We start from the raw sequence: 57671 nt of genomic DNA, 5'->3' as shown, positions 1-57671 counted from the left end.
GGATGCGTCGAGGCCATGCGGTAGGGCACGATGGATTCCTCAGCCTTGCCCGGCACGATGTCGTAACGCAGGTTGCCGGTTCCGGCTCCGGCTGCGACCGGCGGTTTGCACAGTCCGGCCGATCCTGTCAGCGGTGCAGAGGCGTTCAGATAAAGGCCCGAGGTCGCGGCCGCCCCGACCGGATTGTGGCAATGGCCGCAGTTGACGTCGAGATAGGCGCGGGCGCGGGCCTCGGTCGATGCGCTGGCGTCGGTCCATGAAGGCTGAAGCGGGACCTGATCCGGCGCAGCCAATCCCTTCAGATAGCCCATGGCGGCCAGATGGATCAGTTGGTTCTCCGAACGGTCCGAATAGGCGAAGTCGCGATTGAGCAGGCGCGCCTTGGGGCCGATCGGCTGGATGGCGCGGGTGGCGACATTGGTCGCATGGCAGGCCGAACACTGGGTTGCATTGGGCACGATGTAGGAAAAGGCTTCTTCCGAACCATCTTCCCGCGCCAGCGTCAGCGGGACAACGGCGCCGATCCGGTGCAGCACCGCCTCGGTCTGGGCGTCGTTCCAAAGATAGGTCAGGGCGGTCCAGCCGTCATCGCGACGGATCAGCAGACGCGTCTCGATCATTCGCACCTGCTTCAGGCTCAGGCCCTCGCCGTCGTGGATCATCGCCTGATCCGCCTGCTGCCGCACGCGTCCGCCGCGACCCTTCTGATAGAAGAAGGTCTTGGTGATGACGGTTCCGACTGGGAAGGACAGAACGTCGTCCGCATCATAGTCGGCCGCCACGCCCGGCGGCATCCAGATCGTCCGCAGCTTCTGCGCGTGGTCGGTGAACAGCGGCGTCGTCAGATCATAGGGCGTGACGCGCGCGCCCAACACCAGGGCGCCATCCGAAATCTGGACCATGCCCCAGTCCTTGAGGAATTTCGGGTTCTCCGTCTTGAAGAAAGTCGGGTCGGCCATGGGGTCGGCCTGGGGGTTGGCGCAGCCCGCCGCTCCGCTCAGGAGCAGCAGGCCTAGTGCGAACAGACGAAGCGGTTTCATGGGCCGCATCAGGCTTCCGGCAGGACGACAGGCTTAAGCCGGGGCAGGGTGCAGCGGTGCGGGGTGATGTCCGTGCTCGGGTTGGCGTATTTGTTCGGCCCGTCGATATTCAGAACGCCGGCGTTTCCATTGTCGATGCACAGGCGAAGTTCAGCCGGAAGCTGGCCGTTCACCAGCTTCTTGGGATTGACGTAGCCGTCCCACAGGATGTCGGGGAACCGGCCGGTCGGGCCGAATTTGGCGATACGCAGGGCCTGGAATTCCAGGCCGTCGGGAGCATTGCCGCCGCCGCTGAAGCGGTTGTCCTTGATCAGGATAGCTTCGGGATAGGGGTCGAAGTCCTCGCTCATGGCGCTGTCGGAATAGCCTGCCGAGAACAGGGCCGAGATGATGATGTTGGCCGTCTTGTTGTCGGCGATGTCATTGTCGAAAATCTCGACCTGATCGTTGGAGTTGACGATCACGCCGGTGCCTGCCGGGACGCTGGCGACCGGGGTGCCGGCATGGCCGAAGTTGCGCGTATTGTTGGCGACGGCGCGGTTGTTGTAGACGCGCGTCCGGTACCCGGCTTGCTGCAACTGGGGCATGTTGAAGACCAGAATGCCGCCGGTGTTGTTGGTGGCCACGTTTTCATAGACGTCGGCGTCGATGCAATTCTCGATCTCGATGCCGGCGACGTTGAACTCGGCCCGGTTGCGGCGGACCACGACGTTCTGGGACTGGCCGACATAGATTCCGGCGTCGGAGGCGCCGATGGCGACGCTGTCCTCAATCAGGACGTTCTTGGTCTGAACCGGGTAGATGCCATAGGCGCCGTTTTCGGTCTTGGGCCCTTGAGTCCATTCGGTGCGGATTTTCCGCACGATGATGTTCTCGCCCTTATTGATCTTGATGCCGTCGCCCTTGGTGTCTTCGATCGCCAGATTTTCGATGGTGAAGTTGCTGGCGTTGACGAGCAGGCCCTGAGCGCCGGCGGCCTGATTGCGGAAGTTCAGAATGGTTTTGTCCATGCCCTGGCCGCGAATGGTCACGCCGTCCACGACCAGACTCAGTTCCGTGTCGATGGCGAAGACGCCGGCCGGGATTTCGATCACCGTGCCGGGTTTGGCGTCCATCAGCAGTTCCATCAATTCATTCTGATAGGTGGTGTTCGCCTTGGACAGGTCCGTGCCCTTGTCGGCGGGCGTCCTTGATCCGCAGGCGCTCAGCGTTAGCGCAATTGCGACCCAAAGCCATGTGTGCGTTTTCATGATGTCCCCCTCCAGAACGCTCGTGAAAGTCAGCCTGACTGCACGTTTCCATAACGATGGTGTTTGGGCAAGGTGAAAATGAAACAGTTTCTGTTTTTGGATCAGGGAACTCGATGATGCGCAGACAAGGCGGATGCTCGCATCCCTGTGACTATCATTCTGCATCCTGTCGTCGCACAACGGCCAAGAGGGGAGGGGACGCTATGATCCTTGGCGTCGCCCTGGCTTGTCTGAACACAACGGTAGGGCCTGAATGATGTCGTCCATGAGCAATGCAAGGCGTCTCAGGAACATCATAGGCGGATCTACCGGCAATCTGGTCGAATGGTTCGACTGGTATGCCTATGCGGCCTTTGCCCTCTATTTCGCGCCGGTCTTCTTCCCCAGTGATGACAGCACCGCCCAGCTTCTGGGCGCGGCGGCCGTGTTTGCGGTCGGTTTCCTGATGCGGCCCATCGGCGCCTGGATCATGGGCGTCTATGCCGACCGTCGGGGGCGGAAGGCGGGGCTGACCCTTTCCGTCACCCTGATGTGCGCCGGGTCGCTGCTCATCGGCTGCACGCCGGGCTTTGACAGGATCGGCGTCGCCGCGCCGGCGTTGCTGCTGCTCGCGCGGCTGTTGCAGGGGATCAGCGTGGGCGGAGAGTATGGCTCGTCGGCGACCTATCTGTCTGAAATGGCGACGGCGAAGAACCGCGGATTCTGGTCCAGTTTCCAGTATGTGACGCTGATATCCGGTCAGCTTCTGGCGTTGTTGCTGCTGATCATCCTGCAATCCGTGATGTCGGAACAGGCGCTGGGCGCCTGGGGGTGGCGCATTCCCTTCTTCGTCGGCGCGGGTCTGGCCGTGGTGGTGTTCTGGCTGCGTCGCGGGTTGGACGAAACGAGCGCCTTCAAGGCCGAGGACACGCGCGCAGCGCCGAAATCCAGCGCCATGCTGTTGATCCTCAAGCACCCGAAGGAGGCGTTGCTGGTCATGGGGCTGACGGCGGGCGGCACGCTCGCCTTCTATACCTACACCACCTATCTGCAGAAATTCCTGGTCAACACCTCGGGCTTTTCCAAGGACGCCGCCACCCAGATCAGCGCGGCGGCCCTTCTGGTCTTCATGCTGTTGCAGCCGCTTGTAGGCGCTCTTTCGGACCGGATCGGGCGACGTCCGGTGATGATCGTCTTCGGCGTGTTAGGCGTGCTGTTCACTGTCCCCATCATGACGGCCCTGGCCAAGGTGGACAGCGCGCCGGTCGCCTTTGCGCTGGCTCTGGCCGCGCTCGTCATCGTGTCCGGCTATACGGCCATCAATGCGGTGGTGAAAGCCGAGTTGTTCCCTGCGCATGTAAGGGCTCTGGGCGTCGCGCTTCCCTACGCCATCGCCAACGCCGTGTTCGGGGGCACGGCGGAATATGCGGCCCTCTGGTTCAAATCGCAGAATAATGAGAGCGCTTACTTCTGGTATGTGACCGCCATGATCGGCGTTTCGCTGATCGTCGTCATCTTCATGCGGGACACCAGGCACAAGAGCATGATCGCCCATGAGTGATGGGCGCAACAGTGTTGCGAAACAGCATTTAAATCTGCTAACGGCGAAACTGTCCAACTGATCAAGGGAAGGAGGGCGTGATGACGAACAAGACCATGCGCCTTCGCGGCGTCCCATGCCCCGGCGCTCGTAGCGAACGCTGACCTTCCTTCCGGCTCTGGAGCTCAGAGCCGTTCCGATCATTGCTGAACCAAGGGCTGCGCGTGGTCGCAGCGAACCTCCATGACAGATCAAGACGAGGCGGATGCGCCCCTGCGCGCCGCCGTGCTGGGCCGGGTGCTGGCCTTTACCTTCCGCCTGTGGCGCAGGACGCCTTCACTGGTGGTCGCGTGCGGCGGCGCCATGCTGCTGGCGACCCTGACCGAAGTGTTCACACCGCTTTACGCCGGGCGGATCATCGACGCCGTCGGCCAGGGCGATGCACAGGCGGCCTGGGTCGCGTTCGGCGCCATAACCCTGTTGGGCGCGGCGATGGTGGTGTTGCGCCATCTGGGCTGGTGGGCGGTCATTCCCCTGACGCTGAACATGATGCGCGACGTGACCCAGGAAGGGTTCGCCCGCGTTCAGAGGTTGTCGACCGACTGGCACGCCAACGCTTTTTCCGGCTCGACGGTCCGGCGCATCACGCGCGGCATGTGGGCGCTGGATACGCTGAACGACGTCCTGTTGCTGGCCCTGTTGCCGTCGATGACGGTGTTGGCGGGGACGGTGATCCTGCTGACGCTGCACTGGCCGCTGCTGGGGCTGGTGATGGGCGTGGGGGCGACGGCCTATATCGGCCTGACCGTGGTTCTGGCCACGCGGGTTCTGGCGCCGATCGCGCGCCTGTCGAACCAGTGGGACACGAAGGTCGGCGGCGTTCTGGCCGACGCCATCGGCGCCAACGCCGTGGTCAAGGCCTTTGGCGGCGAGGCGCGTGAAGAAGCCTTTCTGGCCCGCTCCCTGACCAAGTGGAGCAAGCGGACGCGGCGCACATGGTCCGCTTTCACCTGGATGGGCACGGGGCAGGTGGCGCTGCTGTGGCTGATCCGTCTGGCGGTCACAGGCGTCGCCCTGTGGCTGTGGATGAAGGGCCAGGCCAGCGCAGGCGACATCGCCTATGTCATCACCAGCTATCTGGTGCTGAACGGTTATCTGCGTGAGATCGGGATGCACATCCACCACCTCCAGCGCTCGGTCAACGAGATGGAGGAGCTGGTCCAGTTGCATGATGAGCCGCTGGGCGTGGCCGACTGCGCTGATGCACAGCCGATCCGCATCTCCGACGGCGCCATCCGGTTCGAGAACGTGACCTTCCGCTATGCCGGACAGGACGCCGTGCTGTTCGACGGACTGGATGTCACTGTGCCTGCGGGCCAGCGTGTCGGTCTGGTCGGGCGGTCCGGCTCGGGCAAGACCAGCTTCATCAAGCTGATCCAGCGGCTGTATGACGTGAGCGGCGGCCGCATCCTGATCGATGGTCAGGACATCAGCCTGACGACACAGGCCTCACTGCGCCGACAGATCGCCATCGTTCCGCAGGAGCCTATCCTGTTCCACCGCTCGATCGCCGAGAACATCGGCTATGGCCGCCCGGATGCGACCCAGACCGAGATCGAACAGGCGGCGCGTCTGGCGAATGCGCATGACTTCATCATGCGCCTGCCCAAGGGCTATCACACTCTGGTGGGCGAGCGCGGGGTCAAGCTGTCCGGCGGCGAGCGCCAGCGTGTGGCGATCGCCCGCGCCTTTGTCGCCGATGCGCCGATCCTGATTCTGGATGAGGCGACCTCCAGCCTCGATTCCGAGAGCGAGGCCGCCATTCAGGAGGCGATGGAGCGGCTGCTGGTCGGGCGCACGGCGCTGGTCATCGCCCACCGGCTGTCGACAGTGCGGGCGCTGGACCGGATCCTGGTCTTCGCGGGCGGGCAGATCGTCGAGGATGGGTCGCACGACGAATTGCTGCGGGCGCCGCAGGGGCGCTATCGGCGGCTGTTCGAGCGGCAGTCAGGCGCCAGTCCGGAAATCCGCGAGGGGTGAGGCGGGTCAGTTGAAAACCAGGGCGTAGCCTTGCTGCTGGTGATGGATGACGGTCATCAGGGCGGCGATGTCGACCTGGACGGCGGGGTTCAGGTCGGCGGGCGTCAGGCCGTTGGCGACCATCGACTGGCCGCACAGGCGCAATTGCACGCCTGCCGCGGCCAGGTTGCGGATCAGTTCGCTGTTCGGATTGACGTCGCCCTTGCCGCGCGCGGCCCAGGCGGCGTCGGTCAGGGTCGACAGGGTGGAGCCGCCGTGCATCACCACCACAATCTTGCGGTGCTGCTGGTTGACGCCGCCTGCGTCCAGGATGTTGACCAGACGGGCCACGCGTTCCAGCACCTTCAGCGGCTTGTCGTCCGGGCCGCCCTGCGTCAGGTCCATGATGACGCGGTATTCGCGCCCGGCGACGGGCTGTTCGCCCGCGTCCGGCAGGGCGGTGAAGCCGCCGTATCCGCCCGATACGGATTGGGCCGCAGCCGGAGACGCCGCAGCGGCGGCGAGAAACAGGGCGGCGAAGGTGGCGGCGATGGCGGTCTTCATGGCGTATCCGGATATGGAGGGCGACGAAAGGGTCGGTGAAGGCGAAGCCTGAGGCGGCGCATCCGATGGGGTTTCAGTCCGTCAGTATGCGCTTTTCTGTCAAGCTGAAGGCGCGGGGCGGGGATGCTGCGGGCGATAAATCGCCGTTCCCGGATGTCTATTCGTTGAAAGGAAGCATCAGCTTCACCTTGAGGTTGCGTATCCGTCGCGGGGCTGACGCCGACGCCCACTAGGCATCCTGCACTCAAGCTAGGGGATGCAGCGATGAAGTCCGTTGGAAACAAGCCGGTGCTGATGGCCGGCGTGGCGATGTGGAGTCTGATGGCGGTCGGCGCCGCGCAGGCCGAGACCGATGTTCAGCCCACAGGTCAGGCGACCGAGGCGGCTTCGGCCGTTGACGACATCGTCGTGACCGCCCAGTTGCGCGCCCAGAACCCGATCGAGGTGCCGTTCGCCCTGACGGCCTACAGCGGCGCCTTCCTGGAAAGCCTTGGCGTGCAGGAGTTCGATCAGTTGTCGGCCTTCGTGCCGGGCTTTCTGGTGCAGAATCAGTCGCCGAACAATCCGGGCTTTGTGATGCGCGGGATCACCTCGGACTCGGGCGCCGCCACGGCCGAGCCGCGCGTGTCCGTCTATCAGGACGGGGTGTCGATCTCGAAGTCGCGCGGCTCCTATGTCGAGCTGTTCGACATGGAGCGGATCGAGGTGGCCAAGGGGCCGCAGTCGACCCTGTATGGTCGCGGCGCCCTGATCGGCGCGGTCAATCTGGTGCAGAACCGCGCCCGTCCCGGCCGGTTCGACGCCGCCGCCCGTATCGAGGCGGGGGACATGGACTATCGTTCGGTCGAGGGCTTTGTGAACGCCCCGCTGGGCGAGACAGGCGCCCTGCGTCTGGCCACGCGGATGAAGACCCGCGACGGCACGGTCGAGAACCTGCTGGGCGGCGAGAACTACAACTCCATTGAGACGAAGGCTGTGCGCCTGTCAGGCGCCTGGGCGCCGACCGAAAATCTGTCGTTCGACCTGATCGCCAACTATCAGGTCGATGACGCCTCGGCGACGTCGTTCAAGTCCATCGCCTATAACCCGGCCGATCCGAAAACCGGCGCTGTGCTGGGCGGGCGGGATCCGTGGGAGGGCGCGGCCCTGACGCCTGGCGCCGACTTCGACGGCGGCGTGGGTCTGGGGCTGGATCGGGAAGTGTGGGGCGTGACAGGGCTGGCCAAATGGCGGCTGTCGCCGTCGCTGACGCTGAACTCGACCACGGCCTACCGCACCTTCGACTCGACCGAAGTGTTCGATCCGGACGGCCTGTCGCTGCCTCTGCTGACGGCGGCCGAGCACGCCCACGGCAAGCAGTGGAGCCAGGAGCTGCGCCTGAACTACGACAACGGCGGGCGTGTCAGCGGCTTCGTCGGCGCCGGGTGGTTCCGCGAGGAAGGCTTCCAGCGGATGCCGACCCAGTTCGATGAGCGTCTGGCCCTGGTGCAACTGGCCGGTCTGTTGGACGGAAACCCGACGGGCGTGGGCCACAACACCCTGCCGATGGCGGCCTATCCGACGCTGGCGCGGCTGGCGCTGGCGCAGATGCTGACGCCGCTGGGCGGGGGCGCCCTGGCCGGGCCGATCGCCGACAATCTGAAGTCGGCCCATATCGAGACCTCGACCAACTTCGGCGAACTGACATCGTGGGACGTGTTCGGCGATGTGACCGTGCAGGTCACGGACCGGCTGGAGATCGCGGGCGGTCTGCGCTGGACCACCGACGACAAGACGACGGGCTATTCGGCCGCCCTGCTGAATGGGCGTTCGACGCTGGGCGGCCTGCTGGCCGTGGCGCAGGGCGCCGTGCCGCCTGCACAGGTTCCGGCCCTGCTGGCGGCGCTGGCCAACCCGATGTATGGCCAACTGCCCGCGACGATGGTTCCGCTGTTCGGCATCACCAGCCAGCCGACTGCGGGCAACGGGAACCGGATCGACGCGGATCACAAGGACGACGGCTTCACCTGGCGCCTGAACGCCCGCTACGCCCTGTCGGACGACGCCAGCCTGTACGCCAACTATGCGCGCGGCCGTCGCCCGGAGGTGCTGGAAGTGCGCGGTCCCTCGGCCCCGTTGGGCGCGCCCCAGTTCGAGGTGGTCCCGGCTGAAACCGTCGACAGCTTTGAGGTCGGCTATAAGACGGCGTTGATGGATCGGCGCCTGCGTCTGGATGCGGCGGTCTTCCACTACGCCTACGACAACTTCCAGACGACGCAGCAGGAAGGCGTCCGCTTCGTCACCATCAATGCGGGCGAGGCCAGCGCCTATGGCTTTGAAGGTCAGGCGGCCTTCGCCGTGGCGCCGACGTTCGACCTGTTCGCCACCTATGGCTACAACCACTCGCGCTTCGACAGCGGCGCGCGCAAGGGCAACCGTTTCCGCCTGTCGCCGGATCACATGGCCTCGATCGGGGCGACCTGGCGCCTGCCGGTTGAAAGCGGGACGTTCGAGGTCCAGCCGACCTATACGTGGCAGTCCAAGGTCTTCTTCGATGACGACAACGACCGCCCGGACCTGCAGACCGGCAACTTCGTGCCTGACCTGATCCAGGACGAATATCAGGACGGCTATGGCCTGCTGAACCTGCGGGTGCGCTATGCCCCGTCGAATGGGAACTGGGGCCTCGAGGCCTTCGGCGACAACATCCTGGATGAGAAATACATCAAGGATGCGGGCAATACCGGCGATGCGCTGGGCCTGCCGTCCTTCATCGCCGGACGCGGGGCCAGCTATGGCGTCGCCTTCACCCTGCGTTATTGAGGGCCGCGGAGATGAGCATGAACCGTCGCGGCCTGCTGGGTCTGTTCGGTGCGGGGGCGGCGGCCGGTTGCGCCACGCTTCCTTCGGGCGAAGACGTCGCCATCGCCTTCGCGCATGGCGTCGCATCGGGTGATCCGGCGACGGACCGGGTCATTCTGTGGACGCGGGTGACGCCCGACGTCGGACAGGCCGGGCCGGTGTCGGTCGTCTGGCGCATGCTGGAAGGCGAGGGCGACCGCGTCGTCGCCACAGGCCGCGTGATGACGGGGCCTGAACGCGACTATACGGTCAAGGTCGATGCGGCGGGCCTGCGTCCCGGACGCGACTATCGCTATGACTTCGCGGTGGGCGAGGCGCGCTCGCCCATCGGTCGGACGCGTACGCTGGCGGCCGATGGCGTGGCGCCGGTCAATCTGGCGGTGGTGTCGTGCCAGTTGCACCCCGGCGGCCTGTTCAACGCCTATGAGGCCATCGCCGCCCTGCCGTCCGTGGACGCCGTGGTCCATCTGGGCGACTACATCTATGAATACGGGGCGGAAGACGACGCTTATGGCATGGCGACGGGGGCGAAGCTGGGCCGCGTGCCGCAGCCGCCGCATGAGATCGTCACCCTGGCCGACTATCGGCTGAGGCACGCCCAGTACAAGACCGACGCCGATCTTCAGGCCGCCCACGCCCGCGCGCCCTTCATCTGCGTCTGGGACGACCACGAGACGGCCAATGATTCCTGGATGCATGGCGCCGAGAACCATCAGCCCGAGACGGAAGGCGACTTCGCCGTGCGCAAGGCGGCGGCGCTGAAGGCCTATTATGAATGGATGCCGATCCGCGAGGCGGCGCCGGGCGCCCTGCAGGAGGCGATCCACCGCAGCTTCCACTTCGGCGATCTGGCCAGTCTGATGATGGTCGAGACGCGGCTGACCGGCCGTACCGAGCCGCTGGACTACGCCAAGGATCTGACGGCCAAGGAAGGACCGGACGGCGAGCCGGTGCTGGATCTGGATGCCTTCCGGGCCAAGCTGAACGACCCGTCGCGCGATCTGATGGGGGCGCAGCAGCGCGACTGGCTGAAGCGTGAACTGTCAGCCTCTAAGGCCAAGGGCCGTCCGTGGCAGGTGCTGGGCAATCAGGTGGTTGTGGCGCGCGTCGCCGGGCCTGATGTGTCACGCACCCTGACCGCGGCGCAGATCCAGGGTCTGATGACCCAGATTCCAGAGGCTTATCGCGAACAGTTCGAGCAGGCTCTGTTCCTGTTCAGCATGGGGCTGCCGTTCAATCTCGACGCATGGGACGGCTATCCGGCCGGGCGTGAGCGGCTGTATGCGGCTTTCGCAGAGGCGGGAGTGCAGCCCATCGTCCTGTCCGGCGACAGCCACGCCTTCTGGGTCAACGAACTGAAGGATGAGGGCGGCGCGCGCCGGGCGATCGAGTTCGGGACCAGCGCCGTCTCCAGCCCTTCGATCGGCGATGCCCTCGGCGGTTTCCCGCTGGGATCGGCGCTGATGCAGGCCAATGAAGAGGTGGTCTTCTGCGACCAGTCGGCCAAGGGCTTCATCGTCCTGACCCTGACGACGGAGCGGGCCGAGGCGGCGTTGATGCAGGTGTCGACCATCTTCGCCAAGCCGTTCGAGGTCACGGCGCTGAAACGCTATGCCGTGTCGCGCAGCGGCGCCTTGACCGAGGCGGGCGTCGTCGGAAGCTGAGGCGGTTCAGACGGATAGGAAAGAGGGGGCGGATCGCGCAGGCGGTCCGCCTTTTTCATGTCTGCGATGGGGTCGATCACAATCACTGAATTGCGACTGATAACGTCTCGCAATTCCTAAATCAGGTGGTATGAGTCGCTTTGTCTACCAGATTTAGTGGATGAGGGAGCCGTCGTCATGTCCATCACCGTCTACAGCAAGCCTGCCTGCGTTCAGTGCACCGCCACCACCCGCGCGCTGGACCGGCAGGGTCTGACCTATCAACTGGTCGACCTGACGCAGGATCAGGCGGCCTATGATCAGGTCACGGCGATGGGCTATCGGCAGGCGCCGGTGGTTGTGGCGGGCGACGACCACTGGGCCGGTTTCCGCCCCGACAAGATCGGCGCACTGGCGGCCTGAACCCGTCCCTCAAGCAGCAAGCCGCCGCGCGGCGAGCGATAGGGAAAAACCTCCCTCAGGCAGCGAGCCGCCGCGCGGCGAGCGATAGGGAATAACCATGCCTCTGGTCGTCTATTATTCCAGCGTGTCGGAGAACACGCGGCGCTTCGTGGACAAGTTGGCGCTGGATAATCGGCGCATCCCGCTGCGGGCGTCGGAGGGACCGCTGGCGGTGCGTCGGCCCTATGTGCTGATCGTGCCGACCTATTGCGGCGACGATGGGCGGGGCGGGGTGCCCAAGCCGGTGATCCGGTTCCTGAACGACCCGCTGAACCGTCAGGGCATCCGGGGCGTCATCGCTGCGGGCAACACCAACTTCGGACATCACTTCTGCAAGTCCGGCTCGATCGTCTCGGCCAAGTGCGGCGTTCCCTATCTGGATCGCTTCGAGCTGATGGGAACGGCCGAGGACGTGGACCGCATCAGATCAGGATTGGAACGCTTTTGGTCACGACCACAATAGAACGCCCGGCGACGGCCAGCGGCGGCGCCGATGCGACGGCGGGCATGGACTATCATGCGCTGAACGCCATGCTGAACCTGTATGGCGCCAACGGCGAGATCCAGTTCGACAAGGATCGGCTGGCGGCGCGCCAGTATTTCCTGCAGCACGTCAATCAGAACACCGTCTTCTTCCACTCCCTGAAGGAGCGGCTCGATTATCTGGTCGAGCATGGGTATTACGAGAAGTCGGTGCTGGATCAGTACGACTTTGCCTTTATCGAGGGCCTGTTCGCCCGCGCCTATGGCAAGAAGTTCCGCTTTCCGACCTTCCTCGGCGCGTTCAAATACTACACCTCCTACACGCTGAAGACTTTCGACGGTAAGCGGTATCTGGAGCGGTATGAGGACCGGGTCTGCATGGTCGCCCTGGCGCTGGGGCGCGGGGACGAGGCGCTGGCGACGGCGCTGGTGGACGAGATCATCGCCGGGCGGTTCCAGCCGGCGACGCCGACCTTCCTCAATGCGGGCAAGCAGCAGCGGGGCGAACTGGTGTCCTGCTTCCTGCTGCGGATCGAGGACAATATGGAGTCGATCGGCCGGGCGATAAACTCGGCCCTGCAACTGTCCAAGCGCGGCGGCGGCGTGGCCTTCGCCCTGACCAACATCCGCGAGGCGGGCGCCCCGATCAAGCAGATCGAGGGGCAGTCATCGGGCGTCATCCCGATCATGAAGCTGTTGGAAGACGCCTTTTCCTACGCCAACCAGCTGGGCGCGCGGCAGGGGGCGGGGGCGGTCTATCTGAACGCGCACCACCCGGACATCCTGCGCTTCCTCGACACCAAGCGCGAGAATGCGGACGAGAAGATCCGCATCAAGACCCTGTCGTTGGGCGTGGTGATCCCCGACATCACGTTTGAGTTGGCCCGCAATAACGAGGACATGTACCTGTTCTCGCCCTATGACGTGGAGCGCGTCTATGGCGTGCCCTTCTCGGAGATTTCAGTCTCTGAGAAGTATCGCGAGATGGCCGATGACGGCCGCATCCGCAAACGCAAGATCAAGGCGCGGGACTTCTTCCAGATCCTGGCCGAAATCCAGTTCGAGTCCGGCTATCCCTACATCCTGTTCGAGGACACGGCGAACCGGGCCAATCCCATCGACGGCCGGATCATCATGAGCAATCTGTGCTCGGAAATCCTGCAGGTCAGCGAGGCCAGCACCTATAAGCCGGACCTGAATTACGATCACGTCGGCAAGGATATTTCCTGCAATCTGGGGTCGCTGAACATCGCGGCGGCGATGGATTCGCCCGATCTGGGCGCGACGGTCGAGACGGCGATCCGCGCCCTGACCGCCGTGGCCGACATGAGCGATATCGACGCCGTGCCCTCCATCGCGCGCGGTAATCGCGAGAGCCGCGCCATCGGTCTGGGCCAGATGAACCTGCACGGCTATCTGGCGCGCGAACGCATCTTCTACGGCTCGGAGGAAGGCGTCGATTTCACCAATATCTACTTCTATGCGGTGACCTATCACGCCTTGCGCGCCTCGAACCGGCTGGCGCAGGAGAACGGCGCCTCCTTCGCCGGGTTCGAGCAGTCGAAATACGCATCGGGCGAATATTTCGACAAATACACTGAACAGGCATGGGCGCCCGCCACCGAGCGCGTGCGCCAACTGTTCGCCGATGCGGGCGTAGCGATCCCGACGCAGGACGACTGGCGCGCGCTGAAGGCCGACGTGCAGCAGTACGGCCTCTATAACCGCAACCTGCAGGCCGTGCCGCCGACGGGGTCGATCAGCTACATCAACCACTCGACCTCTTCGATCCACCCGATCGTGTCGAAGATCGAGATCAGGAAAGAGGGCAAGATCGGCCGCGTCTATTATCCGGCCGCCTTCCTCACCAACGACAATCAGGAATACTACCAGGACGCCTATGAGATTGGCCCTGAGAAGATCATCGACACCTATGCGGCGGCGACCCAGCACGTCGATCAGGGCCTGTCGCTGACGCTGTTCTTCCGCGATACGGCCACGACCCGCGACATCAATCGCGCCCAGATCTACGCGTGGAAGAAGGGCATCAAGACCATCTACTACATCCGCCTGCGCCAGATGGCCCTGAGCGGGACCGAGGTGGAGGGCTGCGTGAGTTGTTCTCTCTGAGCGGTTCGTGCGCCTGAAGGGCGCGCAACGATGGTCATCCCCTGACGCCCGGCGCGCGGCGGCTCGCGGCTTGAGGGGATGATCTTTTTAGATTTTTAGGGAGGCGGCAGCCTCCCGTGATGTCCGGGAAGTGCTGAAATGAACGCCCCCTTTAAGCCCGTGTCGCGCGTGCAGGCGATCAACTGGAACCGTCTGGAGGACGAAAAGGACCTTGAGGTCTGGAACCGGTTGACCGGCAATTTCTGGCTGCCGGAAAAGGTGCCGCTGTCGAACGATATTCCGTCGTGGGCGGGGCTGACGCCGGATGAGCAGAAGCTGACGATCCGGGTCTTCACCGGCCTGACCCTGCTGGACACCATCCAGAACACGGTGGGGGCGCCCGCCCTGATGCCCGACGCCCTGACGCCGCACGAAGAGGCGGTGTTGAGCAACATCAGCTTCATGGAGGCGGTCCATGCGCGGTCCTATTCCTCGATCTTCTCGACCCTGTGTTCGACGCGCGACGTCGACGACGCCTATCGCTGGAGCGAGGAGAACGAGCATCTGCAACGCAAGGCGGAGCTGATCCTGAAACACTACGTCGCCGATGATCCGCTGAAGCGGAAGGTGGCCAGCGTCTTCCTGGAAAGCTTCCTGTTCTATTCAGGCTTCTATCTGCCGATGTACTGGTCCAGCCGGGCGCGGCTGACCAATACCGCCGACCTGATCCGCCTGATCATCCGCGACGAGGCGGTTCACGGCTATTACATCGGCTACAAGTTCCAGAAGCAGCTGGAGACGCGCACCGAGGCCGAGAAGCAGTCGATCAAGGACTTCGCCTTCGAGCTGATGTTCGAGTTGTATGACAATGAGGTCAAATACACCGAGGCCCTGTATGACGGCATCGGCCTGACCGAGGACGTCAAGAAGTTCCTGCACTACAACGCCAACAAGTCGCTGATGAATCTGGGCTATGAAGCGCTGTTCCCGGCGACGGTGACGGATGTGAACCCGGCCATCCTGTCGGCCCTGTCGCCCAATGCGGACGAGAACCACGACTTCTTCTCCGGCTCCGGCTCGTCCTATGTCATCGGCAAGGCGGTCGCGACCGAGGACGAAGACTGGGAATTCTGAGCGGGCAGGTGGTCAGTCCGCCAACGTGGCTTCTGCGCCGATCTGGGCGCCCATGTCGGCGATGTAGCGGGCCGGGGGCTTGCCCATCGCGGCCTTGAACATGGTGATGAAGGCGCTGGCGGACTCATAGCCCAGATCATCGGCGACGCTCTGCACCGAGGCGCCGGATGATAGTCGTTGCAGCGCCAGCACGATTTGAAGCTGCTGGCGCCAGCGGCCGAAGCTCATGCCGGTTTCGCGGCTGACCAGCCGGGTCAGGGTGCGCTCGCTCATGGCGACGCGACGCGCCCAGTCGGCCACCGTGGTCCGGTCGCCGGGATTGTCGATCAGCGCCTCGGCGATGCGGCGCAGGGCCGGGGCGTCGGGGATCGGCAGGTGCAGGGCGGCGATCTCGCAGTGGCGCAGTTCTTCGATGATGACCTGGGCGATGCGGTGCAGATGCCCGCCCGGCGCATAGTCGGGGCCGGGCTGGCGGGCGAGGTGACGGATCAGTTCGATCACCATCGGGCTGAGCGACAGGGTGCAGCAGCGGTCGGGCAGGCCCGGCACGTCCGGCTCTACGAACACCATGCAGACGCGCCCGTTGACGGTGACGCGGTTGCTGTGCGGCGTGCCGCCCGGCGCCCAGACCCCGCCGCCCAGAGGCGCGATCCACAGGCCGTCTTCGGTCCGGCACATCACCCCACCCTGAAGCGCCACGACCAACTGACCCTTGCGGTGAACATGCAGGGGCAACTCCGCCTCATTGGCCGAGCCGCCCAGGCTGACGGCGATGGCGTCCTGGGGAAAAGCGTCGGGGTCGAAGTTGTCGAAACAGGCGTGAAGCGTGGTCATGGCGGGTTGTGACCGATTATCAAAACTCCTTGCCTGAATATCGGAAGTCAGCCGTTTGCTCCAGCGCTAGTTTGAATGGGCCTTCCTCCCTCCAAGGCCTTCTTTCAGCGTCTCTCCCCAAGGCGGTTTCATGACGTCTCGCTCACACCTTCATCCCCTATGGATCATCGCCGGCGTCATGCTGGTGGCGACCACGCTTCGCGCGACCTTCACCGGCGCAGGCCCCCTGCTGGACGATATCGGACAGGCGTTCGGCCAGGGCGCCGGACAGACAGGCTTTCTGATCACCCTGCCGCTGCTGGCCTTCTTCGTCGTGTCGCCGTTCGCGGCGCGGCTGGCCCGCGCGATCGGGCTGGAGCGGGCGCTGTTTCTGGCGCTGATCGCCATGGTGGCGGGCATCGCCATCCGTTCAGTCGGGCCGTTGTGGACGCTGTATGGCGGATCGGTTCTGCTGGGGGCGGGCATCGCCATCGGCAACACCCTGTTGCCCAGCCTGTTGAAGCGGGACTTTCCCGATCAGATCACCAAGTTGACCACGCTTTACGCCATCAGCATGGGGGTGGCGTCGGCCGCCGCCTCGGCGCTGATGGCGCCGTTGGCCCACGCGACGGACTGGCGCGTGGCGTTGCTGTCGCTGATCGTCCTGCCGGCTGCGGCGGCTCTTGTGTGGATCCCGCAGCTGCGCCGTCATTCGGCGCCCGTGGCCGCCACGGCGGAGCTGGAGACGTCCGCTTCGATGTGGCGCTCGGGTCTGGCGTGGCAGGTGACCCTGTTCTTCGGGCTGAACTCCTTCGTCTATTACGCCGTGGCGGCCTGGCTGCCGTCGATCCTGACCGCCAGCGGAACTTCGCCCGAGGCGGCGGGAGCGGTGCATGGGGTGATGCAATTGGCGACAGCGGCGCCGGGATTGGTGCTGGTTCCGCTGGTGCGGCGGATGAAGGATCAGCGGGCGCTGGCCGCCGCCTTTGCGCTGTTGAGCCTGGTTGCGCTGGCGGGACTGTATCTGGCGCCGGGACTGGCGGTGGTCTGGGCTGCGCTGGTGGGGTTCGGCTCGGGCGGCGGCTTTATTCTGGCCCTGTCCTTCATCGGCCTGCGCACGGGATCGGCGCACCAGACGGCGCAGTTGTCAGGGATGACGCAGTCGGTCGGCTATCTGCTGTCGGCCTGTGGGCCGGTCGCCATCGGCGCCCTGCATGATGTGGCGGGCGGGTGGCCGCCTGCGCTGGCCATGTGCGCGGTCCTGTGCGTGGTCATGGCCGTGATGGGGCTGGGCGCCGGGCGCAACCGTCAGATCGGCCAGGTCTGAGGCGCGGCGGAGGCAGGCGACGGGCGGGGCCACAACAGGGCCTCGCCGCCTCCACAAATCCTCCATCCCCTGTCGACGGATGTTGCACCGACCTGTCGGAAACAGGCTCACGAGTTAGACGGAGATTCGACGTGAGCCTTAATGTGCAGGAACTTCTGGAGCAGGAAGCACGCTACTGCTCCTTCGGCGATACGGTTCATTACGTCGACCCGCCCAAGATTTTCACCGGCTGCGACGGCAGCTATATGTTCGACAACGACGGCACCGCCTTCCTGGACCTCCAGATGTGGTATTCGGCCGTCAACTTCGGCTATAAAAACAAGCGTCTGGAAGAGACTCTGATCCGTCAGATCCAGGAGCTGCCGCAGGTCGCCAGCCAGTATCTGCACCCGACCAAGATCGAACTGGCCAAGTTCATCGCCGAGGACGCGCAGAAGAAATGGGGCCATCAGGGCCGCGTCCATTTCAATGTCGGCGGCGCCCAGGCGGTTGATGACTCGCTGAAGGTCGTGCGCAACGCCAGCAACGGCAAGACGCTGATGTTCGCCTTCGAGGGCGGCTATCACGGCCGCACGCTGGGCGCGTCCAGCATCACCTCCAGCTATCGCTATCGCCGTCGCTTCGGCCACTTCGGCGACCGCGCGCAGTTCATTCCCTTCCCCTATCCGTTCCGCCGCCCGCGCGGCATGACGGCAGAGGAATACGCCGACGTCATCGTCCGCGACTTCGCCCGCAAGTTCGAGAACGAGTATCACGCCGTCTGGGACCCCAAGACGAACCAGTGCGAATATGCGGCCTTCTACGTCGAGCCGATTCAGGGGACGGGCGGCTATGTGGTGCCGCCGGCCAACTTCTTCACCGGGCTGAAGTCGGTGCTGGACCAGCACGGCATCCTGATGGTGGTCGATGAGATCCAGATGGGCTTCTGGCGCACCGGCACCCTGTGGTCGGTCGAGAACTTCGGCGTGACGCCGGACGTGCTGATCTTCGGCAAGGCGCTGACGAACGGCCTGAACCCGCTGTCCGGCATCTGGGCGCGCGAGGAGCTGATCAATCCGACAACCTTCCCGCCGGGCTCGACCCACTCGACGTTTGCGGCCAACCCGCTGGGCACCTCGGTCGGTCTGGAAGTGCTGAAGATGACGCACGAGATCGACTTCGGCCGGCAGGTGAAGGAGGCGGGCGCCTACTTCCTGGACGGGCTGCGCGACCTGCAGACGCGTCACAAGGAGATCGGCGACGTCGACGGTCTGGGTCTGGCGCTGCGGGCCGAGATCTGCACCGAGGACGGCTTCACCCCGAACCGCGAACTGCTGGACAAGATGGTGGACATCGGTCTGGCGGGCGATCTGGAATATCAGGGCGAGAAGCGCGGCCTGGTTCTGGACGTGGGCGGCTACTACAAGAACGTCATCACCTTCGCGCCGTCTCTGATGATCTCGCGTTCCGAGATCGATGAGGCCATGGTGCTGCTGGAGCAACTGCTGAACCGCGCCAAGGCGGCGTGAGGGGCGCGCCGATGCGCTGGCGCAATGTGCTGGAGCCGCAAACCCTGATCGACCGGTGGACGGCCTGTCCGCCGGAAGGGTTTTCGGTCGTCAGCGATGCGCCGGCGCCGGCGTTCGTGGCGCCGTTCGACCTGCTGACCACGGCGGACGCCGAGTTCGTCGAGCGGCTGTCGCAATGGCCGGGGTTCCGCACATGGCGGCGTTTCCTTCGCCTGCGCACCACCTTCATCGGCACGACGGTGACGGAATATGCGCCCGCGCCGGATACTGGCGCGGCCGATGCGCAGGCGGCGGCGACGCTGGCCGCATCCCTGCGCGAGCGTCTGGGGCGCGGCGCGGCCCTGACCATATTGAAGGACCTGCCGCAGGATTCGCCCCTGTTGCCCGCGCAGGACAATGTCTTCGCCGACGAACTGGCCCGCGCGTGCGTGGCGCGGGACTTCATCCAACTGGCCGGGCAGGCGCTGGCCTATGTGCCGATCGATTTCAGCGATGTCGGCGACTACATCGCCCGCCTGAACCGCAAGGACGCCAAATACGTCCGCAAGAAACTGCGTGCGCGGGCCGGGCTGACGGTGACGGTGGTGCGTACCGGCGACGCCTGTTTCGACGAGGCGACGGTGCGCCGCTATTACGCGATGTACGAACAGGTCTACGCCCAGAGCGAGATCCACTTCGACCGGCTGACCTATGATTTCTTCGCAGGCGTCCTGACCGATCCGGCGCAGAATGGCGTGGTGTTCGAATACCGCAATCAGGATGGCGAGTTCATCGGTTGGAACCTGTGCTTCGAGCATCAGGGCATGCTGATCGATAAATATATCGGCTTCATCTATCCGCAGGCGCGTGAGGCGAACCTGTATTTCGTCAGCTGGTTCGTGAATCTGGAATACGCGATGGAGCGCGGCCTGACGCACTATGTCGCCGGCTGGACGGACCCCGAGGTCAAGGCGTTGCTGGGCGCCAGCTTCACCTTCACGCGGCATCTGGTCTTCATCCGCAATCCTCTGTTGAGGGCGCTGGGACGCCGCGTGGCCGGGTCGTTTGAGAGCGACAAGACCTGGAGTGAAAAGGCCGGGAGTGAAAAGCCATGACGCGGCCGCCTCTGGTGCTGGATCTGGACGGGTCGGTGCTGACCCTGCCGGGCGAAATCCGCCCGACCTTGCCGCAGGAGTGGCGCGAGACGCTGCGTTTCGGCTGTGGGACGGGCGCGTTTCGGCGTGCGGGCGCCGCCCTGTCGTCGCATGCGCCCTCGTATGAGGCGCATGGGCCGGTGCTGATGGGCAGCGGCGACTTCCATCATCTGAGCTGGCCCCTGATCGCGCGCTGTCTTGAGCGGGCCGCCGCTCCGGTGCGGGTGGTGGTGCTGGATAACCACCCTGACAGCATGGTTTTCCCGTGGGGCGTTCACTGCGGCTCATGGATCGGCCGCATGGCGATGGACCCGCGCGTGGCCGAGGTTCACGTCGTCGGCGTGACGTCCGAAGATCTGGGCGCCGCCCATGCGTGGGAGCATGACCTGCGCGCGGTGAAGGCGGGCAAGACGACCTATTGGAGCGTGGGGGTCGATGTGGACTGGGCGCGCCGTCGGGGCTTCGGCGAGCGGTTCCGGTCTTTCGATGACACGGGCACGCTGACAGCCGCGCTGTGCGGCTATCTGGGTGATGATCCGGCGCCGACCTATCTGAGCATCGACAAGGACGTCTTCGCCCCGGACGTGGTCCACACCAACTGGGATCAGGGGCAAATGACGGCGGCGCAGGGGCTGGACATCGTGGCGGCGCTGAACGGCCATCTGGTCGGCGCCGACATCACCGGCGAGGTATCGCTGCACCGCTATCGCACAAGGTGGAAACGCTGGCTGAGCCGGATGGACAGCCAGACGGTCGAGCCGTCGGCCGAGGTCGTGGCCCGGTGGCAGCAGGACAATCATCCTTTCAACCTGCAGCTGGTCGCGGCCCTGCAGGCGGCGTGGCGCGTCTAGGCGCGTCGCACAGCATTTTCGGGGAGGCGCACGTCATGCTGGATGGACTGATGTTGAAGCTGGTGAAGCGGGTCTTCACCCCCCTGATCCAACGCGGCGATCTGGAGATCGTCATGCCGGACGGCGCCGTGCTGCGGCTGGGCGACGGCGGGACGCCGAGCGTGCGGGTGCGCTTCACCGACCGCCGGGCGATCCTGAACCTGCTGCGCGACCCCGACCTGAACATGGGGGAGATGTTCATGCAGCAGCGGCTGCAGGTGGAGCGCGGCACGGTCTATGATTTTCTGGAATTGGTGCTGCGCGACGACCGTGATGTGCCGGTCGGCGCCACGGTGCGGGCGCTGGACGCCGTGCGGTCGGCGCTGCGGCCCATCCTGCAGAGCAACAAGCGGAAGAAGTCGCGCCGCAATGTCGCCCATCACTATGATCTGGATGACCGGCTCTATCGGCTGTTTCTGGACGAGGACCGCCAGTATTCCTGCGCCTATTTCGAGCGGGGCGACGAGACGCTGGAAGAGGCGCAACTGGCCAAGAAGCGCCATATCGCGGCCAAGCTGCTGATTGAACCGGGCCATCGGGTGCTGGATATCGGCTGCGGCTGGGGCGGCATGGCCCTGTATCTGGCCGAGGTCGCGGGCGCCGGTCAGGCGGTGGGGGTGACCCTGTCGACCGAACAGCTGGCGGCGGCGACGGCGCGGGCGGAAAACTCGCCGCGCGGGGCCAATGTCGAGTTCCGGCTTCAGGACTATCGCGACGTGCCGGGGCCGTTCGATCGCATCGTCTCGGTGGGGATGTTCGAGCATGTCGGCATCGTCAACTTCGACGCCTTCTTCAGCCAGTGCCGCGATCTGTTGACCGAAGACGGCGTCATGCTGCTGCACTTCATCGGCAACAGCGATGTGCCGGACTTCAACAACCCGTGGCTGGAGCGGTACATTTTCCCCGGCGGCCATCTGGCGTCCATGTCCGAGTTCACGCCTGCGATCGAGCGTTCCGGCCTGATCATCACCGACATCGAGGTGGTGCGCCTGCACTATGCCCAGACGCTGAGGCTGTGGCGCGAACGGTTCATGGCGCGGCGCGATGAGGCTAAAGCGCTATACGACGAGCGGTTCTGCCTGATGTGGGAGTTCTATCTGGCCATGTCGGAGACGGCCTTCCGCTATCAGGAGATCGCCGTGTTCCAGGTCCAGTTGGCGCGTCGACAGGAGGCGGTTCCCCTGACGCGCAACTACATCGTCGAGCGCGAGGCCGAACTGAAGCGCAGGGAGCAGGCGCGCGTCTAGAGCCGCCCTTCGATCGCGCGGCCGATGATGTCGCAGACCCGCGCGAAGTCCGCATCACCCAGCCACGGACTGTTGCTGACCGCCAGCAGCCGTCCGGCCCAGTCGCGGGCGTGGGGCAGGGCGTCCGGCGCGCATACAGGCACGACCGAGGCGTAGCGCCGATAGTCCGGCAGGGCGCGCAGGAAGGGCGGGCTGAGGCCCAGTCCCTGTTCCCAGCCGTGGGCCAGAACAGCGTCGCGGATCGTCTGATCGGGCAGGCGCGCCATCAGGATCGGCCAGACGCCGCGCGCGCCGGGGGCGCTGTCCTCGACGACTTCGACGCCGGGAATCTGTTTGAGGATTTCCAGCCGCATCAGGGCCTGCGCCTCGGTGGCGGTCAGAAAGGCGGGCAGGCGTTTCAGGGCCTCGGCGCCCACCTGTTTGCGCCAGCGGCTGGGGCGGTGAAGGGGGATGGCGTCGGGGAAGTCGTCGCCCGCCGCCGCGCTCCAGTCGCCGCGCGACAGCGCCTGACGCAGGGGCGCGCCATAGCTCCACCGCAGGGCGCCGGGCCGGTAGAGCAGGGCGTATCCGACCAGTTCGGCGATGCGCCGCGCCTCCATCGCCAGACTGTTGGGGATCAGGCGGCGGCGGGTCTCCATCAGGGCCTGCCGCAGGCCCTCGTCGCGGGCGATCAGGGCGCCGCCTTCATAGATGCTGAGGCCCTTGCCGACGGCCAGACTGTAAAAGCCGATGTCGCCCTGAAGGCCGACCGGCGCGCCGTCCAGACGCGCGCCCAGAGCCTGAGCCGCGTCCTCGATCACCCAGGCGCCGACGCGGCGGGCGGCCTGTAGCGACGGGCCGATATCGCTGACCCGTCCGCCCAGATGGGTGGGGACGACGGCCAGAGTGCGGGCGCCGCACAGGGCGTCCAGCGCGTCGGGCGCCATGTCCAGAGTATCCGGGCTGAGATCGGCCAGCTTCAGCTTCAGATCGCAGGCGGCGACGGCCTGCGCGATCAGCGGACAGGTATAGGCCGGGACAACCACCTCGTCCCGGCCGGGGGCGAAAGCGGCCAGCGTCCGCAGGGCGATGATGAAGGCGGCAGTGCCGGAACATTCGATCTGGACCGGAGGAGCGCCCAGAAAGGCCGCCAGATCATTCTCCAGACAGGGGGCGCGGCCGGGAAACAGGTCGCTGATCTGTAGCGGCAGGCCTGCCGTGGGCGGCGCGAAACTAGCCATGTGGCTCAGGCTCCGCCTCGGCCTCGCGGCTGAGACGGCCTTCGCCCACGGCCAGACAGAAGATGCCGCCGAGGATCAGCAGCATCCCCAGAAGCTGGGGCCAGCCGATGACTTCACGGAACAGCACCGCTGACAGCGCCAACACTGATACGATCTCAAGGTGAGAGGCGGCGAAGGCCGGGCCGACCGGCGCGCGCTGCAACAGCGTCATCCATGTGAAAAAGGCGCCGACATAGCCCGCCATGGCGCCATAGATCCACGGCTGGCCGAACACCCGCGCCAGCCATGAGGGCGAGAATTCCAGCGGCAGGGCGCTGTTTCCTGCCTGTTTGAAACAGATCTGGGCCAGGGTGTCGAACGTCATCAGCGTAAGGAAGCCGATGATGTAGAAGGCTTTTTGAGAGGATTTCATCCGTGCAGCCCCACCACGGCCACGCCCAGCGAGATCAGCGTCACGCCGATGATACGCAAGGGAGTCAGCTTCTCACGGAACAGCACCCGCCCCAGCAACAGGATGGCGACGATATTGATCGATCCCAGCAGCACCCCGTCGGACAGCGGCACCAGCGACAGGAAGGCCAGCCAGACCAGGAACTCGGCGACATAGCTGCCGATGCCGATCCAGATCCACGGCTTGGTCGCCATATAGCGCCAGCGCGCCAGACCTTCGCCCGCGCGGGGGTCTGAGGCGGCGGCCTTGAAGGCCAGCTGCCCGGAGCAGTCGACGATGATGTTGGCGGTCCATAGGCCGACGACCAAAAGGTTCACGCGGCGGCCTCTGTCGTCGTCTGGTGCTGTCGCGCGATCTGGTCGGCGAAATCGGTGACGCAGGCGATGACCCGGCGCCGTTCCCGGTCGATGGTGACCATGTGATAGCTGTCGTCCAGCACGACCAGTTCGACCGGCGCCTTGCGGACGCGATCCTTGATGTCCTGTGCGTTGGACAGGGCGGCGACATCATCATGGCGGGCGTGAACCGCCAGACACGGAACCTCGATCAGCGACAGACGACGACGGACGTGTCGGGCCAGGGCCTGAAGCTCGCCGATGGACCACCACGGATTGCCTGGCAGGCCCGCCTGCGAACTGTCGCCGGACTGCATCTGGGCGACGATGCGCGCGCGGATCGCCTCGTCCTTGATGCCGTAGGGCGGCATTTCGAAGAAGACGCGTTTCGCCCCGATCCCCAGCGCCCGGCACAGCGGCAGCAAGAAGGAGAAGCGGGTGTAGAAGGGCATGCTCCAGCCGTCGTGCCGGAAGGTGGTCGACAGGGCGACGACGCCCGCCAGCTTGGGCGTCTTCTCCTCGGCCAGCCCCAGCGCCAGCAGGGCGCCCATCGACAGGCCGACGGCGATGATCCGGTCGGTATGGGCGGCCAGATGGCGGGCGCCCTCGCGGGTGCTGTTCATCCAGTCGCGCCAGCCGGTGGCCAGCAGGTCGTCCACATCGCCGCAGTGACCAGCCAACTGCAGGGCGTAGACGGTGAAGCCCTGCTTCTGCAGGCCGCGTGCGATCAGGCGCATCTCATTGGGCGTGCCGGTCAGACCGTGGATCAGAAGGACGCCGACGCGGCCGTTATCGCCCTGACCGGGCAACAGATAGGCGTGGTCCTTCATCGGCGAGGCGACAGGCAGGGTCATACGGCATCCTGAAACAAAGGACGGCTCAGGATTTCCGGCAGCAGCGCCAGGGCGTCGGTGAAGTCGTCGATAGGGGCGTGGGGAATGGCGTTGGCGCGGCAGTGGTCGATCAGGCGGCTTTTCGCCAGAACGAAGTCCGCCTTGCCCGAGACGCAGAAGTCCGAGGTGCTGTCGCCGATATAGAGGATGCGGTCCGCCGTGCGTCGCGCCTCGGCCAGACGGGCGCATTTGCAGTTGGCGCTGTCCTTGACGCAGGCGGCGGAGCTCCACGGCGTATTCAGACGCCAGCGGTCGGCTCCGACCTGTTCCAGCTGATTGGCCATGATGGGCAGGGGCTGCATCCCCAGCGGCGCCAGAATGCGCTGGATGGCCAGATCGAGGCCGTCGCTGACGATGCTGATGGGCGCGCCGAGACTGTTCGCGGCGCGGACGAAGGCGGGGAAGGCCGGGTCGACCTGAATGGCGGACAGGGCGGCGTCGAAGTCGGCGTCCGTCATGTCCAGCAGGGCGATCTGGCCGGTCATGCAGGCCCTGGAGCCGATCTGGCCCTGTTCCCACGCGCTTTCCAGATCGGTCCAGCCGGGGCGGCCGAAGGCGTGCAGCAGGCTGTCGGTCACATCGCGATTGCTGATGGTGCCGTCGAAGTCGCAGTGGATGGCCCACTCGGTGCGCGACGGGGCGAGCGTGTAGGGGCGATCAGTCATCGAAGCGGATCCGAACGGTTTGGCCGACGCGCACATCGGGGCGGGCGTCGAATTCCAGCAGGCCCTCGACCACGCGGCTGGGTCCGCGCTCGACGTCGTCGTCCTGACGGGCGTGGGTGTAGACGGGGCTGAGGTAGGTCAGCCGTGCGGGAGGCAGGGGTTTGGCGCCCGACGACGCGGGGTCGACGCTTACCGTCGCCTTCATGCCGGTGCGCACGCGGCTGATGAAGCTCTCATTGATCTCGGCGCGGACGATCAGGGGGCGGTCGGGCAGCAGCGTCAGCACAGGGGCGCCGGCCGAAAGCCGTTGTCCGCTTGAGGCGGCGACGCGCAGGGCGACGCCGTCGGCAGGGGCGATCAACTGGGCTCTGTGCAGGCGGTTGCGGGCCTGCGCCAGACGCTGGTCAGCGACGGCGATCTCGGCGGCGGCGGCGTCGACCTCTGACTGGGCGTCGGCCAGCGACTGCCGCGCCTCGGCAAGGGCCTGAGCCGAGGCGGCGCCCGCCTTCGCAGCCTGTTCATAGCGGCCGACGGTTTCGCTTAAGCCCCGGGCCTTGCGCTGGGCCGCCGTATGACGTTGGCGCGACTGGTTGGCCTGAGCCTCGATCAGGCGCGTTTCGTCCGTCAGGTCCACAGTGTCGAAACGGGCCAGGACATCGCCCTTGCGGACCTTCTGACCCTCGACGACGTCCAGCGCGCGCAGTTCGCCGTCGATCGGCGCGCTGAGGGCCAGAAGACCGCCCTGCACCTCGATCCGGCCACGGGCGATGGCGTGCAGGGGCGCGGCCTCGGCGGGCGGCTCGGCCTTCTGGCAGGCGGACAGGATGGGCAGGCTCAGAAACGCCAGCGCGGCGAGGGCGATGGAAAGGCGGGGTGCTGGCGGCATGGTTCTGGCTCTCATCACCGGGCTTCCGAAGGGCTGGCGGGGGCGGAAGGCTGGGCGTTCGCGCAAGATGGGGCAGGGCGTTCGTCGCGCTGGATGACGCCATCCTCCATCGTCAGCAGGCGGTCGGCGAAACGAATCAGGCGCGGGTCGTGGCTGACGCAGACCACGGTCGAGCCGTGGCGATGGGCGATCTGGCGCAGCATTTCGCTGACGCGCTGGCCGTTCTCGGCGTCAAGGGCGCTGGTGGGTTCGTCGGCGAACAGCAGGGCGGGCGACTTGGCGATGGCGCGCGCGATGGCGACCCGCTGTTTTTCACCGCCGGAAAGTTGGGCCGGACGCATGTGCAGACGGTGGTTCAGGCCCACCTCGTCCAGCGCCTTCAGGGCCAGCGCCTCGCTCTGGCGGCGGTCCATGCCCAGATAGCCCAGCGGCAGCTGCACCTGCTCCACCGCCGTCAGGGCAGGGAACAGGTTGAAGCCTTGAAAGACAAAGCCGGTGTATTGCAGGCGGAAGGCTTCCAGCCGCCCACGACTGAGGTGATCCAGCCGCTGGTTCAGGGCGGTGACGGCGCCCGCGTCGGGCTTTTGCAGGCCGGACAACAGGGACAGGAGCGTGCTCTTCCCGCAGCCCGACGGGCCGGAGATCAGGGTCATCTCGCCGGGATGGAGGCTGAGGTCCAGATGGGTCAGCACACGCGTCGGCACCGTGCCGGTGATGAAGGTCTTCACCAGTCCCTCGGCGACCACGGCCGGGGCGTTCGTCATGATGGGTGCGGAATCGACCATGGCTCTATCTCAGCAACATGGCGGGGTCGGTCCCCAGCATGGTCCGTACCGCCGCCAGACTGGCCAGCATGGCCATGGCGAAGATCAGCAGGCCGCAGCCGGCTGCGACCGGCAGGCTCATGGCGACCGGCACGTCATGGCTGGCCGCCAGCGTCAGCAGCGGCGCGCTGAGCAGGGCCGCCAGCATCAGGCCCACGCCGCCGATCCATGCGCTCTGTTCCAGCACCACACGCGTCAGGGGCCAGCGCCCGACGCCCAGGGCGCTGAGGGCGGCGTATTCGCGGCGCGAGGCGGCGATGGTTCCGGCCAGAGACTGGCTGGTCACAACCGCGCCGACCAGGCTGACGATGATGGCCATGAACAGGACGGCGATCCCGGCGCCGGTGTCCAGCAGCCAGTAGTTCTGCGACCGGGCGGCGAACTCACGCGCGGTCCATGCCTCATATGGCGAGAAGGCGGCGCGGTCCTGCATCAGCCGCTGGCGCACGTCGGCGGGCGCGGCGCCGTCTTTCAGACGGGCCAGATAATAGGTGTCGGCCGATGTCTCGGCGGCGCCGATCTCGCGCGCGGTCTCCAGCGACGACAGGACGTTGACCCCGCCCAGACCGCGCATCCCCTTGATGACGCCGACCACCTGCACAGGCTGCTTGTTGATCCAGGCGCGGCCGCCATCGGCGACATGAAGTGTGGACAGGTCGGCGGCGTCGACGATGACGGCGCCCGGCTCGCGCAGCCGCTGGCGCTGGACGTCGGTCAGACGCTCGGAAAAGGCCATGGCGCCGTCTTCGACGGAAACGCCCGACAGATAGATGGAGATCGCCCCGCCTTCGCCCGACACCGAGTGCCAGTCGGCGTCGACCCAGCGATAGGGCTCGACCGCCGCGACGGCGTCGTCGGCGCTCAGCCGCATCTCGATGTCCGGGCCCAGCGGGCGGCCGTAGTTGACGCTCTGCGAGCCGGGATAGCCGACCCACAGATCGGCCGAGGACGCCTTGATGTAGATGGCGGCGCTGCTGAAGATGCCCAGCACCAGCGCGGCCTGCACGATCAGCAGCAGACCGGCGAAGGTGACGGCCAGCACCACGGGCACGAAGCGCGGCCATTCATGGATCAGGGTTTTGCGGGCCAGGGAGATCATGGCGTCTCTCCCGCAACCGAGGGCGGGCCGCCCGCCGCCTTATAGACCGCCAGCAGGGCCAGGATGCTGTCCAGCCGCGCGCCGACCAGAGCCGAGCGGGCGTCAAGCAGGTCCACCTCGGGCTGGATCAGGTCCAGTTCGCTGGCCAATCCCAGATCGTAGCGGGTGGTCCAGGCGTCCAGCGACTGCTGAGAGGCGTCGACCGCTTCACGGCGTGTCGCGACGACGGCCTGCTGCTGTTCAAGGGCGCTCAGAGCGGTGTGAGCCTCGCTGGCGGCGTCGATGACGGCCTGGCGGTAAAGGGCCAGGGCGCCGGACAGGGCGTGGTCTTCGCTGTTCACCACGGCGCGGCGGCGACCCCAGTCCCACAGCGGAATGTCGATCGTCGGGCCGATGACGGGAGCGACGCCGCCGGGGGAAGGCGCGGACGACAGACTGTGCGTATAGCCGATGGAGCCGCCCAGCGTCAGGCGGGGGTAGAGCGCGGATCGGGCGATCCTGACCCGGGCGGCGGCCTCCAGCACTTCGGCTTCGGCGAGCATCAGGTCAGGACGACGACGAAGATCATCGCCGCGCAGTTCAGATGGGAAGCGCACCGCCGCGAAATGGCCGCTAGCGCGGGCGTCCTGCAGCATGGGCGTTGACCGGCTCATCAGGGCCGCAAGGATCCATGACGTGCGGTCGATCTGATGTTTCAGACGGGCCTGCTCGATCCGTTGACGGTTTTCACGCTGTGACGCGGCGCGCACTTCGTCTGGGGCGGCAAGACCGGCTTCATGTCGCGACTGAGTCAGGCGGACGGCGCGCAGGGCAAGGTCGTGCGACTGGCGCGACAGGGCTAGTTGCACCTGCGCCTGATGGCGCTCGTAATAGGTTTGAATGACGGCAACGGCGATCATCAACCGTGCTGCGCGCAGTTGGGCGGCGCCTGCGGCCGCCTTGGCCTCGGCCTCCTGATCGCGGGCGGCTCCGGCGCCGAAGAGGTCCAGTTCCCAGCGCGTGGCGACGCCCAACTGATAATAGCCGTCGCCGGTCGGCACGTCCTGCAGGGGCGCGCCGTACAGGTCTGCGCCTGGGCGGTCATCGTTGCGCGCGCCGCGTTGCAGGACACGAGCCTGTTGCAGGCGTTGACGGGCGTTCTCGATCGTCAGATTGCGTTCAAGGGCCTCGGCCAGCAGGGCCGTCAGCGTCGGGTCGTCGAAAACCGTGCGCCAGTCATCGATGCGGTCGTCTTCCATAGAGGCGGCTGTCGGGACGGAGGCGCCGACCGGCCTCTGTTCAGCGCGTGCAAAATCGCCTCCGGCGGCGATCAGAAAAATCGCGCCAGGAACGCCCAGCAGAAATCGTAGGTTGGGGTGGTGCAATGATGATCCTGCTAAACCACGACGCGGCGGGATGGCGGATTCTTTACTCATCGTGTGTTGCGCGTTTGCGGACGGAATGTGGAGGCCGCGTCGCGTAGGAGGCTGATGCGTCTGTGCGCGTTCAGTGCGCCAGCGGCAGCTCGAACTCGGCCTGAAGCCCGCCCAGATTCGAACGGCCCAACAGGGCGTAACCGCCGTGCGCCTCGGCGATATACTGGACCACGGTCAGGCCCAGACCCGACCCCTTGGCGTCCGAGCGCGCGCTGCGGAAGGGATCGAACATCTGGGGCGCGATGTCGTTCGGCACGCCCGGGCCGGAATCTGCGACGCTGATGACCGCGAAGCCATAGCTTTCCTCGATGGCGACCCGCACCAGTCCAGGGTCGGCGTGAACGCGGACGTTCTCAAGCAGGGCGTGCAGCGCCTGACGGATGCGGGTGCTGTCGCCGACGACGCGCACCGGCGCCGTCGCCCATTCCATCGTGAAGCCCAGCTTGTTGAGCAGGGGTTCGTACAGGCCCTTCAGCGGCTCGATGACGGTATCCAGCGCCAGTTCTTCCGTCTTCAGCGACAGGTGGCCGCTCTCATACAGGCTGATGACGCGCAGATCCTCGACGATCCGCGTCAGGCTTTCGAGCTGGAATTTCATCAGGCCCAGCCAGTCGTCATCCAGGTCGAAGATGTTGTCGGCCACGCCCTCCATCATGCCGTTCATGATGGTCAGGGGGGTTCTCAGCTCATGCGCGATGGCGGCGTTCCACTGCATCGACTCGCGCGTGGATTTCTGAAGATGCGCCGCCAGCGTATTGAAATCAGAGATTAATTGGGAAACTTCGCCGAGGCTTCCATCCTTGTAATCGACGCGCGCCGCCAGATCGCCGGCCGTCAAGGTGCGCGCCGCCAGGGCGACGTGGGACAGGGGCGCTGCGATCCGCTGTGACAGGATGCGCGCGGCGATGATGGAGACGGTCAGGCCCAGCAGCAGCGACAGCAGCAAAGCCGCCAGATCGATGACGTCGAAATATATCTCCAGATGCTCGTCTCTGGGGTCGACGAACAGCATGTAGACGATGCCCCAGGCGAGAAAGGCCGAGAACAGGCCGCTGATCGCGACCGTCGCCATATAGAAGGAGAACTTCCGCTGGAGACTGGGCGAGCGCTGGATCATCGCGCGTTCAGGCGATAGCCGACGCCCCTGACGCCCTTCAGCGCCTTTTCCATCCCGGCGGCGTTCAGCTTGCGGCGCAGCTTGCTGATGTGGCTGTCGACGGTGCGGTCCAGCACGTCCTCGTTCGGCAGGCAGGCGTCCGCCAGTTCCCCGCGTGAGAAGACGCGCATCGGGTGGCGGGCCATGAACTCCAGAATGCGGAACTCGGTCAGGGTGGTGTCGAGATGGTTGACCTGATCGCCATTTCTCACCGTGGCGATATAGCTCTCGGGGTTGATTTCCAGCATGTCGACGCGGATCAAACGGTCGGGCGCCATGCCGTTGGTGCGCCTCAGGATCGCCTGGACGCGGGCGACGACCTCCATCGGGCTGAAGGGCTTGACCACATAGTCGTCAGCCCCGGTGCGCAGGGCCTGAAGCTTGTCCACGTCCTGATCCAGCGCGGTCATGATCAGGACGGGCGTGTCGCCCTTGCGGCGCAGTTCCGACAACACGCCCCAGCCGTCGATGCGCGGCAGCATGACGTCCAGCAGCACCACGTCCGGCTTCAGCGCGGAATACAGATCCAGCCCGACCTGACCGTTATAGGCGCGGGCCGTGCGGAACCCCTCGCGGACCAGATAGCGATCCAGAATCTCGGCGATCGCGACTTCGTCTTCAATGATGAGGGCCAGAGGGTTCATGCGTGCAGCGTCAGGCGTCCCGGTATCATCAGATGAACCTCGCATGGGGCGGTTCAGGGACCAAGTTGCGATCAGCGCCTCGGTCCGGCGTCCATCATGCCTCCATATTCGCGCAACAGATGGTGCGTCAGGGGCGGCCGGTGAAGACGCCATAGCCCTTTTCTTCGGCCGCAGCGATCATCTCGGCGTCGCCCGAGGTGTCGCCATAGGCTGCGGCCAGCTTCATGTCCGGGCCGTAGACGCCGCGCAGGCGATTCATCTTCTCCTCGCCCCGGCAGTTGCCGCCGACGAAGGTGCCCAGCACCCGGTCCTGATCATCGAAGGCCAGACGGGTGCCGATCAGGTTCTCGGCGCCCAGCCTGCGGGCGAAGGGGGCGACGGTGGTCTCGGGCGAGGCGGTGACGATGACGCGGTGGGCGCCGCGACGGCCCCAGTCCTCCCACGTCGCCAGCGCATCAGGACGCATGAAGCGCGGCCATATCTCGGCGGCGAAGCGCTCGGCCTCGGCCTCCAGCGACTTGCGGTCGGCGCCCATCAGGAACTCACGCACCGAGGCGACCTTGATCCGGCCGCGGTCCCTGTCGCCCAGGTAGGCGAACACGGCCGGGATCATCTGCGCCAGTCCGCCCAGCCAGCGCACCGGCCCGGCCCGCCATTTCAGGAAGCTGGTGAAGCTGTCGCGAATCGTCAGAGTGCCGTCGAAATCGAAGGCGACGATCAGTTGACCCGGCGTCGGGGACTGGTGAAAGGCTTTTTCGCTTCCCATGTCAGACATTAGCCGTGATCCCCATATTATCTGTCCTGTCCGATCCCCGAAGCGCGTTGCAGCGCCGCAACGGGGTTGTGGCGGAACGTGTGATGGGTGATTGTCATTTTTTGAAGACCTTCGATGATAGATTCCCTGGATCGATCGTGAAGGAAGCGCCTTTCGTCCCAATGTCGGGGCGGATTGCGGATAGTGAGAAGGGTCTATGACCAAAGCCGCCGGCACAGACGCCAAAAGCACGCTCTACTGCTCGTTCTGCGGCAAGAGCCAGCACGAAGTCCGCAAACTGATTGCCGGACCGACCGTTTTCATCTGCGATGAATGCGTCGAACTGTGCATGGACATCATCCGCGAAGAGCACAAAATCGCGTTCAAGACCTCCAAGGACGGCGTGCCCACGCCCAAGGAGATCCGCGACGTCCTCGACGATTATGTGATCGGTCAGGCCCACGCCAAGAAGGTGCTGAGCGTCGCCGTCCACAACCACTACAAGCGCCTGAACCACGCGACGAAGAACAACGACGTCGAACTGGCCAAGTCGAACATCATGCTGATCGGGCCGACCGGCTCGGGCAAGACGCTGCTGGCCCAGACGCTGGCGCGCATCATCGACGTGCCGTTCACCATGGCCGACGCAACGACCCTGACCGAAGCCGGTTATGTGGGCGAGGATGTCGAGAACATCATCCTGAAACTGCTTCAGGCGTCGGACTACAACGTCGAGCGGGCCCAGCGCGGCATCGTCTACATCGACGAAATCGACAAGATCTCGCGCAAGTCGGACAACCCGTCGATCACCCGCGACGTGTCGGGCGAAGGCGTGCAGCAGGCCCTGCTGAAGATCATGGAAGGCACTGTCGCCTCCGTGCCGCCGCAGGGCGGGCGCAAGCATCCGCAGCAGGAGTTCCTGCAGGTCGACACCGCCAACATCCTGTTCATCGTCGGCGGCGCCTTCGCCGGCCTTGAAAAGGTGATCTCGGCGCGCGGGGCGGGGGCCTCGATCGGCTTCGGCGCCAAGGTCAAGGAGATCGACGAGCGTCGCACCGGCGAAATCCTCAAGGGCGTCGAGCCGGACGACCTGATGCGCTTCGGCCTGATCCCCGAGTTCATCGGCCGTCTGCCGGTTCTGGCGACGCTGGAAGACCTGGACGAGGCGGCGCTTATCACCATCCTGACCGAGCCCAAGAACGCTCTGGTCAAGCAGTACAAGCGACTGTTCGAGATGGAGAACGTCGCGCTGACCTTCACCGACGACGCCCTGTCGGCGGTGGCCAAGAAGGCGATCACCCGCAAGACCGGCGCCCGCGGCCTGCGCTCCATCCTTGAGGGCGTGCTGCTTGAGACCATGTTCGAACTGCCCACCTTCGAGGGCGTCGAAGAGGTCGTGGTCAACGCCGAGGTGATCGACGGCAAGGCCCAGCCGCTGCTGATCTATTCGGAAACCAAGAAGAAGACGGCCGACGGCGCCGCCTGACGGCGAGGCCTGATCCAAGCGAAAAAGGGGCGGCTCGCCACGGGCCGCCCCTTCATCGTTTCAGGGCGGTCTAAAGCGGGTCTGAAATCGCAGGCTTTTTCACGCTTCTGTGGGTCGCAGGCCCGCCACGCTTGAACCGCGTCCAGACAGAACCACATACTCACACGAAAGCCGCTGAAAACAGCGGGTCGAGTCGGGACGAGGCGGCAGTAACGCCAAATCAGACCGGATCGGCGGGCCGGAGATTCACAAAGGCCCCGGAAAGTACGCATCATGACCGAGAGCAAAATCCTCCCTGTCCTGCCGTTGAGAGACATCGTCGTCTTTCCGCACATGGTCGTGCCGCTGTTTGTCGGGCGCGAGAAATCCGTGCGCGCCCTCGACGAGATCATGAAGGGCGAGAAGCAGATCCTGCTCGCCACCCAGATGAACTCTGTCGACGATGATCCGGCGACGGACGCCATCTATTCGACCGGCGTTCTGGCCTCCGTGCTGCAACTGCTGAAGCTGCCCGACGGCACGGTGAAGGTGCTGGTCGAGGGCAAGTCGCGCGCGCGCCTGACCCGCTTCACCGACCGTGAGGACTATTACGAAGCCGAAGCCGTCGAGATCGAGGACGAGGCCGGGGATCCGTCGCAGAGCGAAGCCCTGCTGCGCGCCGTGATCGAGCAGTTCGACAACTATGTGAAGCTGAACAAGAAGGTCCCGCCCGAGGCCCTCAGCGCCATCCCCCAGATCACCGACCCGTCCAAGCTGGCGGACTCGGTCGCCGCCCATCTGTCGGTCAAGATCGCCGACAAGCAGGCCCTGCTCGAAACCGTCGTCATCCCGGCGCGGCTGGAGAAGGTCTACGGCCTGATGGAAGGCGAGATCAGCGTCCTTCAGGTCGAGAAGAAAATCCGCAGCCGCGTGAAGCGGCAGATGGAGAAGACCCAGCGCGAATATTATCTGAACGAGCAGATGAAGGCGATCCAGCGCGAGCTGGGCGAGACCGACGACGCGCGCGACGAGCTTCTGGAACTGGAAAAGCGCATCAAGAAGACGCGCCTGTCCAAGGAGGCCCGCATCAAGGCCGAGGCGGAGTTGAAGAAGCTACGCAACATGTCGCCGATGTCGGCGGAATCGACCGTGGTGCGCAACTATCTGGACTGGCTGCTGTCGATTCCGTGGTCGAAAACCCGGCCCAAGGCCATCGACCTGCAGAAGGCCGAGGACATCCTCGAAGAGGATCACTATGGCCTGGAGAAGGTCAAGGAACGGATCGTCGAGTATCTGGCCGTTCAGGCGCGCACCGGCAGCCTGAAGGGACCGATCCTGTGCCTCGTCGGCCCTCCCGGCGTCGGCAAGACCTCGTTGGCCCAGTCCATCGCCAAGGCGACGGGGCGTGAATACGTCCGCATGTCGCTGGGCGGCGTTCGCGACGAGGCGGAGATCCGCGGCCACCGCCGGACCTACATCGGCTCCATGCCCGGCAAGATCATCCAGTCGATGAAGAAGGCCAAGACGACCAACGCCTTCGTCCTGCTGGATGAGATCGACAAGCTGGGCGCCGACTGGCGCGGCGACCCGTCCTCGGCCCTGCTGGAAGTGCTGGATCCGGCCCAGAACTCGACCTTCGGCGACCATTATCTGGAGGTCGACTACGACCTGTCGCCGGTGATGTTCGTCACCACGGCCAACAGCCTGAACATGCCCCAGCCCCTGCTGGACCGCATGGAGATCATCCGCGTCTCGGGCTACACCGAGGACGAGAAGGTCGAGATCGCCAAGCGCCACGTCCTGCCTAAACAGCTCAAGGACCACGGCCTGAAGGACGGCGAACTGATCGTCCCCGATGAGACGATCCGCGACCTGATCCGCTACTACACGCGCGAAGCGGGCGTGCGTTCGCTGGAACGCGCCCTGGGCGGTCTGGCCCGCAAGGCGGTGCGCGAGATGGCCAAGACCAAGGCGGCCTCGATCACCGTGGATGCAGCCAAGCTGGCCGAATACGCGGGCGTGAAGAAATTCCGCTATGGCGAGACGGACGCGGAAGATCAGGTCGGGATCGTCACCGGCCTGGCCTGGACCGAGTTCGGCGGCGACATCCTGACCATCGAAGCCCTGAAGATGCCGGGCCGCGGCCGCATGACCGTGACCGGCAACCTGAAGGAGGTCATGAAGGAGTCGATCTCGGCGGCGGCGTCCTACGTCCGCAGCCGCGCCCTCAGCATCGGCGTCAAGCCGCCGGTGTTCGAGAAGACCGACATCCACGTCCACGTTCCCGACGGCGCCACGCCCAAGGACGGCCCCTCGGCCGGCGTGGCCATGACGGTGGCCATGGTGTCGGTCCTGACCGGCATCCCGATCCGCAAGGACATCGCCATGACCGGCGAGATCACCCTGCGCGGCCGGGTCACGGCCATCGGCGGGCTGAAGGAGAAGCTGCTGGCGGCCCTGCGGTCGGGTGTGAAGACCGTGCTGATCCCTCAGGAGAATGAGAAGGATCTGGAGGATGTGCCCGAAAACGTGAAGGCCGCTCTTGAGATCGTGCCGATCTCCACCGCCGACGAGGCGCTGAAGTGGGCCCTGACCGGCACGCCGACCCCTGTCGAATGGGACGAGGCGGCCGAGCCGATGACCCCGACGCCGCCTGCGCCGACGACGGGCGGGAGCGCCAGCATCAGCCACTGACGCTGGTTCTGCGAAGACGTTGAATGAAGGCGGTTCGGGGCGACCCGGGCCGCCTTCTTTTTGACCTGCGGCGCGACACTGGCTTAAGTGCGCGCTTCGTCGCGAGGGGGAGCCGCAGACATGACCAAGATCGAACTGATCGGCCGCATGGCCGAGGCGGCGGGCATCAGCCGCGATCAGGCGCGGCTGGCGCTGGAAGCCTTCACCGATCAGGTGACGGGGTCTCTGGTCCAGGGGCGCGACGTGCGTCTGGTCGGTTTCGGCAGCTTCGTCGCCGTGGACCGCAAGGCAGGCGTGGCCCGCAACCCCCAGACCGGCGAACAGATCGCCCGCCCGGCCTCACGCACCGCGCGCTTTCGTCCGGGGGAAGGCTTGAAAAGCGCCTTGAACGGCTGAGCGCCACAGGGCATGAAGCCTGTTCCCGGCGGTGAGTCGGACAATGTGGGCGGCTAGCTCAGCTGGTCAGAGCATCTCGTTTACACCGAGAGGGTCGGCGGTTCGAACCCGTCGCCGCCTACCATCCCCCTAAGTCATGGCCCGAAGGCGCGTCCTGCGTGTCGTGCGTTGCTGTTGCAGGCGGTCTCTATTAAGTTATCCGACAGATTTGGGAGATCGGTGTCGTGATCAAGGCTTGAAAACTCTCCATGCGGATCGCCTGACGACGTCTGGCGTCGCATATGAATGCTCGTCGCATTGGCGTCGGGCCAATTGTTTTCGCCATCCGATCGACAGCTTCATATCACGTGCCTGATGCGCGGCGCCGTAGGGCGGATGGCTATGATGCGAGGTTTTCATGCCTGATATTTCCTCACGCTCCATCGATGTGAATTCGCACAACCAGGCCGCCTGGGATCATCAGGCGAAGCAGGACTGTGACTGGTCGCGGCCGGTTTCAGAGGCGGTGATTGCTGCGGCTCGCAACGGGCAGTGGGCGGTGCAACTGACGCATGGAGCCCTGCCGGACGACTGGTTGGGCGATGTTTGCGATCAGCGTATCCTGTGTCTGGCTTCGGGCGGTGGGCAGCAGGCGCCTGTGCTGGCGGCGGCGGGCGCGCAGGTGACGGTGTTTGATGTGTCGCGCAGTCAACTGGATCAGGATCGTCTGGTCGCAGCACGCGAAGGGCTGTCGCTGGTCGCCGTGCAGGGCGATATGCGCAACCTTTCCGCGTTTGACGACGCTTCTTTCGACATCGTCTTCCAGCCGATCGCGAACCATTATGTTGATGATGTAAGATCGGTGTGGCGCGAGTGTTTCCGCGTGCTGCGCCCCGGCGGGCGGTTGCTGGCCGGTTTCTATAATCCGGTCATTTTTGTCGGCGATCGCGATCCCGACCTGTTCGCTCAGGGTCTGATCCGACCTGTCTTCTCCATTCCCTATGCCGATGCGACGGACATGGATGAAGAGGCGCTGGAGGCCAAGGTCGGGCGAGATGAAGCCCTGGTCTTCGGCCATAGTCTGACGGATCTGATCGCGGGTCAGATTCAGGCGGGCTTCGTGATCGCGGGCTTTCAGGAAGATCCTGCGCCAAGGGCGCGCTTTCTGATTGATCGCTATCTGCCGACCTTTATCTCCACGCTGGCCATTCGGCCAGTGTGAAGGCCAGTGTGAAGGCCAGTGTGAAGGCCGGTGTGACGGCCGGTGTGAAGGCCGGTGTGACGGCCGGTGTGACGGTAGGGCGGCTGCGCCCTATGTCGCGCCTTGCGCGATTGTCTTTGGCGAGGCGCCGAGCAGATAGGCGCTGGGCGCCAGACCCATCCGGCGTTTGAACATGGTCGAGAAGTTGCCGGGGCCTTCATAACCGAGATCAAGGGCGACCGTGGTCACGGCTTCCCCGGCGGCCAGCCGGGGCAGGGCGACAGACAGGCAGGCGCGCTGACGCCACTCGCCGAAGCTGAGGCCGGTTTCGCGCCGGAACAGGCGGGTAAAGGTGCGGCGGTTCATCGCCAGTCCGTTGGCGAACGTATCGATCGGGGCGACGGCGTCAGGCGCCAGAAGAAAGTCCTGACACAGTCGCGCCAGCGCCGGGTGCGCAGGGAAGGGCACGGCGAAGTCCTCGGGCGCCGCGCGGTCGATTTCTGCAAGCAGAAGGCTGACCAGCAGGCCGTCACGGCTGTCGGGGTCATACTCAACCGGCACCTCGAAGGCCTCCAGCAGAAGCTGGCGCAGCAGGGGCGAGACGGCGACCACTTCGCAGGCGCCGGATCGTGTCGGACAGGCTTCCGGCTCAATGAGGACGCTGCGCGTATGGACGACGCCGACCATCTTCACCGCATGGGGCGTTCCGGCGGGTATCCAGACCGCGCGCCCGTGTGGCGCCACCCATGCGCCATGCGGGGTGCTGACCAGCATGACGCCTCGGGCCGCGTGTAGAAATTGCGCCTGACGATGGCTGTGCTCGGCCAGTTCAAAGGATGCCGGGTATTGCCGCCCGATGGCCACCATTGGGCGCGGAGGACTGTTGGGTTCGTCGTGAAACGGGGGCATGGGGTGATTGTCCCAAATTCAGAAGCAATTGTCTCGTGCATCGAAGTGGGCCATCGCGAGGGGTGCTACACAATGACGCGCCGCTGCTGTGGCCATCGCCTCCCCAAGACGAGAGTTCGTGCGTGACCCTATCTGTGCACCCGTCAGGCGCTCCGCCTGAAAACGCCGCTGCGTCGGCGCCGAAATTCCTGATCAGCATTGTGGGGGCGGTGGCGTTCGCGCACCTGCTGAACGATCTGATCCAGGCGGTTCTGCCGGCCATCTATCCGATGCTGAAGATGAAGTTCGCGCTGAACTTCACCCAGATCGGCATGGTGGCGCTGGTCTATCAGTTCACGGCGTCGCTGCTGCAGCCGTGGATCGGGCTTTATACGGACAAGCATCCCAAGCCGTGGCTGCTGCCGTGCGGGATGTTCGCGACCCTGATCGGTATCGGTCTGTTGGCGACGGCGGGCAGCTATCCGATGCTGCTGACGGCCTCGGCGGTGATCGGCATCGGATCGGCGACCTTCCACCCCGAGGCGTCGCGGGTGGCGCGTCTGGCGTCGGGCGGCCGGTTCGGCACGGCGCAGTCGACCTTTCAGGTCGGCGGCAATACAGGCTCTGCCATCGGGCCGCTGGTGGCGTCGATGATCATCCTGCCGATGGGCCAGACGGCGGTCGGCTGGCTGGCCGTGGCGGCGGTCATAGCCATCTGGGTGCTGTTCGGCGTGACCCGGTGGAGGCTGCGTAATCCGGAGATCAAGGTGGTCGCCAAGGCGACGGGCGGAACGCAGGCCCTGAGCCGGGGGCGGATCATCGTGGCCCTGGCGGTCATCGCCGTGCTGATGTTCGCCAAATTCATCTACATCGGCGGCTTCACCAACTACTTCACCTTCTACCTGATCGAACGGTTCGACCTGTCGGTGCGTGAGTCTCAACTGCACCTGTTCGCCTTCCTGGCGGCTGTGGCGGCGGGCACTTTTGCAGGCGGGCCGATCGGCGACCGTATCGGACGCAAGGCGGTGATCTGGTTGTCGTTCATGGGCGCGGCGCCGTTCGCCCTGATGCTGCCCTATGTCGATCTGGGCTGGACGACGGTCTTTTCGATCGCAGTGGGCTTCATCATGTCGTCGGCCTTTGCGGCGCTGGTCGTCTATGCGCAGGAGCTTGTGCCGGGGCGCGTGGGTCTGGTGTCGGGCCTGATGTTCGGCCTGATGTTCGGCATCGGCGGCATCGGCGCCGCAGGTCTGGGCATGATCGCCGACGTGCGCGGCATTGTCTGGGTCTACAAATTCTGCGCGGTCCTGCCCCTGCTGGGACTGATCACCGCCCTGTTGCCTGACATGCGCGTGCGCAGCGCGGCGAAGGCGGGCTGAGGGATGAAAAACAGAGGCGGGTCAGTCCTGGCCCGTCTCGCCCCCGGGCTGGCACAGAGTCTGGAAGCCGCCGGTGAAGACCGCTTCCATGGCGTCGCAGATGGCTGCCATTTCCGAGGATCGGCACAGTCCGCCCGACAGGACGTCGATCCGCCCCGTCTGGGCCAGCGACAGGGTCAGCGACCCCGACAGCAGGTGATAGAACCAGTAGATCTGGCGATGCGGCGTGTCCGGCGCGACCCGCATCAACAGGCCGATGAAGCGGTCGATCACGGGATCGAAATGGCGGTGCATGGTATCGCCGCCCCAGGCCGGGGTGTTGTTCACCTGAGCCACCAGGGCGCCGTAGTTCAGCCAGGCCGGATCGCCATCCTCGAACAGGACGAACAGCGGGCGCAGGAAGGCGTCGATGGCGCCGCGCACCGTCATGGCGTCGCCGTGTGCGGCCTCATAGCGATCCAGACTGTCGAGCCGTAGCTGGTTCACCACCTCGGCGCGGCGGCCGAAGACGGTCGAGAACAACTGGTTCTTGTCGTTGAAATAGTAGTGCAGCAGGGCTGTATCGACGCCCGCCGCCTTGGCCACCGCCTTCAGGGTGACGCCGTGCAGGCCGTCGCGTGCGAACAGACCCTCGGCCACGTCGAGGATGCGGGTGGTGGTTTCTTCGCGCCTCTGAGCCTTGGGTTTTGGGGGCGCCTTGGGTCTGGGAGGCGTTTTGGGCTTGGCCGCCGTCTTCGGACGCGCTGGGGACTCGGTCGTGGACATGGGGCCAGCTTACCCGAACATCCGTCGCAGGCGATCCCGCAGCCGCATCAACAGGATCAACAGCCTTCCTTTGCGGCCGTGGTGATCCAGCGCCGCCTTCCACCAGCCGCGCCTGACCACGCCGCCGGGCGTGCTGTCGAACACCATCCATGCGTCGTCGGCGGGTATATAGGGGGGCCAGTCTGCGCCCGGCGCGCCGGTTCTGGCGAAGGCGATCCAGCGGGCGTGCATGGCGGCGCTGATGGCGTGGTCGGCCTCGGTCGCGGGCGGGGAGGCGTCGGGGCGCTGATCCAGCGTCTCGAAGACGTGGAAGATCTCGGCGGCGTGTGCGGCGCGCGGCATGGTCGGACGCTGGGCTTCCTCGACATAGTCGAAGGCGTAGAGCCACGCTTTGGACCGGCGTGGGCGCGACGCGACCCAGCGCGCGGGCGCGGCGAAGGCGAAGTCGCGGAAGCCGAGGCGGATCAGTTGCTCAGGGTCTCCATTCGCCTGCGGATAGAGGCGGGCCAACGCCGCGTTCGGCTTGATCAGTTTTCCGAACCGTTCCAGCCCGCCGCCGTAGTTGAGCAGGGAGTCTTCGCCGCTGTTGACGCCGATCATCAGCGGCACGTCGGTGAAGGCGCCGCGCGCGAAGGCGTTGATCGGGTCGCGGTCCAGCAGGCGGCTGTCGATCACGGGGCCGAAGGCCCCTTCTACGGCGGTCAGCTTCTCAGGCGTAACGGCGCGCAGGGCGGCGGCGTCGGGATCGGTCAGGCCCAGTGTGGTCGCGGTCGCTGCGCCCTTCGCTTGGGCGGCCTTCAGCGGGGTGGCGGGCAGCCAGCCGCCGCCGGACTGGACCACGGCCTTGTGGAACAGGCCGCGCGCGCGACGGGCCGTCATCAGCGCCAGGATGTCGAGGCCGCCTGCGGACTCTCCGAACAGGGTGACGTTGGCCGGATCGCCGCCGAGGCTGGCGGCATGGTCGCGCACCCATTCCAGCGCGGCGATCTGATCCAGCAACGCCTGATTGCCCAGAGGTTCGTCGGCAGGCGCCTCGGCCGTCAGCGCGGGGTGGGCGAAGAAGCCCAGCTGGCCCAGCCGATAGTTGACACTGACCAGCATGACGCCGTCGCGGGCGAAGGCGGCGCCGTCATAGAAGGGCAGGGAGCCTGCGCCCATCCGGTTCGATCCGCCGTGCAGCCAGACCATGATCGGCGCCGGGGCTGGCGCTTCGGCGGGCGTCCAGATGTTCAGCGTCAGGCAGTCTTCGTCCGTCGGCTCGGGCGCGCCGCCGATGGAGACGATGTCGGCCACATCCGCCGGTCCCGCCTGGGGCGCCGAGGGGCCGAAGACGAAGGCGTCGCGCACGCCCTGCCATGACGGAAACGGACGCGGCGCCCGCCAGCGCAACTCGCCCGTGGGGGCGGCGGCATAGGGCACGCCGCGAAAGACGTTGGCCGGTCCCTCGCGCTGACCGCGCAGGTCGCCGGACGGCGTGTGGGCGACGGGATGCGTCGCGCCCTGATGGTGCTGATCCATGTTTCGTCCCGTTTTCGTGTGATCTGCGCCACACTCGTTCACTCAAGAATGAGGAAAGCCCGCCCGTCTGTCGAGCCGTCTCGTGAAAAGTCATTCATGCAAGAATGAATGATGTTGACAGCGGGGCCGTTCGCGGATCACCGTCGCATCAACACAGATCAGCGGCGATTGAAACGACCGCGCGTGGAGGAGGAAACGGGAATGCGATCGACAGGACAATTGCGTCTGGCGCTGATGAGCAGCGTCTTCATTACGGCCTCGCTGTGCGCGGCGCCGTCTTTCGCCCAGCAGGCGACAGGGGGCGAGCAGGCTTCGAACGTGGACGACATCGTCGTCACCGCGCGCCGTCGTGAGGAGAGCCTGAAGGACGTGCCGGTCGCCGTCACCGCCGTCACCAGCGAGCGTCTGGAACAGACCGGCGCGGCCGACATCACCACCCTGCAGGCGCAGACGCCGAACGCGACGGTTCAGGTGGCGCGCGGCACCAACTCGACCCTGACCACCTTCATCCGCGGCGTCGGCCAGCAGGACCCGCTGTGGGGCTTTGAGCCGGGCGTCGGCCTCTATGTCGACGACGTCTATGTGGCCCGTCCGCAGGGCGCGGTGCTGGATATCTTCGACATCGAGCGGCTGGAGGTCCTGCGCGGACCGCAGGGCACGCTGTATGGCCGCAACACCATCGGCGGCGCGATCAAATATGTGACCAAGCGCATCGGGCCGGACCCGGAACTGACGCTGAAGGGCGCCTATGGCAGCTATAATCAGGTCGATCTGATCGCTTCGGGTTCGGCGCCGCTGACCGAGACGCTGCGCATCGGCGGCGCGGTCGCCCGCTATACCCGCGACGGTTATGGCAAGAACCTGAACACCGGCGCTGAACACTATAACAAGGACGTCACGGCGGGCCGATTGAGCGTCGAGTGGACGCCGCGCGACGACCTGTTCTTCCGTCTGGCGGGGGATATCACTGAGGACGAGTCCAACGCCCGTCACGCGCATCGCCTGATCGCGCCGACGACGGACAAGGCCTATGACACCCGCGCGGGCATCGGCGACGAAGGCTATGTGCGCACGCGCGGCCTGTCGCTGGCCGGCGAATGGAACGTCAACGACGCTGTGACGCTGAAGTCCGTCACGGCCTGGCGCGATGGCGACACCAAGGGCGACGGCATCGATTTCGATGGTCTGCCGCAGCCGATCCTCGACATCCCCGGCTACTATGCCGACAGTCAGTTCACGCAGGAATTCCAGCTGCTGTTCCAGGGCGACCGCTGGCAGGGCGTGGCGGGCGTCTTCTATATGGACGCCTCGGCTGAGGGCGCTTTCGACACGGTTATCGGCCTTTATCCCAGCATGGGGCCGGGGCTGCCTGCGGGGCTGACGACCTATACCGGCGGCAAGGTGGATACCAAGAGCTTCGCCGTCTTTGCCGATTTCAGCTACGATGTGACGGAGCAATTGTCGCTCTCGGTTGGCGGTCGCTGGACGCGCGACAAGAAGAGCGTTGATCAGCTGCGTCAGAACTATCTGGGCATCAAGAGCCCATTCTTCGGCAACAAGGCCGCCATTCCGGCGGGGCCCCCTTCAACCGACTACACCAACTCTGACACCTATTCGGAGTTCACCCCGCGGATCAGCGCCAGCTACAAGCTGACGCCGGAACTGACGGCCTATGCCTCTTATGGCCGGGGCTTCAAGTCGGGCGGTTTCGACATGCGCGGCGACGCCAGCCTCTATCCCGAAACGGTCGACGGCTATCAACCGGAACTGGTCGATACCTATGAGATCGGGCTGAAGGGCTCGCTGCTGGATCGTCGCATCAACTTCGCCACGGCCCTGTTCAAGTCGGACTATACCGATCAACAGATCACATCGCAGTTCTACATTCCTCCGGCGTCGGTCGTCAGCTATGTCGACAACGCCGGGTCCAGCGAGATCTGGGGCTGGGAACTGGAAGCCAGCGCGCGGGTCACGGACAGCTTCATCCCGCGTCTGACGCTGGGTTATCTGGACGCCAAGTTCAACGACTTCGTCACCCTGAACCCGCTGACGGGCAAGCGGGAGAACATGGCCGATCAGCGCCATTTCCAGAATACGCCGGATTGGACCGCCAGCCTGGCGCTGCCTTACAGCTTCGATCTGGGCGACAAGGGTTCGCTGATGCTGACGCCGATCGCCTCATACCGTGGCGCGACCCAGATGTTCGAGACGCCGATTCCGCTGCTCGATCAGGGGTCGTACTGGCTTTATGACGCCACCCTGATGTGGACCTCGCCGGATATGCGTTACCGCGTCAGCCTGGCAGGCCGGAACCTGGGCAATGAGCGATATCGCGCGGGCGGCTACAACTTCCCCGGCGCCATCACCGGCGATTCCGTGGTGGCCTTCTATGGCGCGCCGCGCACGGTGACGTTGAGCGTGTCGGCGAAGTTCTGACCGTTTCGCCAGCGGTGAAAAAAGAGGGGCCCGGCTTTTTCAAGCCGGGCCCCATTTCGTATCATCTGTTTCGTATCACTTGGCGGACAGGCGGTAGTCCAGCGGTGGCGGCGCATCGCCGATCAGCGGTTGATAGACAAAGTCCGGCCCGCGACGCTGGTTCAGTTCGGCCTTGGCGGCGCGAATGGTGTCGGGGCTGATGAACAGCTCGGCGGCGGTCAGGGCCAGGGTCTTGGCGGCTGTCACCGCGCCCTTGACGCCGATGGACGATCCGGCGGCGGCGGTGTTCTGCCAGCTGTGACCGGCCGAACCCGGCACGAAGGTCGCCGTCGACAGGCCGACCGTGGGCACGACCCAGCTGACGTCGGACACGTCGGTCGAGCCGCCGGCGCCGTCCATGTGGATGGCGGCAGGCTGGATTTCGCCGACGCTGGACAGGGGGACCTGGCTGGTCAGTGTCTTCTGGATCCCTTCGGCGAAGGCGACTTCTTCAGGGGTCCAGCTGATGCCGCCGACGCGGTGCAGGTTGCGGTCCATGACGTGCATCAGGGCTTCGTTCGGCATCATGCTGAACACGCCGCCGATCTGCTGGAACTCGACGCGGGTGCCGGTGCCCATGGCGGCGCCTTCGGCGGCCTTCTGGACGCGTTCCATCACCGAGCGCACGACGTCGGGATCACCGTCCCGCACATAATAATAGGACTCCGCATAGGCCGGGACCACGTTGGGTGCCTTGCCGCCGTCGGTGATGACATAGTGGATGCGCGTCCCGTCGGGGATGTGCTCGCGCATCATGTTGACCATGTTGTTCATCGACTCCACGGCGTCCAGCGCCGAACGGCCGAGGTGCGGCGCGCCCGAGGCGTGGGCGGCGGTGCCGTAGAAACGGAACTTGCCCGAGATATTGGCCTTGGTCGTGCCCTGGGAGGCGCTGTTGCTGCTGCCGGGGTGCCAGTGCAGGGCGACATCCAGATCGTTGAACAGGCCGTCACGGGTCATGAAGGCCTTGGCCGAGCCGCCTTCTTCGGCCGGGGTGCCGTAGACACGGATTTCGCCCTTGATGTTATGGGCCTGCATCCAGGCTTTCACAGCGATGGCGGCATGGGCCGAGGCCGCGCCGAACAGGTTGTGGCCGCAGCCGTGACCAGCGGCCGCGCCGAGGCTTTCCTGGTGCGAGACGGCGCCCTGCGACAGGCCGGGCAGGGCGTCATATTCAGCCAGAACGCCGATTATCGGGCCGGTCCCGTTCTTGAAGCTGGCGACGAAGGCGGTCGGCATTCCGGCCACGCCTTCGGTTATGGTGAAGCCTGCGCCGCGCAGGTCGTCCTTCAGGGCGGCCGAACTCTGGGTTTCCAGATAACCCATCTCGGCGAAGGACCAGATCTTCAGCGCCGTGTCGCCCAACTGTTCGGCGTTACGGTCTACGGCGGATATGATTTCGGTGGTCTGGGCGCGCGGCAGCTCGCCCGCAGCAGCAGCGCCGGCGGCGCCGAACAGGGCAGCGGACGCCGCAGCGGCCATAAGGAGACGTTTCATTCTCTTACCTCGGAAAAAGAAAAGGAGCGCCGGGCGGACCGGCGCTCCTTGGAAGGCGTGGGTCAAACCTTCTTGTTGAGGACGATGCCGGAGATGGAGAAGGACAGGGCAGAATCGAACACTTTCCTTCTCCGATACTCAGGCCGATCAGAAGCTCTTGGTTACGGAGACTGAGTAGTAACGGCCGAGCGTATCGTAGTTCTGGCCGTCATAGCTGCCGGCGAAGTTGCCGACTTGCGGCGGCTCTTTGTTGAACAGGTTGGCGACGCCGACGCGCACGCTTAGGTCGTGCGGCAGGGTGAAGCGGCCGTTCAGATCGAAGACGTCATAAGCCTTGACGCCCCGGGTCGTGCTGGCTGGGTTTCGGATCTGTTCGGCGCTGATCATCGCGGCGGTATGGCGCCAGCGCAGGCTGACGTTCATCCAGTCCCTGGAGTAGGAGATGGTGGTGTTGGCCTTCCAGTCGGGGTGGGCCACGCCGGCGCCCTCCTCAACAGCGGTGCCGCGGCTGCCGGCGTAGTTGTACGACGGACCGCCCGGCAGGTTCTGGATCTCGAACTTGTCGACATAGCTGACCACGGTGCCCAGAGACAGGCTGCCGGCCGAGGCGGGCAGGCCGATATCGGCCAGATCGAATGTCCAGTCGACCTGCAGGTCGACGCCGCTGACCTTGAAGGCGCCCAGGTTCAGCGCGGGCTGACCCGGCTCATACAGGAAGCCTGTGGTCGGGTTACGCTTGCCCATGACCTGGCAGTAGTAGTTGTTCACGTCATAGGTCGGGTTTCCGCCATTGAGATTGAAGCAGTTCTCCATGGTCTGGATGATCGGCAGGTTGCCGACTGCGCCAGTGACTTCGATCGAATACCAGTCGATCGAGGTCGAGATCCGTTCCAGAAGCGGCGAGGAGAACGGCGACTGGATGACGGCGCCGATCGAATAGGTATCGGTGGTTTCTTCCTTCAGGTCGGGGTTGCCGCCGGTCAGGGCGAACACCTGGTTAGAGCCGAACTGATAGGTCGGAAGCACGCCCGCCGGTACGCCCATGGCTGCGCACAGGGCCTCGACCTTGGCGGCGTTGGCGCCGCTCTGACCGAAGCCGCCGCGATAGCCCGAGCGGACGTCGCAGGGGTCGCCGCCGAACGGCGTAGACGCGCTGGGGCTGCCGATGCCGGTGCTGCCCGACGATTCAGGCGCGAAGAGTTCGCCCACGCTGGGCGCGCGCACCGAGCGGTTGTAGCCGCCGCGCAGACGGAGGGAATCGATGACGCTCCAGTCGACGTCGACCTTATAGGCGCTGACGCCGCCGACGCTGCTGTAGTCGGAATAACGATAGCCGAGGTTCATATTGACCTCCTGCGCCATCGGCATGTCCTTCAGGATGGGAACCAGCGCCTCGAAGTAGATCTCGCTGACGCTGGTGTTGCCGCCGGAAGGACGCAGCACGCTGTAGCCCAGGATGTCGCTGCCGACGCCGGGGATGTTGTAGAGTTCGTCAGAGTTGTACTGGAAGGAGTTGTAGCGATAGCCCAGGCCGGTCGCCACGCGAACTTCACCCGCCGGAAGATTGAATAGGCCCCCTTGCAGGTTTATTTCGGCGACCCGCTGTTTCATCTCATTGGTGTTCGACGTCCGGCGGCTCATGTAGTCCATACAGCTTTGGGAAAGCGCATGGTTGCCGAAGAAGTTGGCGCCGCCTGCGCAGAGCACGGGGTAGTTGACCATACCGACAGAGGCGCCCGTCACCGGGTCGTATTCCATGCGCGAACCGCCCGCGCCGCCGAACGGATCGTACAGCAGGTTCATGACGGCGGACTTGCTGAGCGCGCCGTGCTGGATGTTGTTGGTCTTGGTCTGGCCCACGCTGGCGAAGGCATCCCAGGTCCAGTCGCGATAAGGCACGACGCCGTTGGCGCCCATGACGACCTGATAGACGTCATAGGTATTGGTCTGCAGGCGGTCGCCGGCGGCGGTGAACGCCTTCTGGAAGGTGAAGTCGCCGTTGGGGTTGGGGCGCGACGCCAGGATCAACCGGGCGTCAGGCGTCAGGAAGGGGTTGGTGACCGGTGCGCTGAGCGCATAGGCCGCGCCCGACGCCAGGGTCGGGTTGAAATAGGTCAGCGCGTCATAGCTGGTGAAGGTCGCCTGGGCGAAGACTGAGGTATTGTCGGTGACATCGTAATCAAGCTTGGAGAAGACCGTGATGCGCTCATTGGTGTTCACGACCTGGCTGTTCGGCCAGCCGAAGTTGAGCTGTTTACGGCTGCCGGCGATGTATTGGGTGTCCGTCTCCGGGTCGCGATAGTTCTCGACGAAATAGTTTCCGACCGTGACGTGGCTGAACAGGGTGCCGTCCATGTTGAAGCCCAACTGGCCCGCGTAGGGAGTGGTGGCCCCAGTGATGGGATTGGTCCCATAGACATTGGTGAACAGATTGTTGACCACGGCGGCGCTGGGCGCGTTGCCTGGGAAGAGCATGGCGCCGGAATCGAGCGTCGCCGTGCCGTTCTGGGGCGTGCGCATGATGTTGAACGACCGGTCGCTCTGGAGCGCAGGCTCGCGCTGGGAGTAGTCAACCGAAATCATGGCGCGGCCGCGTCCATCGGCGAAACGCGAACCGGCGGTCGCGGTTGCACGGAATTGTTCGCCGTCGCCGTATTCGCTGACGCCGTACTGGCTGCTGAGGGTCAGGCCTTCGATATTGCGCAGGCGGAAGTTGACCACGCCCGCCGTGGCGTCCGAACCATAGGCGGTCGAGGCGCCGCCGGTGATGACTTCGACGTTGCCGATCAGGGCGTCAGGAAGGGTGTTCAGGTCGATCGAGCCGTCAGGAGACGACGGCTGCATCCGGCGGCCATCCAGCAGGATCAGGGTCCGCTTGGGGCCCAGGCCTCTGAGGCTGGCGTTGGCCTGACCGGCGTTCAGGGTCGTGGAGCTGCTGCCCGTGCTGGCCTGGCCGAAGGCGCCGGTGAACTGCGGCAATTGCGTCAGGGCGCGTTCGACCGACACCTGGCCGGTGTCTTCGATGGCCTCGGTCGAGACCGACACGATCGGGCTGTTGGCCACATAGTCCGGGCGTGCGACGCGTGAGCCGGTGACGATGATGTCGCTGACCTGAGTCGCGGATCCGGCCTGATCTTCCTGGGCGTGGGCTGCTCCGGCCATCAGGGCGGCGTAGGCGCAGGCGCTGGTCAGCAATATCCGTGATGCACTTGATTTGAATCGCGTGTGTCTTTGAGTGTTCATTGTTTTCCCCTCGTGTTTGGTTGGCTGCTTTCAAGCCGTCATCAGGTAAAGTTTTTTGAGCAGTGTTTTTGCCTGATGATCGGGTATTGAGAGCCGGAGTTTTGTTTGCTTCGGCTCATGTTTCTTATTCAGGTTTTACTTTTCTGCCGACGCGGGTCCGTACAGCAGTCCGTTGAAGAACAGTCGGAAGGTTCCGGCGGGTTGAGCGCGCTGGGTGACTTCGGCGCCGTAGACGAACACCTTGCCCTTGCCCATTTCGACCTCGACCACGGCGGCCGTATCCTTCAGCCGCTCCTGATTGTGGGCCCAGCCGCTGCGCAGCGGCGCGGCGCTGTCGAACCAGGCGATCGAGGCGGCGTCTCCGGCCTGGAAGCGATAGGTCTGGCCGTTGGAGAAGAAGATGTCCGCCTGCGAGGGCATGCCGAAGGCCAGCGGCTGACGGTTGTCCACCGAGGCGCGCAGGATCGAGCCGGGCAGGAAGAACTCTGACGTGGTCAGCGGCCGCGTATTGGCGCCGTCCTGACCGACCAGGGCCGGTTGGATCGGCGCGCCCATCAGGTGGGCCAGTCGGTTGGCGCCGCCGATGGTGACGACCGAGCCGCCATTGCGCACGAAGGCGCTGAGGCGCGGCACGGTCACATTCTGGCTGACTTCGCCCAGCCAGCCGCGGAATTCGGCGGGAATGTCCTCGGCCTTGGGCAGGGGCTGGTTGCGTTGCGGGCGATAGGCCGGGTGCGTCAGCGCCGGCGTCGTGCCGTCGGTGAAGACCAGCACGTCATATTTGGCGTTCAGGTCTTCCTGATCCAGCGCCTGAGGGTAGACGACCTCGAACGGGAACTCGTACTGCTCCAGCAGCCAGCGGGTCCAGCCCGAGCTCATGACGCCCCCATAACGGTCGACCAGACCCACGCGCACGGGCTTCAGGGCGATCGCCTGACCGGCAGGCTTGCGGTCGACGGCATAGGCGTTGAAGCCCAGTTCGCCGACAGCCTGACGCACGGCGGCCGAGGCTTCCGGCGAGGCCTGAACCCAGATGGCGCCGGGGGCCAGATCCGTGCGGCCGACGCGCGCTCCGTCCTTCAGCCATTCGACCTGTGCGCCCGCCTTCAGCAGGCGGTTGGTCAGGATGAAGCTGTTATTGACCTCATGCGGGATCAGGAAACCCGCACGGCCGTTTCCGATCACCGAGCCGGAAGGCGCAGCCAATTCCTTATTCGTGCGCTGGAAGGGGCCGTCGAAGCCGTCCAGCACGCGGTCGAAGGTGACGCCCATCTGATAGGCGAGGGTGTAGCCCGCGACGTCATAAGGCAGCTTGGGCGGCCCGCCCGGGTATTCGGTGTTGTGCGGGTGGTCCTGGGGCTCGAACATATCCAGGATGTGCGGACGGAAGGCCTGCGCGGTCTTCACTACATAGGAACCGGCCGGATAGGACTTACCCTTGACGGTGAAGGGGGCGCTGGCCACGTCCACGTCCACGCCGTTGCGGATCAGGGCGTTCAGGAAGGCGACCGTGGTCGGCAGGTCGCGCTGTTCGGCCGGGTTGATGATGAAGCCGCGCGGGTCGCGGTTCTCGGCGGTCTTCACCACGCTGTCGTATAGGCTGGAGTCGACGGCGCCGCGATCCGTGGCGGTGGCGGCGGCCTTCAGGGCGTCGACCTTCTGCGGCGTGATGGTCCAACTGTCCTGCGAGCCGCGTTGGATGCTGTTGGCGCCCATCTGGTAGATGCCCATCAGCAGGCGTTCGCGGTTACGCGCGGCATAGTCGATCACCGCCCGGTTCATCGACCACTGGTAATCGATGCTGTCCTGCAGATGCCACATGCGCGGTCCGATGGGCATGGGCTCGTCATTGCGCGCCAGCTGGGTTTCCGGAATCAGCGGAATGGCCTCGGGCGTCGGACCGCCGATGATCTCGGTCAGGATGCCGACCATGTTGTGGAAGTAGGGCGCCGACCGGTACATGCCGTTGTGCCAGGTCGAATAGGGGGCGACGCTGTCCTTGCCCGAGCCGGCCTTGCCCTCGGCGATCAGACGGCTGTGCATGATGGTGCCGACCTCGGTGGTCGTGGTCATCACCAGCGGATCGAAGTTGTAGTTGAACGGGTCCCTGAACGGCGGGATGAACACCACCATGCCGCGCGGGCCGGTCTGGTGCTGGTTGAAGACGATCTGCGGGAACCACTCGCGATAGTGGACGCGGTTGATGTTCCGCGTCTCGGGCATCAGCGACATGTAGGAGTCGCGGTTGTTATCGTGGCCCACATACTTCTGATACAGGCGCGGGATCGAGTTGAACTCGCGCTTCTGCGGGTCGGGGTTACGCATGTACCAGTCGGCGACCAGCTGCAGCCCGTCCGGGTTGGCGTGGCCGAACAGGATGATGACGTCATCCAGGGTGCGCAGGGTCTCCGGGTCGTTTTGCGTCAGCAGATTGTGCAGGATCTGGATCTGACCCTGGGTGGTGACGGTCTCGGTGGCGTGAAGCCCGGCGTCGATCCAGACGATGGCCTTGCCGTCGCGCGCCAGTTCAGCGGCCTGTTCCTGCGTCAGGCCCTCGGCCCGCGCCAGACGCTGGGCGATGTCCTGATAGCGGGCCAGATTGGCCAGGTTGGCCGGGGACGACACAATGGCCATCCACTGGGTGCGGCCCTCGGCCGAGGTCCCGAAGCTCTCCAGCTTCATGCGATCGGATTCGGCGGCGATGCGCTGAAGGTAGGCTTCGTACTGGTCGTAGTTTGCGAGGAAGTAGTCCGTGCCCGGATTCTGCGGGAAGAAGCTGGCGGGCGACGTGATGCGGGCGGCGGTCGGGCTGGCGCCCGGCTGGCTATAGGCGGCGCCGCCGGTTGCGGCGGCGGTGAGCGCCGTGCTGGCCAAAAGGGCTGCGCACAGACGAATCGCCAAGGTTTTACGGACCATCATTCCCCTCATGATTTTTATGTGTTCGCGCCCGCTCTCCCCACGGACGCCCTTAGCTTCGCCAAATTGAAGACACATGAAAGCCCCCGACGGCCTCATTTGAGACTTTTTTTGTCTCTTTCCCTCAATTTTTGACGGTTATCGCGCACAGATTGTGTTTCCGAGGCGACTTCGCGCGAACTGAGGAGCGGTTCAGAAAGTGAAGATGGAACAGAACGCCGTCCAGCGAACGTAGAGTTCCCGAAAAGTGTCAAAAAGCGTCGCGCCCAAATATTTCATTGAAGGATAAAAATTGCGCAAAATAACAACTATTGGGCGATTTAGGGCGCTATATCCCCCATAACGATCTGCATTTGGGCAATGCAACCTCATGGAATGTATATCATTTATATTATTTTTGCGCTCAGGCGGTATTTTGTCTTGTTTATGGCGAGCATCGCGGGAACATTCCCCGCAAGCGGCGCTGTTCACGACGTCGCGCATCAGATTTACGCGTAACGGGATTTGAGGGGATTCTTCATGCGTCAAAACGGGGGAGGGGGCGTTCGCCCCACCATGAATCGTGCCTGGTTGGCATGTGGCTGCGCCACGCTGGCCTTGCTGGGAGGGGGCGGTCACGCCCTGGCCCAGGAGGAAGAGCCGGCGGTCAGCGAGGTCGGGGAGATTGTGGTTACGGGGTCGCGTATCGCGCGCCGCGACTATGTGTCCAACAGTCCGCTTGTCTCAGTGTCTTCAGAGGCGATCGAGAACACCGGCCAGGTCACGGTCGAGAAGGCCCTGACCCAGATGCCCCAGTTCTCGGGCGCCATGGGACAGAGCACGGCTGGGTCGTCGTCGACCTCGCTGAACGGCGGCCAGGCCTACGCCAGCCTGCGCGGGTTGGGCTCCAAGCGGACCCTGCTGCTGCTCGACGGCAAGCGGCTTCAGCCGTCGAACCCTGACGGTTCGGTCGATCTGAACATCATTCCGGAAGCCCTGATCGGCAACGTCGAGGTCATCACCGGCGGCGCCTCGACGGCCTATGGCTCGGACGCCACGGCGGGCGTGGTCAACTTCATCCTGAAGCGCAACTTCAGCGGCGTCACCGTCTCGTCGCAGTACGGCATCAGCGACTATGGCGACGGTGAAAGCTTCCGCGCCTCGGTGACGGCAGGCGAGCAGTTCGCCGAAGGCCGCGGTCGGGCGGTGATCTCGCTCGATTATTCGATGCGCGAACCGGCCTTCCAGTCCAAGCGCGACTATTACTTCGTGCGTAACCGCCAGTCGAACACGGCCATCATCGCCCAGGGCGCCGCCTGGTTCGGCAGCAACCGCCCGACCATCGACGCGGTGAACGACATCTTCGTCGGCAAATATGGACTGACGCCGGTGATCGGCTCGGTTCTGCCGAACGACCCCTATTACAACGGCCAGATCGGCTTCAACACCGGCGACCAGAGCCTGTTCAACCTGGGCGGCGCGTCCAAGGTGATGAACCTGAAGGACCCGGAGACGGACGGACACTTCCTGAACGCCGCAGGCACCAACATGCTGTGGGGCTGGAACCGGGGCCGGATCCAGAACGAGAACGAACGCTATTCGCTGTTCTCGCGCGTCGACTATCAGCTGACGCCGGAGATCGACTTCTTCCTGCAGGGCTCGCTGACCAGCTATGAGTCAGAAGGCACCTTCAATCCGACACTGGCCGGTCTGGCCTATGCCCTGTCGGCGCCGGTGACCAACCCCTACATCGGCGCAGATCTTGCTCACCTCCTGGCCTCGCGTCCGAATCCGACTGCCGATTTCTCGCTGTGGAAGGACCTGGATTTCGCAGGGGAGCGGCTCCAGTCCTATGCCTATGACGTTCACCAGTTCATCAGCGGTCTGTCGGGGCAGGTAGGCTATAAGGACTGGACGTGGGAAGCCTACGCCAGCGTCTCAAAGGCCAGCTTCGAAAACGTCCAGACCGGCGGCGTCAGCCGCTCGGCCATCAGCAAGCTGCTCTATAGCCCGACCGGCGGCTCCGAACTGTGCGCGGGCGGCTTCAATCCGTTCGGCAACCACCGTCCGTCGGCCGAGTGCGTCAACTACATGGTCCGTGGCACGACCAATACCAATGAACTGACCCAGCGCATGGCTGAAGCCTCGGTTCAGGGCGGCCTGTTCCAGCTTCCTGCCGGTGAAGTGCGCTTCGCGGCGGGCGTGGGCTATCGCTATAACCACTTCGAGTTCCGTCCTGACTCCGCGCTGGATCAGCCGGACGGGACCAGCGACATTCTGGGATACAGCGAACTGCGGGCATCCTCGGGCAAGGTCGATACGACCGAGATCTTCGCTGAATTCCTTGTGCCGCTGCTGCGCGACAAGCCGTTCATCAAGGAACTGGAGATGGACCTGGGCTACCGCTACTCCGACTACAGTTCGGTCGGCGGCGTCCATGCCTACAAGGTGGACCTGAACTGGCAGGTGAATGATATCGTGCGTCTGCGCGGCGGCTATAACCGCGCCGTGCGCGCGCCGAGCGTCGGGGAACTCTTCTCGCCGATCTCTTCAGCCACGGTAGATGTTGGTACGCCGTCCTCCGCCAACACCAACGGCGATCCCTGCGATCACCGCAGTTCGTTCCGGACCGGGCCGAATGGCGACAAGGTCAAGGATCTGTGCGTGGCGCTGGGCGTTCCGGCCAGCCTGATCAACGGCTATGAATTTGGCGCGGCCCAGGTCTTCGCCCTGACCGGCGGCAACCCGGACCTCAAGGAAGAAACGGCTGACACCTATGCCTTCGGGACCGTGTTGCAGCCCAGCTTCCAGTCGCCCTGGCTGAGCAACATCAGCGCCTCGATCGACTGGTATCAGATCAAGGTGTCGGACGCTGTCGGCGTTCTGGGCGTCGGCAACGGCATCCGTTACTGCTTCAACGACGGGGGCAACAACCCGACCTACGATCCGAACAACTACTACTGCACGCTGCAGGATCGCGGGACCAGCGACGGCTATATGATCAACCCGAAGCAGCCGTTGCTGAACCTGGGGCAGTTCAACGTCACCGGCATCGACCTGCAGTTGGACTGGCGCCTGCATCTGGCTGACATCGGGCTGCCGGATAATGGCCAACTGAGCTTCAGTTCGGCGATCAGCTATCTGAACAGCTTCGAGATTCAGGCCCTGCCGGGCGCGCCCACCTTCGATTATGCGGGCAGCTGGGGCACGGCGATCGAGGCCAACGCCGGTCAGGCGCACCCGGAATGGAAGGCCAATACCGGCGTCACCTATTCGCGTGAGAACTGGAATGTGGGCCTGCGCTGGCGGCACACCTCGGCCATGATCAACAGCGCGCGCGTGACCTCGCCGACCAGCACGGCGCGGGGCGTGGACGCCTATGATGTCTTCGACCTGAATGCGCGGGTCAACCTGCCATACGAAACGACAGTCCGGTTCACAGTGACCAATTTGTTCAACAAGGAACCGCCGCAGGTGGGCGATATCCGCGGAATCTACGATCCCCAGAATTATGACACCCTGGGACGTTATTTCTCGGTCGCTGTAACCAAGGCTTTTTGATCTAAGCCGTGGGGCTGTTACAGCCCCACGGCGCATGTTGCGTTCAAGCGGGGGGCTTCCCGCATATCGAGTCGACGTTCAATCGTCGCATGGAGGAAAAAATTGGCTTTTGAACCCAAGAAGACATGGGCTGCGGGGGTCGCTGCCGTCCTGATGGCGGTATCGCCGGTTGCTGTCGCTCAGGCTGCGGCCCAGACGCAGGCGCCGACGGTGTCCTACATTCATGCGGGCAAGCTGCTGGCGGACCCGGCCACCGGCCGCGTCACCGAGCGTCAGACCATCGTCGTTGAGAACGGCCGCGTGCGCGAGATCGTCAACGGCTACGTCGGCGACCAGGGCGTCATCGACATGAAGGACCGCTTTGTCCTGCCGGGTCTGATCGACGGCCACGTCCACCTGACCAACCAGCAGGGCGAAGGCAACCGCGTCGCGCGCTTCACCAATACGGCGGCTGACTCGGCTATCACCGGGGCCGCCTATGCGTTGGTGACGCTGAAGGCGGGCTTCACCACGGTCGCGGACCTGGGCGGCGCCAGCGACGCCGTCGTGGCCCTGCGCAACGGCATCGCCGCCGGTCGTATCCCTGGCCCGCGCATGCTGGTCTCGGCTGGTACGGTGACGCCGCACGGCGGTCACGGCGACGCCAACGGCGTCAGTGCGGCCCTGGTGCCGGTTCTGCGTCAGAACGGCGTCTGCTCGGGCGCCGACGACTGCCGCCGCGCCGTGAGAGAGCGCGTGCGTTCGGGCGCCGACATCATCAAGATCACGGCTACCGGCGGCGTGCTGTCGGATACGGGCGCCGGTCTGAACCAGCAGTTCTCCGATGAAGAACTGCGCGCCATCGTTGAGACGACCCACTTCATGGGCCGTACGGTCACCGCCCACGCCCACGGCACGGACGGCATCAACAGCTTCCTGCGCGCAGGCGGCGATTCCATCGAACACGGCACCTTCCTCGATGATGAATCGATCCGTATCTTCAAGGCTAACAACGGCTGGCTGACGCCGACCCTGCTGGCCGGCGATTTCGTCGCCCGCGAAGCGGCGCGTCCGGAGACCTTCTTCACGCCGAACCAGCGCAAGAAGTCTCTGGAAGCCGGCCCGCAGATGCTGGACATGGCCCGTCGCGCGCACCGCGCCGGCGTGCAGATCTCGTTCGGCACCGACTCGGGCGTGTCGCCGCACGGCGAGAACGCCAAGGAGTTCGCCCTGCTGGTCCAGGCCGGTCTGTCGCCGCTGGAAGCCATCCAGACCGCCACGGTCAACGCCGCCCGTCACTTCCGCATGCAGGAAGAAATCGGTCGTCTGGCGCCGGGCTATTCGGCGGACATCATCGCCGTCTCGGGCAACCCGCTGTCGGACGTGACCCTGCTGGAAAACGTCGAGTTCGT

Annotated in this window: 43 protein-coding genes and 1 tRNA gene (2 of these 44 cut by a window edge); 22 read left to right on the top strand and 22 right to left on the bottom strand. The window is 65.0% G+C overall.

The genetic code is table 11. The annotated features are described in order from the left end of the window. On the bottom strand, window positions 1-1040 hold the 5' portion of the coding sequence (locus tag ACORJG_RS07945) for an SO2930 family diheme c-type cytochrome (RefSeq protein WP_427788357.1). The gene continues 100 nt to the left of window position 1, outside the view; only the first 1040 of its 1140 coding nucleotides appear in the window; the start codon lies at window positions 1038-1040; its stop codon lies beyond the left edge, outside the window. Window positions 1041-1048: 8 nt separating this feature from the next. Beyond that, window positions 1049-2290, bottom strand: coding sequence for a parallel beta-helix domain-containing protein (locus ACORJG_RS07940; RefSeq protein WP_427788355.1), 1242 nt, complete (start codon window positions 2288-2290; stop codon window positions 1049-1051). 256 nt (window positions 2291-2546) lie between these two features. Here ACORJG_RS07940 and ACORJG_RS07935 point away from each other — a divergent pair, with 256 nt between their 5' ends. Both ACORJG_RS07935 and ACORJG_RS07930 read left to right on the top strand, forming a co-directional pair. After that, entirely contained in the window at window positions 2547-3830 is a 1284-nt protein-coding gene (locus tag ACORJG_RS07935) for an MFS transporter (RefSeq protein ID WP_427792999.1), read from the top strand. A gap of 222 nt (window positions 3831-4052) precedes the next feature. After that, the gene (locus ACORJG_RS07930) at window positions 4053-5849 is read left to right on the top strand and encodes an ABC transporter ATP-binding protein (RefSeq protein ID WP_427788354.1); all 1797 of its coding nucleotides are present in this window, start codon (window positions 4053-4055) and stop codon (window positions 5847-5849) included. A 6-nt stretch (window positions 5850-5855) separates the two neighbouring features. Here the strand turns inward: ACORJG_RS07930 and ACORJG_RS07925 are convergent, their stop codons facing one another. Next, window positions 5856-6392 (bottom strand): DsrE family protein, encoded by a 537-nt coding sequence (locus ACORJG_RS07925; protein WP_427788353.1) that lies wholly within the window; start codon window positions 6390-6392, stop codon window positions 5856-5858. Window positions 6393-6656: 264 nt separating this feature from the next. Here ACORJG_RS07925 and ACORJG_RS07920 point away from each other — a divergent pair, with 264 nt between their 5' ends. The 6 genes from ACORJG_RS07920 to nrdF all read left to right on the top strand — a co-directional run bounded on the left by ACORJG_RS07920 (window position 6657) and on the right by nrdF (window position 15064). Beyond that, on the top strand, window positions 6657-9194 hold the full coding sequence (locus ACORJG_RS07920; protein WP_427788352.1) for a TonB-dependent receptor: 2538 nt from the start codon (window positions 6657-6659) through the stop codon (window positions 9192-9194). Between the two features lie 11 nt (window positions 9195-9205). Then, the gene (locus tag ACORJG_RS07915; RefSeq protein ID WP_427788351.1) at window positions 9206-10897 is read left to right on the top strand and encodes an alkaline phosphatase D family protein; all 1692 of its coding nucleotides are present in this window, start codon (window positions 9206-9208) and stop codon (window positions 10895-10897) included. A 177-nt stretch (window positions 10898-11074) separates the two neighbouring features. After that, the gene (gene nrdH / locus ACORJG_RS07910; RefSeq protein WP_427788349.1) at window positions 11075-11299 is read left to right on the top strand and encodes a glutaredoxin-like protein NrdH; all 225 of its coding nucleotides are present in this window, start codon (window positions 11075-11077) and stop codon (window positions 11297-11299) included. Window positions 11300-11396: 97 nt separating this feature from the next. After that, window positions 11397-11801 (top strand): class Ib ribonucleoside-diphosphate reductase assembly flavoprotein NrdI, encoded by a 405-nt coding sequence (gene nrdI, locus ACORJG_RS07905; RefSeq protein ID WP_427788347.1) that lies wholly within the window; start codon window positions 11397-11399, stop codon window positions 11799-11801. Then, a complete protein-coding gene (nrdE, locus tag ACORJG_RS07900; protein WP_427792930.1) occupies window positions 11783-13951 on the top strand; it encodes a class 1b ribonucleoside-diphosphate reductase subunit alpha in 2169 nt (722 codons plus the stop codon). The genes nrdI and nrdE overlap by 19 nt, the downstream gene beginning before the upstream one ends. 138 nt (window positions 13952-14089) lie before the next feature. Next, on the top strand, window positions 14090-15064 hold the full coding sequence (nrdF, locus tag ACORJG_RS07895; protein ID WP_427792928.1) for a class 1b ribonucleoside-diphosphate reductase subunit beta: 975 nt from the start codon (window positions 14090-14092) through the stop codon (window positions 15062-15064). Between the two features lie 12 nt (window positions 15065-15076). On the opposite strand, the gene ACORJG_RS07890 is transcribed toward nrdF, so the two are convergent. After that, window positions 15077-15898, bottom strand: coding sequence for an AraC family transcriptional regulator (locus ACORJG_RS07890; RefSeq protein WP_427792926.1), 822 nt, complete (start codon window positions 15896-15898; stop codon window positions 15077-15079). Between the two features lie 130 nt (window positions 15899-16028). Between ACORJG_RS07890 and ACORJG_RS07885 the strand changes: the two genes are divergently transcribed. The 5 genes from ACORJG_RS07885 to ACORJG_RS07865 all read left to right on the top strand — a co-directional run bounded on the left by ACORJG_RS07885 (window position 16029) and on the right by ACORJG_RS07865 (window position 21982). After that, window positions 16029-17204, top strand: a complete 1176-nt coding sequence (locus ACORJG_RS07885) for an MFS transporter (protein WP_427792925.1) — start codon at window positions 16029-16031, stop codon at window positions 17202-17204. A gap of 131 nt (window positions 17205-17335) precedes the next feature. After that, complete coding sequence (locus tag ACORJG_RS07880; protein WP_346531260.1) at window positions 17336-18712, top strand: aspartate aminotransferase family protein; 1377 nt, start codon at window positions 17336-17338, stop codon at window positions 18710-18712. 11 nt (window positions 18713-18723) lie between these two features. After that, window positions 18724-19806, top strand: coding sequence for a GNAT family N-acetyltransferase (locus tag ACORJG_RS07875; RefSeq protein ID WP_427792923.1), 1083 nt, complete (start codon window positions 18724-18726; stop codon window positions 19804-19806). After that, entirely contained in the window at window positions 19803-20696 is an 894-nt protein-coding gene (locus ACORJG_RS07870; protein WP_427792921.1) for an arginase family protein, read from the top strand. The genes ACORJG_RS07875 and ACORJG_RS07870 overlap by 4 nt, the downstream gene beginning before the upstream one ends. Before the next feature lie 35 nt (window positions 20697-20731). Beyond that, window positions 20732-21982, top strand: coding sequence for a class I SAM-dependent methyltransferase (locus ACORJG_RS07865; protein ID WP_427792919.1), 1251 nt, complete (start codon window positions 20732-20734; stop codon window positions 21980-21982). Here the strand turns inward: ACORJG_RS07865 and ACORJG_RS07860 are convergent. The 12 genes from ACORJG_RS07860 to ACORJG_RS07805 form a co-directional block, all read right to left on the bottom strand. Then, window positions 21979-23202, bottom strand: coding sequence for a DegT/DnrJ/EryC1/StrS family aminotransferase (locus tag ACORJG_RS07860; RefSeq protein ID WP_427792917.1), 1224 nt, complete (start codon window positions 23200-23202; stop codon window positions 21979-21981). The two genes, ACORJG_RS07865 and ACORJG_RS07860, sit on opposite strands and share 4 nt — an antisense overlap. Further along, on the bottom strand, window positions 23195-23614 hold the full coding sequence (locus ACORJG_RS07855) for an EamA family transporter (protein WP_427792915.1): 420 nt from the start codon (window positions 23612-23614) through the stop codon (window positions 23195-23197). The genes ACORJG_RS07860 and ACORJG_RS07855 overlap by 8 nt, the downstream gene beginning before the upstream one ends. Then, complete coding sequence (locus ACORJG_RS07850; protein ID WP_427792913.1) at window positions 23611-23970, bottom strand: EamA family transporter; 360 nt, start codon at window positions 23968-23970, stop codon at window positions 23611-23613. The genes ACORJG_RS07855 and ACORJG_RS07850 overlap by 4 nt, the downstream gene beginning before the upstream one ends. After that, window positions 23967-24842: an alpha/beta hydrolase gene (locus ACORJG_RS07845; protein WP_427792911.1), complete on the bottom strand. Its 876-nt coding sequence runs from the start codon at window positions 24840-24842 to the stop codon at window positions 23967-23969. Before ACORJG_RS07845 ends, ACORJG_RS07850 begins: the two co-directional genes overlap by 4 nt. Further along, window positions 24839-25546: an HAD-IB family phosphatase gene (locus tag ACORJG_RS07840; protein WP_427792909.1), complete on the bottom strand. Its 708-nt coding sequence runs from the start codon at window positions 25544-25546 to the stop codon at window positions 24839-24841. Before ACORJG_RS07840 ends, ACORJG_RS07845 begins: the two co-directional genes overlap by 4 nt. Next, on the bottom strand, window positions 25539-26432 hold the full coding sequence (locus ACORJG_RS07835) for an HlyD family secretion protein (protein WP_427792907.1): 894 nt from the start codon (window positions 26430-26432) through the stop codon (window positions 25539-25541). Before ACORJG_RS07835 ends, ACORJG_RS07840 begins: the two co-directional genes overlap by 8 nt. A 14-nt stretch (window positions 26433-26446) precedes the next feature. Then, window positions 26447-27217, bottom strand: coding sequence for an ABC transporter ATP-binding protein (locus ACORJG_RS07830; RefSeq protein WP_427792905.1), 771 nt, complete (start codon window positions 27215-27217; stop codon window positions 26447-26449). Between the two features lie 4 nt (window positions 27218-27221). After that, on the bottom strand, window positions 27222-28355 hold the full coding sequence (locus tag ACORJG_RS07825) for an FtsX-like permease family protein (RefSeq protein ID WP_427792903.1): 1134 nt from the start codon (window positions 28353-28355) through the stop codon (window positions 27222-27224). Next, window positions 28352-29719, bottom strand: coding sequence for a TolC family protein (locus ACORJG_RS07820; protein ID WP_427792901.1), 1368 nt, complete (start codon window positions 29717-29719; stop codon window positions 28352-28354). Before ACORJG_RS07820 ends, ACORJG_RS07825 begins: the two co-directional genes overlap by 4 nt. Before the next feature lie 121 nt (window positions 29720-29840). Further along, entirely contained in the window at window positions 29841-30887 is a 1047-nt protein-coding gene (locus ACORJG_RS07815; RefSeq protein ID WP_427792899.1) for an ATP-binding protein, read from the bottom strand. Further along, window positions 30884-31570, bottom strand: a complete 687-nt coding sequence (locus ACORJG_RS07810) for a response regulator (RefSeq protein ID WP_427792897.1) — start codon at window positions 31568-31570, stop codon at window positions 30884-30886. The genes ACORJG_RS07815 and ACORJG_RS07810 overlap by 4 nt, the downstream gene beginning before the upstream one ends. 127 nt (window positions 31571-31697) lie before the next feature. Next, window positions 31698-32345: an HAD-IB family hydrolase gene (locus ACORJG_RS07805; RefSeq protein WP_427792895.1), complete on the bottom strand. Its 648-nt coding sequence runs from the start codon at window positions 32343-32345 to the stop codon at window positions 31698-31700. A gap of 196 nt (window positions 32346-32541) precedes the next feature. Here ACORJG_RS07805 and clpX point away from each other — a divergent pair, with 196 nt between their 5' ends. From clpX to ACORJG_RS07780, 5 genes are all read left to right on the top strand, one after another. Continuing rightward, the gene (clpX, locus tag ACORJG_RS07800; protein ID WP_427792893.1) at window positions 32542-33810 is read left to right on the top strand and encodes an ATP-dependent Clp protease ATP-binding subunit ClpX; all 1269 of its coding nucleotides are present in this window, start codon (window positions 32542-32544) and stop codon (window positions 33808-33810) included. Between the two features lie 273 nt (window positions 33811-34083). Next, window positions 34084-36483, top strand: a complete 2400-nt coding sequence (gene lon, locus ACORJG_RS07795; RefSeq protein WP_427792891.1) for an endopeptidase La — start codon at window positions 34084-34086, stop codon at window positions 36481-36483. A 120-nt stretch (window positions 36484-36603) separates the two neighbouring features. Further along, window positions 36604-36879, top strand: a complete 276-nt coding sequence (locus ACORJG_RS07790; RefSeq protein ID WP_427792889.1) for an HU family DNA-binding protein — start codon at window positions 36604-36606, stop codon at window positions 36877-36879. 47 nt (window positions 36880-36926) lie between these two features. Further along, window positions 36927-37003: transfer RNA gene (locus ACORJG_RS07785), tRNA-Val, on the top strand. A gap of 273 nt (window positions 37004-37276) precedes the next feature. Further along, entirely contained in the window at window positions 37277-38080 is an 804-nt protein-coding gene (locus ACORJG_RS07780) for a class I SAM-dependent methyltransferase (protein WP_427792888.1), read from the top strand. Window positions 38081-38170: 90 nt separating this feature from the next. Here the strand turns inward: ACORJG_RS07780 and ACORJG_RS07775 are convergent, their stop codons facing one another. After that, entirely contained in the window at window positions 38171-38968 is a 798-nt protein-coding gene (locus tag ACORJG_RS07775) for an AraC family transcriptional regulator (protein WP_427792886.1), read from the bottom strand. Window positions 38969-39090: 122 nt separating this feature from the next. On the opposite strand from ACORJG_RS07775, the gene ACORJG_RS07770 reads away from it, so the two are divergent. Beyond that, window positions 39091-40326 carry an MFS transporter gene (locus ACORJG_RS07770; protein WP_427792885.1) on the top strand — a complete coding sequence of 412 codons (1236 nt, stop codon included), beginning with the start codon at window positions 39091-39093 and terminating at the stop codon, window positions 40324-40326. 21 nt (window positions 40327-40347) lie between these two features. Here the strand turns inward: ACORJG_RS07770 and ACORJG_RS07765 are convergent, their stop codons facing one another. Beyond that, window positions 40348-41091 (bottom strand): TetR/AcrR family transcriptional regulator, encoded by a 744-nt coding sequence (locus ACORJG_RS07765; RefSeq protein WP_427792884.1) that lies wholly within the window; start codon window positions 41089-41091, stop codon window positions 40348-40350. 9 nt (window positions 41092-41100) lie between these two features. Then, entirely contained in the window at window positions 41101-42609 is a 1509-nt protein-coding gene (locus ACORJG_RS07760; protein ID WP_427792883.1) for a carboxylesterase/lipase family protein, read from the bottom strand. 201 nt (window positions 42610-42810) lie between these two features. Here ACORJG_RS07760 and ACORJG_RS07755 point away from each other — a divergent pair, with 201 nt between their 5' ends. After that, complete coding sequence (locus ACORJG_RS07755) at window positions 42811-45045, top strand: TonB-dependent receptor (protein WP_427792882.1); 2235 nt, start codon at window positions 42811-42813, stop codon at window positions 45043-45045. A gap of 75 nt (window positions 45046-45120) precedes the next feature. On the opposite strand, the gene ACORJG_RS07750 is transcribed toward ACORJG_RS07755, so the two are convergent. The 3 genes from ACORJG_RS07750 to ACORJG_RS07740 all read right to left on the bottom strand — a co-directional run bounded on the left by ACORJG_RS07750 (window position 45121) and on the right by ACORJG_RS07740 (window position 52725). Then, window positions 45121-46581, bottom strand: a complete 1461-nt coding sequence (locus ACORJG_RS07750; protein WP_427792880.1) for an amidohydrolase — start codon at window positions 46579-46581, stop codon at window positions 45121-45123. 147 nt (window positions 46582-46728) lie between these two features. Then, complete coding sequence (locus ACORJG_RS07745) at window positions 46729-49824, bottom strand: TonB-dependent receptor domain-containing protein (protein ID WP_427792878.1); 3096 nt, start codon at window positions 49822-49824, stop codon at window positions 46729-46731. Window positions 49825-49959: 135 nt separating this feature from the next. Beyond that, window positions 49960-52725 carry a M14 family metallopeptidase gene (locus tag ACORJG_RS07740; protein ID WP_427792876.1) on the bottom strand — a complete coding sequence of 922 codons (2766 nt, stop codon included), beginning with the start codon at window positions 52723-52725 and terminating at the stop codon, window positions 49960-49962. Between the two features lie 570 nt (window positions 52726-53295). Between ACORJG_RS07740 and ACORJG_RS07735 the strand changes: the two genes are divergently transcribed. Continuing rightward, window positions 53296-56280 carry a TonB-dependent receptor domain-containing protein gene (locus tag ACORJG_RS07735; protein ID WP_427792874.1) on the top strand — a complete coding sequence of 995 codons (2985 nt, stop codon included), beginning with the start codon at window positions 53296-53298 and terminating at the stop codon, window positions 56278-56280. Window positions 56281-56433: 153 nt separating this feature from the next. Then, a protein-coding gene (locus ACORJG_RS07730) for an amidohydrolase family protein (protein ID WP_427792998.1) crosses the window boundary here: on the top strand, window positions 56434-57671 show its 5' portion. The gene runs 34 nt beyond the window's last position; 1238 of the gene's 1272 nt are visible here — the first part of the coding sequence; the start codon lies at window positions 56434-56436; its stop codon lies off the right edge, out of view.

The sequence above is a fragment of the Brevundimonas diminuta genome (assembly GCF_050310045.1).
GTDB classification, from domain to species: domain Bacteria; phylum Pseudomonadota; class Alphaproteobacteria; order Caulobacterales; family Caulobacteraceae; genus Brevundimonas; species Brevundimonas diminuta_F.
This window is presented reverse-complemented; position numbering and strand designations above follow the sequence as displayed.

What these genes read in the sequence shown, in the direction of transcription:
- ACORJG_RS07890 (WP_427792926.1), bottom strand. Translation starts at nt 15,898, where the DNA reads ATGACCACGCTTCACGCCTGTTTCGACAACTTCGACCCCGACGCTTTT.
- ACORJG_RS07935 (WP_427792999.1), top strand. Translation starts at nt 2,547, where the DNA reads ATGTCGTCCATGAGCAATGCAAGGCGTCTCAGGAACATCATAGGCGGA.
- ACORJG_RS07915 (WP_427788351.1), top strand. Translation starts at nt 9,206, where the DNA reads ATGAGCATGAACCGTCGCGGCCTGCTGGGTCTGTTCGGTGCGGGGGCG.
- ACORJG_RS07735 (WP_427792874.1), top strand. Translation starts at nt 53,296, where the DNA reads ATGAATCGTGCCTGGTTGGCATGTGGCTGCGCCACGCTGGCCTTGCTG.
- ACORJG_RS07835 (WP_427792907.1), bottom strand. Translation starts at nt 26,432, where the DNA reads ATGCCGCCAGCACCCCGCCTTTCCATCGCCCTCGCCGCGCTGGCGTTT.
- ACORJG_RS07755 (WP_427792882.1), top strand. Translation starts at nt 42,811, where the DNA reads ATGCGATCGACAGGACAATTGCGTCTGGCGCTGATGAGCAGCGTCTTC.
- ACORJG_RS07825 (WP_427792903.1), bottom strand. Translation starts at nt 28,355, where the DNA reads ATGATCTCCCTGGCCCGCAAAACCCTGATCCATGAATGGCCGCGCTTC.
- ACORJG_RS07815 (WP_427792899.1), bottom strand. Translation starts at nt 30,887, where the DNA reads ATGATCCAGCGCTCGCCCAGTCTCCAGCGGAAGTTCTCCTTCTATATG.
- ACORJG_RS07855 (WP_427792915.1), bottom strand. Translation starts at nt 23,614, where the DNA reads ATGAAATCCTCTCAAAAAGCCTTCTACATCATCGGCTTCCTTACGCTG.
- ACORJG_RS07930 (WP_427788354.1), top strand. Translation starts at nt 4,053, where the DNA reads ATGACAGATCAAGACGAGGCGGATGCGCCCCTGCGCGCCGCCGTGCTG.
- ACORJG_RS07750 (WP_427792880.1), bottom strand. Translation starts at nt 46,581, where the DNA reads ATGAAACGTCTCCTTATGGCCGCTGCGGCGTCCGCTGCCCTGTTCGGC.
- ACORJG_RS07830 (WP_427792905.1), bottom strand. Translation starts at nt 27,217, where the DNA reads ATGGTCGATTCCGCACCCATCATGACGAACGCCCCGGCCGTGGTCGCC.
- ACORJG_RS07790 (WP_427792889.1), top strand. Translation starts at nt 36,604, where the DNA reads ATGACCAAGATCGAACTGATCGGCCGCATGGCCGAGGCGGCGGGCATC.
- ACORJG_RS07805 (WP_427792895.1), bottom strand. Translation starts at nt 32,345, where the DNA reads ATGTCTGACATGGGAAGCGAAAAAGCCTTTCACCAGTCCCCGACGCCG.
- ACORJG_RS07940 (WP_427788355.1), bottom strand. Translation starts at nt 2,290, where the DNA reads ATGAAAACGCACACATGGCTTTGGGTCGCAATTGCGCTAACGCTGAGC.
- ACORJG_RS07745 (WP_427792878.1), bottom strand. Translation starts at nt 49,824, where the DNA reads ATGAACACTCAAAGACACACGCGATTCAAATCAAGTGCATCACGGATA.
- ACORJG_RS07840 (WP_427792909.1), bottom strand. Translation starts at nt 25,546, where the DNA reads ATGACTGATCGCCCCTACACGCTCGCCCCGTCGCGCACCGAGTGGGCC.
- lon (WP_427792891.1), top strand. Translation starts at nt 34,084, where the DNA reads ATGACCGAGAGCAAAATCCTCCCTGTCCTGCCGTTGAGAGACATCGTC.
- ACORJG_RS07870 (WP_427792921.1), top strand. Translation starts at nt 19,803, where the DNA reads ATGACGCGGCCGCCTCTGGTGCTGGATCTGGACGGGTCGGTGCTGACC.
- ACORJG_RS07760 (WP_427792883.1), bottom strand. Translation starts at nt 42,609, where the DNA reads ATGGATCAGCACCATCAGGGCGCGACGCATCCCGTCGCCCACACGCCG.
- nrdI (WP_427788347.1), top strand. Translation starts at nt 11,397, where the DNA reads ATGCCTCTGGTCGTCTATTATTCCAGCGTGTCGGAGAACACGCGGCGC.
- nrdF (WP_427792928.1), top strand. Translation starts at nt 14,090, where the DNA reads ATGAACGCCCCCTTTAAGCCCGTGTCGCGCGTGCAGGCGATCAACTGG.
- nrdH (WP_427788349.1), top strand. Translation starts at nt 11,075, where the DNA reads ATGTCCATCACCGTCTACAGCAAGCCTGCCTGCGTTCAGTGCACCGCC.
- ACORJG_RS07920 (WP_427788352.1), top strand. Translation starts at nt 6,657, where the DNA reads ATGAAGTCCGTTGGAAACAAGCCGGTGCTGATGGCCGGCGTGGCGATG.
- ACORJG_RS07865 (WP_427792919.1), top strand. Translation starts at nt 20,732, where the DNA reads ATGCTGGATGGACTGATGTTGAAGCTGGTGAAGCGGGTCTTCACCCCC.
- clpX (WP_427792893.1), top strand. Translation starts at nt 32,542, where the DNA reads ATGACCAAAGCCGCCGGCACAGACGCCAAAAGCACGCTCTACTGCTCG.
- ACORJG_RS07875 (WP_427792923.1), top strand. Translation starts at nt 18,724, where the DNA reads ATGCGCTGGCGCAATGTGCTGGAGCCGCAAACCCTGATCGACCGGTGG.
- ACORJG_RS07775 (WP_427792886.1), bottom strand. Translation starts at nt 38,968, where the DNA reads ATGCCCCCGTTTCACGACGAACCCAACAGTCCTCCGCGCCCAATGGTG.
- ACORJG_RS07780 (WP_427792888.1), top strand. Translation starts at nt 37,277, where the DNA reads ATGCCTGATATTTCCTCACGCTCCATCGATGTGAATTCGCACAACCAG.
- ACORJG_RS07885 (WP_427792925.1), top strand. Translation starts at nt 16,029, where the DNA reads ATGACGTCTCGCTCACACCTTCATCCCCTATGGATCATCGCCGGCGTC.
- ACORJG_RS07925 (WP_427788353.1), bottom strand. Translation starts at nt 6,392, where the DNA reads ATGAAGACCGCCATCGCCGCCACCTTCGCCGCCCTGTTTCTCGCCGCC.
- ACORJG_RS07845 (WP_427792911.1), bottom strand. Translation starts at nt 24,842, where the DNA reads ATGACCCTGCCTGTCGCCTCGCCGATGAAGGACCACGCCTATCTGTTG.
- ACORJG_RS07765 (WP_427792884.1), bottom strand. Translation starts at nt 41,091, where the DNA reads ATGTCCACGACCGAGTCCCCAGCGCGTCCGAAGACGGCGGCCAAGCCC.
- ACORJG_RS07860 (WP_427792917.1), bottom strand. Translation starts at nt 23,202, where the DNA reads ATGGCTAGTTTCGCGCCGCCCACGGCAGGCCTGCCGCTACAGATCAGC.
- ACORJG_RS07810 (WP_427792897.1), bottom strand. Translation starts at nt 31,570, where the DNA reads ATGAACCCTCTGGCCCTCATCATTGAAGACGAAGTCGCGATCGCCGAG.